The 57169-nt window shown below is 67.5% G+C and carries 53 protein-coding genes (2 of these 53 running past the window's edge); 25 read left to right on the top strand and 28 right to left on the bottom strand.

The annotated features are described in order from the left end of the window. Both OG474_RS42985 and OG474_RS42980 read right to left on the bottom strand, forming a co-directional pair. Positions 1-278, bottom strand: partial view of a response regulator gene (locus OG474_RS42985; RefSeq protein ID WP_405059448.1) — the 5' portion only. 343 nt of this gene lie to the left of the window's left edge; only the first 278 of its 621 coding nucleotides appear in the window; the start codon lies at positions 276-278; its stop codon lies beyond the left edge, outside the window. Then, positions 275-1423, bottom strand: coding sequence for a GAF domain-containing protein (locus tag OG474_RS42980; protein ID WP_405059447.1), 1149 nt, complete (start codon positions 1421-1423; stop codon positions 275-277). The genes OG474_RS42985 and OG474_RS42980 overlap by 4 nt, the downstream gene beginning before the upstream one ends. A gap of 91 nt (positions 1424-1514) precedes the next feature. On the opposite strand from OG474_RS42980, the gene OG474_RS42975 reads away from it, so the two are divergent. Next, the gene (locus tag OG474_RS42975; protein WP_405059446.1) at positions 1515-1709 is read left to right on the top strand and encodes a hypothetical protein; all 195 of its coding nucleotides are present in this window, start codon (positions 1515-1517) and stop codon (positions 1707-1709) included. On the opposite strand, the gene OG474_RS42970 is transcribed toward OG474_RS42975, so the two are convergent. Next, complete coding sequence (locus OG474_RS42970; protein WP_405059445.1) at positions 1699-2283, bottom strand: TetR/AcrR family transcriptional regulator; 585 nt, start codon at positions 2281-2283, stop codon at positions 1699-1701. The genes OG474_RS42975 and OG474_RS42970 overlap by 11 nt on opposite strands. A 41-nt stretch (positions 2284-2324) precedes the next feature. After that, on the bottom strand, positions 2325-4667 hold the full coding sequence (locus OG474_RS42965; protein ID WP_405059444.1) for a hypothetical protein: 2343 nt from the start codon (positions 4665-4667) through the stop codon (positions 2325-2327). 178 nt (positions 4668-4845) lie between these two features. Between OG474_RS42965 and OG474_RS42960 the strand changes: the two genes are divergently transcribed. Genes OG474_RS42960 through OG474_RS42940 form a run of 5 tightly spaced genes read left to right on the top strand, consistent with a single transcriptional unit; the run spans position 4846 to position 10485 of the window. Further along, positions 4846-5892, top strand: coding sequence for a LacI family DNA-binding transcriptional regulator (locus OG474_RS42960; protein WP_405059443.1), 1047 nt, complete (start codon positions 4846-4848; stop codon positions 5890-5892). Further along, complete coding sequence (locus tag OG474_RS42955) at positions 5889-7487, top strand: FAD-dependent oxidoreductase (protein ID WP_405059442.1); 1599 nt, start codon at positions 5889-5891, stop codon at positions 7485-7487. The genes OG474_RS42960 and OG474_RS42955 overlap by 4 nt, the downstream gene beginning before the upstream one ends. Positions 7488-7515: 28 nt before the next feature. Then, positions 7516-8781 carry an ABC transporter substrate-binding protein gene (locus tag OG474_RS42950; RefSeq protein ID WP_405059441.1) on the top strand — a complete coding sequence of 422 codons (1266 nt, stop codon included), beginning with the start codon at positions 7516-7518 and terminating at the stop codon, positions 8779-8781. Next, positions 8781-9671, top strand: a complete 891-nt coding sequence (locus OG474_RS42945) for a carbohydrate ABC transporter permease (protein WP_405059440.1) — start codon at positions 8781-8783, stop codon at positions 9669-9671. Before OG474_RS42950 ends, OG474_RS42945 begins: the two co-directional genes overlap by 1 nt. A 4-nt stretch (positions 9672-9675) precedes the next feature. Continuing rightward, positions 9676-10485 carry a carbohydrate ABC transporter permease gene (locus tag OG474_RS42940; protein ID WP_405059439.1) on the top strand — a complete coding sequence of 270 codons (810 nt, stop codon included), beginning with the start codon at positions 9676-9678 and terminating at the stop codon, positions 10483-10485. Between the two features lie 2 nt (positions 10486-10487). On the opposite strand, the gene OG474_RS42935 is transcribed toward OG474_RS42940, so the two are convergent. The 9 genes from OG474_RS42935 to OG474_RS42895 all read right to left on the bottom strand — a co-directional run bounded on the left by OG474_RS42935 (position 10488) and on the right by OG474_RS42895 (position 21644). Then, positions 10488-11771: a hypothetical protein gene (locus OG474_RS42935; protein WP_405059438.1), complete on the bottom strand. Its 1284-nt coding sequence runs from the start codon at positions 11769-11771 to the stop codon at positions 10488-10490. 1308 nt (positions 11772-13079) lie between these two features. Continuing rightward, the gene (locus tag OG474_RS42930; protein WP_405059437.1) at positions 13080-13955 is read right to left on the bottom strand and encodes an amidohydrolase family protein; all 876 of its coding nucleotides are present in this window, start codon (positions 13953-13955) and stop codon (positions 13080-13082) included. Beyond that, positions 13952-14770, bottom strand: coding sequence for an HpcH/HpaI aldolase/citrate lyase family protein (locus tag OG474_RS42925; protein WP_405059436.1), 819 nt, complete (start codon positions 14768-14770; stop codon positions 13952-13954). The genes OG474_RS42930 and OG474_RS42925 overlap by 4 nt, the downstream gene beginning before the upstream one ends. Further along, a complete protein-coding gene (locus OG474_RS42920) occupies positions 14767-15492 on the bottom strand; it encodes an ABC transporter ATP-binding protein (RefSeq protein WP_405059435.1) in 726 nt (241 codons plus the stop codon). Before OG474_RS42920 ends, OG474_RS42925 begins: the two co-directional genes overlap by 4 nt. Continuing rightward, the gene (locus OG474_RS42915; RefSeq protein WP_405059434.1) at positions 15489-17303 is read right to left on the bottom strand and encodes a branched-chain amino acid ABC transporter ATP-binding protein/permease; all 1815 of its coding nucleotides are present in this window, start codon (positions 17301-17303) and stop codon (positions 15489-15491) included. The genes OG474_RS42920 and OG474_RS42915 overlap by 4 nt, the downstream gene beginning before the upstream one ends. After that, positions 17300-18184, bottom strand: coding sequence for a branched-chain amino acid ABC transporter permease (locus OG474_RS42910; protein WP_405059433.1), 885 nt, complete (start codon positions 18182-18184; stop codon positions 17300-17302). Before OG474_RS42910 ends, OG474_RS42915 begins: the two co-directional genes overlap by 4 nt. Continuing rightward, positions 18181-19419: an amino acid ABC transporter substrate-binding protein gene (locus tag OG474_RS42905; protein ID WP_405059432.1), complete on the bottom strand. Its 1239-nt coding sequence runs from the start codon at positions 19417-19419 to the stop codon at positions 18181-18183. The genes OG474_RS42910 and OG474_RS42905 overlap by 4 nt, the downstream gene beginning before the upstream one ends. Next, a complete protein-coding gene (locus OG474_RS42900) occupies positions 19416-20570 on the bottom strand; it encodes a DUF5624 domain-containing protein (RefSeq protein ID WP_405059431.1) in 1155 nt (384 codons plus the stop codon). The genes OG474_RS42905 and OG474_RS42900 overlap by 4 nt, the downstream gene beginning before the upstream one ends. A 3-nt stretch (positions 20571-20573) precedes the next feature. After that, complete coding sequence (locus tag OG474_RS42895) at positions 20574-21644, bottom strand: hypothetical protein (RefSeq protein ID WP_405059430.1); 1071 nt, start codon at positions 21642-21644, stop codon at positions 20574-20576. Between the two features lie 84 nt (positions 21645-21728). Here OG474_RS42895 and OG474_RS42890 point away from each other — a divergent pair, with 84 nt between their 5' ends. After that, entirely contained in the window at positions 21729-22634 is a 906-nt protein-coding gene (locus tag OG474_RS42890) for a LysR family transcriptional regulator (protein ID WP_405059429.1), read from the top strand. Here the strand turns inward: OG474_RS42890 and OG474_RS42885 are convergent. Genes OG474_RS42885 through OG474_RS42865 form a run of 5 tightly spaced genes read right to left on the bottom strand, consistent with a single transcriptional unit; the run spans position 22624 to position 27359 of the window. Then, on the bottom strand, positions 22624-23454 hold the full coding sequence (locus OG474_RS42885) for a carbohydrate ABC transporter permease (RefSeq protein WP_405059428.1): 831 nt from the start codon (positions 23452-23454) through the stop codon (positions 22624-22626). The genes OG474_RS42890 and OG474_RS42885 overlap by 11 nt on opposite strands. Before the next feature lie 2 nt (positions 23455-23456). Beyond that, positions 23457-24368: a carbohydrate ABC transporter permease gene (locus tag OG474_RS42880; RefSeq protein ID WP_405059427.1), complete on the bottom strand. Its 912-nt coding sequence runs from the start codon at positions 24366-24368 to the stop codon at positions 23457-23459. Beyond that, on the bottom strand, positions 24365-25858 hold the full coding sequence (locus OG474_RS42875; RefSeq protein WP_405059426.1) for an ABC transporter substrate-binding protein: 1494 nt from the start codon (positions 25856-25858) through the stop codon (positions 24365-24367). Before OG474_RS42875 ends, OG474_RS42880 begins: the two co-directional genes overlap by 4 nt. Next, entirely contained in the window at positions 25858-26874 is a 1017-nt protein-coding gene (locus OG474_RS42870) for a Gfo/Idh/MocA family protein (protein WP_405059425.1), read from the bottom strand. The genes OG474_RS42875 and OG474_RS42870 overlap by 1 nt, the downstream gene beginning before the upstream one ends. A gap of 53 nt (positions 26875-26927) precedes the next feature. Further along, positions 26928-27359, bottom strand: coding sequence for an RpiB/LacA/LacB family sugar-phosphate isomerase (locus tag OG474_RS42865; protein ID WP_405059424.1), 432 nt, complete (start codon positions 27357-27359; stop codon positions 26928-26930). 116 nt (positions 27360-27475) lie between these two features. Between OG474_RS42865 and OG474_RS42860 the strand changes: the two genes are divergently transcribed. Next, positions 27476-29701, top strand: a complete 2226-nt coding sequence (locus OG474_RS42860) for an RICIN domain-containing protein (protein ID WP_405059423.1) — start codon at positions 27476-27478, stop codon at positions 29699-29701. Here OG474_RS42860 and OG474_RS42855 read toward each other — a convergent pair. Beyond that, the gene (locus OG474_RS42855) at positions 29698-30501 is read right to left on the bottom strand and encodes a helix-turn-helix domain-containing protein (RefSeq protein ID WP_405059422.1); all 804 of its coding nucleotides are present in this window, start codon (positions 30499-30501) and stop codon (positions 29698-29700) included. The two genes, OG474_RS42860 and OG474_RS42855, sit on opposite strands and share 4 nt — an antisense overlap. A gap of 102 nt (positions 30502-30603) precedes the next feature. Between OG474_RS42855 and OG474_RS42850 the strand changes: the two genes are divergently transcribed. From OG474_RS42850 to OG474_RS42790, 13 genes are all read left to right on the top strand, one after another. Next, the gene (locus OG474_RS42850; RefSeq protein WP_405059421.1) at positions 30604-31578 is read left to right on the top strand and encodes an ABC transporter substrate-binding protein; all 975 of its coding nucleotides are present in this window, start codon (positions 30604-30606) and stop codon (positions 31576-31578) included. After that, the gene (locus tag OG474_RS42845) at positions 31575-32366 is read left to right on the top strand and encodes a siderophore-interacting protein (protein WP_405059420.1); all 792 of its coding nucleotides are present in this window, start codon (positions 31575-31577) and stop codon (positions 32364-32366) included. The genes OG474_RS42850 and OG474_RS42845 overlap by 4 nt, the downstream gene beginning before the upstream one ends. A 112-nt stretch (positions 32367-32478) precedes the next feature. Next, entirely contained in the window at positions 32479-33732 is a 1254-nt protein-coding gene (locus tag OG474_RS42840) for an MSMEG_0569 family flavin-dependent oxidoreductase (RefSeq protein ID WP_405059419.1), read from the top strand. Then, positions 33732-34550: an amidohydrolase family protein gene (locus tag OG474_RS42835; protein WP_405059418.1), complete on the top strand. Its 819-nt coding sequence runs from the start codon at positions 33732-33734 to the stop codon at positions 34548-34550. The genes OG474_RS42840 and OG474_RS42835 overlap by 1 nt, the downstream gene beginning before the upstream one ends. 32 nt (positions 34551-34582) lie before the next feature. Next, a complete protein-coding gene (locus OG474_RS42830; RefSeq protein ID WP_405059417.1) occupies positions 34583-35098 on the top strand; it encodes an MSMEG_0572/Sll0783 family nitrogen starvation response protein in 516 nt (171 codons plus the stop codon). Beyond that, positions 35098-36156 (top strand): MSMEG_0568 family radical SAM protein, encoded by a 1059-nt coding sequence (locus tag OG474_RS42825; protein WP_405059416.1) that lies wholly within the window; start codon positions 35098-35100, stop codon positions 36154-36156. Before OG474_RS42830 ends, OG474_RS42825 begins: the two co-directional genes overlap by 1 nt. Next, positions 36126-37541 (top strand): MSMEG_0567/sll0787 family protein, encoded by a 1416-nt coding sequence (locus OG474_RS42820; RefSeq protein WP_405059415.1) that lies wholly within the window; start codon positions 36126-36128, stop codon positions 37539-37541. The genes OG474_RS42825 and OG474_RS42820 overlap by 31 nt, the downstream gene beginning before the upstream one ends. After that, positions 37541-38362: a carbon-nitrogen hydrolase family protein gene (locus tag OG474_RS42815; RefSeq protein WP_405064672.1), complete on the top strand. Its 822-nt coding sequence runs from the start codon at positions 37541-37543 to the stop codon at positions 38360-38362. The genes OG474_RS42820 and OG474_RS42815 overlap by 1 nt, the downstream gene beginning before the upstream one ends. Positions 38363-38367: 5 nt before the next feature. Then, on the top strand, positions 38368-39180 hold the full coding sequence (locus OG474_RS42810; protein WP_405059414.1) for a carbon-nitrogen hydrolase family protein: 813 nt from the start codon (positions 38368-38370) through the stop codon (positions 39178-39180). Continuing rightward, positions 39180-40268 carry an MSMEG_0565 family glycosyltransferase gene (locus OG474_RS42805; protein WP_405059413.1) on the top strand — a complete coding sequence of 363 codons (1089 nt, stop codon included), beginning with the start codon at positions 39180-39182 and terminating at the stop codon, positions 40266-40268. Before OG474_RS42810 ends, OG474_RS42805 begins: the two co-directional genes overlap by 1 nt. A 124-nt stretch (positions 40269-40392) precedes the next feature. Continuing rightward, entirely contained in the window at positions 40393-41070 is a 678-nt protein-coding gene (locus tag OG474_RS42800) for a HEAT repeat domain-containing protein (RefSeq protein WP_405059412.1), read from the top strand. Further along, a complete protein-coding gene (locus tag OG474_RS42795) occupies positions 41064-42029 on the top strand; it encodes a HEAT repeat domain-containing protein (protein WP_405059411.1) in 966 nt (321 codons plus the stop codon). The genes OG474_RS42800 and OG474_RS42795 overlap by 7 nt, the downstream gene beginning before the upstream one ends. After that, complete coding sequence (locus tag OG474_RS42790; protein ID WP_405059410.1) at positions 42026-42526, top strand: AAA family ATPase; 501 nt, start codon at positions 42026-42028, stop codon at positions 42524-42526. The genes OG474_RS42795 and OG474_RS42790 overlap by 4 nt, the downstream gene beginning before the upstream one ends. Here OG474_RS42790 and OG474_RS42785 read toward each other — a convergent pair. Both OG474_RS42785 and OG474_RS42780 read right to left on the bottom strand, forming a co-directional pair. After that, a complete protein-coding gene (locus OG474_RS42785) occupies positions 42489-43757 on the bottom strand; it encodes a diguanylate cyclase (protein ID WP_405059409.1) in 1269 nt (422 codons plus the stop codon). The two genes, OG474_RS42790 and OG474_RS42785, sit on opposite strands and share 38 nt — an antisense overlap. Before the next feature lie 214 nt (positions 43758-43971). After that, the gene (locus OG474_RS42780; RefSeq protein WP_405059408.1) at positions 43972-45207 is read right to left on the bottom strand and encodes an MFS transporter; all 1236 of its coding nucleotides are present in this window, start codon (positions 45205-45207) and stop codon (positions 43972-43974) included. Positions 45208-45305: 98 nt separating this feature from the next. Here OG474_RS42780 and OG474_RS42775 point away from each other — a divergent pair, with 98 nt between their 5' ends. Continuing rightward, a complete protein-coding gene (locus tag OG474_RS42775) occupies positions 45306-45977 on the top strand; it encodes an alpha/beta fold hydrolase (protein WP_405059407.1) in 672 nt (223 codons plus the stop codon). A 308-nt stretch (positions 45978-46285) separates the two neighbouring features. On the opposite strand, the gene OG474_RS42770 is transcribed toward OG474_RS42775, so the two are convergent. From OG474_RS42770 to OG474_RS42750, 5 genes are read right to left on the bottom strand one after another with little or no spacing between them, the layout of a single operon-like run. Then, positions 46286-47446 (bottom strand): Gfo/Idh/MocA family protein, encoded by a 1161-nt coding sequence (locus OG474_RS42770; protein WP_405059406.1) that lies wholly within the window; start codon positions 47444-47446, stop codon positions 46286-46288. After that, entirely contained in the window at positions 47443-48489 is a 1047-nt protein-coding gene (locus OG474_RS42765; protein WP_405059405.1) for a Gfo/Idh/MocA family protein, read from the bottom strand. Before OG474_RS42765 ends, OG474_RS42770 begins: the two co-directional genes overlap by 4 nt. 29 nt (positions 48490-48518) lie before the next feature. Further along, positions 48519-50126: an extracellular solute-binding protein gene (locus OG474_RS42760; RefSeq protein WP_405059404.1), complete on the bottom strand. Its 1608-nt coding sequence runs from the start codon at positions 50124-50126 to the stop codon at positions 48519-48521. Between the two features lie 2 nt (positions 50127-50128). Next, positions 50129-51031, bottom strand: coding sequence for a carbohydrate ABC transporter permease (locus OG474_RS42755; RefSeq protein WP_405059403.1), 903 nt, complete (start codon positions 51029-51031; stop codon positions 50129-50131). Further along, positions 51028-51936, bottom strand: a complete 909-nt coding sequence (locus tag OG474_RS42750) for an ABC transporter permease (protein WP_405059402.1) — start codon at positions 51934-51936, stop codon at positions 51028-51030. The genes OG474_RS42755 and OG474_RS42750 overlap by 4 nt, the downstream gene beginning before the upstream one ends. A gap of 116 nt (positions 51937-52052) precedes the next feature. Between OG474_RS42750 and OG474_RS42745 the strand changes: the two genes are divergently transcribed. Continuing rightward, positions 52053-53117: a LacI family DNA-binding transcriptional regulator gene (locus OG474_RS42745; protein WP_405059401.1), complete on the top strand. Its 1065-nt coding sequence runs from the start codon at positions 52053-52055 to the stop codon at positions 53115-53117. After that, positions 53114-53731 carry an HAD family hydrolase gene (locus tag OG474_RS42740; RefSeq protein WP_405059400.1) on the top strand — a complete coding sequence of 206 codons (618 nt, stop codon included), beginning with the start codon at positions 53114-53116 and terminating at the stop codon, positions 53729-53731. The genes OG474_RS42745 and OG474_RS42740 overlap by 4 nt, the downstream gene beginning before the upstream one ends. Before the next feature lie 4 nt (positions 53732-53735). Here OG474_RS42740 and OG474_RS42735 read toward each other — a convergent pair whose 3' ends face one another. Then, on the bottom strand, positions 53736-54998 hold the full coding sequence (locus OG474_RS42735; protein WP_405059399.1) for an ABC transporter substrate-binding protein: 1263 nt from the start codon (positions 54996-54998) through the stop codon (positions 53736-53738). A gap of 161 nt (positions 54999-55159) precedes the next feature. On the opposite strand from OG474_RS42735, the gene OG474_RS42730 reads away from it, so the two are divergent. Continuing rightward, positions 55160-56752 (top strand): RICIN domain-containing protein, encoded by a 1593-nt coding sequence (locus tag OG474_RS42730; RefSeq protein ID WP_405059398.1) that lies wholly within the window; start codon positions 55160-55162, stop codon positions 56750-56752. On the opposite strand, the gene OG474_RS42725 is transcribed toward OG474_RS42730, so the two are convergent. After that, positions 56753-57169, bottom strand: the end of a protein-coding gene (locus OG474_RS42725; RefSeq protein ID WP_405059397.1) for an SEC-C metal-binding domain-containing protein. 1515 nt of this gene lie beyond the right edge of the window; 417 of the gene's 1932 nt are visible here — the last part of the coding sequence; the start codon falls outside the window, past its right edge; it ends in the stop codon at positions 56753-56755.

Here is a 57169-nt window from a genome sequence, read left to right as displayed (position 1 = left end):
TCGGTGATGCAGTGGTGGTCCGCGTGGGCGGTGAAGATCGCGATCTTCAGCGTGGGCTGGACCTTGCGGAGCTCGCGGATCACTTCGGGCGCCAGCATGTCGGGCAGCCGCAGATCAAGCAGTACGACGTCGGGCCGCAGCTGGGCGATGCATTCGAGCGCGGCGCGCCCGGACTCGGCCGAGCCGACCACGGTCAGCGCGGGATCCGAGCGCAGCAGCAGGGTGACGCCGTCCCGGACGACGGGGTGGTCGTCGACCACGAAGACGGTGGACGTCATTGGGGGAGCCAGCAGCGCAACGTGGAGCCGCCGTCCTCGTCGCGGATCAGACTGACCTGACCACCCAGCCGGATAGCGCGCTCGGACAACGACTTGACGCCGAGGCCGCTGCTCGGGCTGTCCGGCCCGTCCTCGATGCTGTCGTCGGCGACGACCAGGTGAACCCCGCCGGAGTCGGCGGTGCCCAGACTGACGATCACCGAGTGTGGTTTCGCGTGCTTCTCGATGTTCAGCAGGCCTTCGCGGACCACGGCCACCAGCAGGGCGGTGCGTTCCGCGTCCAGCGCGGCGACCGTGGCCAGCTCGACGAACCGGGCCGGTACGCCGGTTCGCGCTTCGAAGGACCGCGTGTACTCCGCGATCTCGACCGCGAGCGCGCGTTCCGGGGCGGTGTCCGCCATCACCAGCAGGGACTCGCGGAGTGCGGCCGACGCGGCGGAGACATCGGATTCCAGCCGGCGCAACCGATCCACCAGAGGCGGGTTGTCCTGGACGGACTGATGCAGGTCGCGGACCTGGACGCCGATCAGGAAGAGCAGGGCACCGACCGAGTCGTGCAAGGCGCTCTGCACCCGCTGCCGCTCGGCGGCGACCGCGTCGGACTTGGTCGCCTCGACCGCGTCTGCGATCCGGAGCGCGGTCGAGGCCTGGTCGGCGATGTCGAGCATCTTCTCGACGGCGACGTCCCCGAACGACGTGGCCTGCCGCATGGCGGCGTACGCGATCGCGACGGTCCGGCCGTCGCGGCCGATCACCGGTACGGCGACCATGCCGCCGATGCCCTCGTGCCGGACCTGGACGTCGAAGTGGTGGGTGATCGCCGACGAGCTGATGTAGTCGCCCACCCGGACCGCGGACCCGGACGCGAGGACCCGGCCGCCGATGCCCTGTCCGACCGGTACGACGAGGTTCTGCAGCTGGTTGGTCCGGGTGCCCGACATCCACCGGACGACCGCCTGGTCGGGCGCCTCGAGGTCGGCGACGAAGCCGGAGTCGGCGCCGGTCTCGCTGCGGATCATCCGCGCGGTCCCGTGCAGGGCCACGATCCGGTCCATCACCGTCAGCAGCCCGTGGCGCTCGCGCAGCAGTTCGTCGAGGGCAGTGAGCCGCTCGGCGACCTGGTCGGCAGCGCGCTCGGTACTCACCTTGCTGAGGATCGCACGGGGGCTCGGCGGCACGGAATCTCCATCTGGAGAGGATTGTGCGGACAGGGTGGTCTGCCCAAGGTACGTGAAAATGAGTTCAAATTCACTACGGGCAGTGATTCCGTCCGCGGCGAAATCGCTGCTCGGCCTGGTGACCGGGTTGCGGACCGGCGCCAACCTCCGGGAGGCCTTCCCGGCTGGTGTCTGCGACTACAAGCGTCCGGGTCCGGGGGAGCAGCCGGCCGCGGGGACGTGGATCGACTACTCGCGACCGTTCAGTTCGTGATCCCGCCGTACACGAAGCCTGCCAGCGTGCTGACGCTTCCCCGGGCGGTACCGATGGACGGATGGAAGGTGGCGTAGCAGTAGCTCTCCAGGAGGCTCACGACCATCTGGGCCAGCGCGGCCGACTCGGCCACCGGTAGGCCGCGCTCGGTGCGGAGCTCCTTGATGTGGGTGCGCCAGATAGCGACATCTCCGGCGCGGATCTGCCGGTGGACCTCGGCGAACTCGGGGTCCGAGGCCGCCGCGTCGGAGATCGCGATCATCTCGGCGAGATGCTCCCGGTACGAGCGCCAGTACGCCTGCACGTGGTCGCGTACGTGCTGCTCGGTCGTCATCGTGTGCCCGTTGCCGGCGGCATGCGCGACCCGCGCGTGCCGAGCCGCCAGGAAGTCGTCCGCCAGCGCCTTCAGTACCGCGGCCTTGGAAGGGAAGTACCGGTAGATCCCACCGGTCGCCCGCCCCGCCTCCGCGGTGATGTCGGTGATCTTCGTCGCGGCATACCCCTGCCCCGCGAAGACCCGCCGGGCCGCCTCCTTGAACTCCTCGGCGGTCCGGTCCGCTTTCGACGTCCCCACACGGGCCTCCCTATGAAAGTGATGTCACTTTCACCCTAGCCCTAGCAGGTACGAAGTCTGTGCACGCCCTGAAGGGTTTGAGGGGTGAGGCCGTGGTAGATGCGGGGTGCGCCGTCGAGGGTGAGGTTGACCCGGCCGTTGCTGGGGGAGAGGTTCTTGGTTCGCCCGATCGAATCCACCTGCCGTACGGCGCCGGTGGCGGCGACTGTGAGTGCGGTCTTGGTCGGCCAGGGGTCGACCCAGGTCTCGGGCGCGGGGAAGTGCCACTCGGTGCGCTGGCCGACGGTGTTGAGGATGTAGCCGTCGGCGCGGTTCCAGAGGACGGTGACGGGTCCGGTCGGGGTGTCGAACCAGAGGCCGAAGGTCTTCGGGTTGGCGAAGGTGAGGCGGCCGCGGAAGGTGGCCTGGTCGAGAGTCCGGGCGGCGGTAGCGTAGGCCAGCAGTGACGGCTTCGGGCTGAGGTCGCGGTTCAACAGACCGAAGTGGTACTCGGTGTTGAGCGGGTCCGCGAGCTGCGGCATGCCGAAGATGCTGTCGTTGGCCTGGTACCAGCAGACGCACTTGATGCCTTCGGCCTTCGAGATCGCCAGCGTGAGCAGGACGTTCTCGGCGGCGTGCCGGTAGGTGTCGGCCCACCAGCTGTTCGGCCGGGTCGGCGCGTAGGCCTCGGTCAGCCAGATCTCCTTCTGGCCGTGCTGCGCCATCAGGGCCTTGAGCTGCTTCAGGCCACCGGCGAAGTTCCAGTACGTGCCGGTCGCACCCGCGTCCCCGCCGGGCGGCGGTACATAGTCCGGGGTGAAGTTGCCGCGGCCGGGGTGGTAGGCGAAGGCGTCGATCAGGTCCCAGCCGCCACCGGCGATGAAGTTGTCGACCCAGGGTTTGTCCATGCCGGCCAGGCCGTTGTTCATCAGCTTGATGTTCGCGCCGGTCGCGGCCCGCTCGTTGAACACCGGCCGCATGACCTTGGTCAGGTACGCCGCGGCCGCCGTACCCTCGTTGAAGGGCTTGTTCAGCTCGTTGCCGACCTCGAAGTACATGGCGCCCGAGTCGACGGCCAGCTTCAGGTTGTCGGTCGCCCACTTCCCCGAGTTGAAGTTGTCGTCCAGGTACGACGTCGGCTGCAGCTCGATGTTGTGCCGGATGCCGCGCGCGTCGTAGTCCGCCGGCTTCAGCCCCGGACCGCCGTCGTACGCGATCCGCACCAGGCTGACGCCGATGCGCTGCCAGAGATCGAGCACCGCGGTGGCGTTCGGCCGCAACAGCCAGGGGTAGTTGGCCATCCCGAACATGCTGTTCGCGCCGGCTTGATAGTTGTACGGCGGGAGCGTGGCGAGGTTCGTCCGGGCGAACGCCTCGTCGCCGCCGGAGCGGACCACGACCTCGGCCAGCGCGATCCCGGCCGCTGGTGCGGGCACGGTGAAGGTGTGCTGCCAGGTCCCGCCCGCGGTGACATCGCCAGGCACGGTGGACGACGCGAGCTGGACGCCGTCGAAGTCGCGCACCAGTAGCTGGAGCTGGACGGATTTCGCCGCCTTGCCGCCGTTCGCGACGAGCGCGGTGATCTTCATCGGCGCGCCGGGAGCGTCGTACACGTTGAAGGCGGCGTTGGTGGTGAGCTCGAGGCCGAGCTCGTCGCCGTGGCCGATGGTGGCGTTGGGTGATGGCCTGGTCTCGGTGAAGTAGAAGTCGGCTCGGCTGATCCAGCCGCCGGGCTGCGCGACGCCGGGCGCGTGCACCCAGGTCAGGTTCGTCCAGGCTTGCTTCGACCGATCGAGCAGGAAGAAGCCGTGCTTGGTTCCCCAGGTCGAGGTGTGCGCGACGCCGACGGTCGCCTCGTACGGGATACCGCCGCGGGTGTCGCGGACCCACTCGGTGACCGCGATGTAGTCGTCGGGCTCGGTCCCGCCCTGGATCGACCGGCTGAACGAGAAGCCGTCGGGGATCAGGGTGTCCGGTCCGGTGACGTGCCATTCGAGTACGGCGTGGCCGTTGGAGACGCTGAACCAGCCGACGACCGCGGTCGTGCCCGCCGCCGCGGCGAAGGTGTAGGCCATCCGGATCGCCTCTGTACCGTCGGGCCGTCGCTCCAGCGTCGGTGTGCCACCGATGGAGGAGTAGGCGACGCTGGTGTCGTCGACCTTGTTCTTGACCTCGAACTTCGAGCCGATGGATCGGATGGTGCCCTGGCCGTCACGGATCGTGAGCCGGCCGCCCGGGCTGCCGGTCAGCGTGATGCCGCCTTCGATGCCCACGGTGATGTCCGGGCCCGCGGCGAACGCGATGAGCGGGGCCGATTCGGCCGCCAGCACGACTCCGGCCGCGAGGGCCGAACCAAGGAACCGGCGGCGACTGGACCGGTTGAGTCGAGGTTCCGGGGGGATCATCGGCGGCTCCTTGGTTCGGCGGGTGGCCTGCAGACCAACCTGATAATGCGTATCTGCAAGCCATTGCCGAGGACGCTCTCAAGCGGATCACCTGTCTGTCAAGGGGGTGTTGCGCTTTTGCCCGGATCGTCCTAGGGTCTTGGCAATCCACTGAAGATACGCATTATCAGGAGCGTAGATGCCATCGAAGCCTCGCCGGGTGACCCAGCGCGAGATCGCCGAGATCGCGGGCGTCAGCCAGACCACAGTATCGGTGGTGCTGAACGACCGCGACGGGAAGAACGTGCGGATCCCGGCCGAGACCCGGGCGCGGGTGAAGCAGGCCATCGAGGAGCTCACCTATGTCGCCGACCCGGCCGCGCGCCGGCTGGCCGGGCTGGACAACCAGATCATCGGCCTGTTCACCTACGAGCCCGCGCTGTCGCCGGAGAGCATGGACTTCTACGGCCCACTGCTGAACGGCTTGGAGCGCGCCGCTGAGCAGGTCGGCTGGGACCTGCTGTTCTTCACCTCCTCACCGGTGGAGAACGGCGCCCGTAGCCTCTTCCACCGCAAGACCCGCCTCCGGCTCACCGACGGCTGCGTGCTGCTCGGTCAGCAGATGGTCGCCTCCGAGCTCGAGCGACTGGTCGCCGAGCAGTTCCCGTTCGTCGCGATCGGCCGTCGGGACGAGACCGCGGCCGCGGTGCCGTACGTCGCGATCGACTACATCACGCCGGCCAACAAGCTGATGGATCAGGCCGTGGCGCAGGGGCATCAGCAGGCTCTGTATGTCCACCGTGGTACCGATACTCCGACCGCTCGGGACCGTCGGGTCGCGGTCGAGGCTGCCTCCGCGGAGGGGCGGCTGTCCTTCCTGCTGGTCGGCGAGGAGCGCATCCCGGAGCTGCCGCGGTTGGCTCAGGCGACCGGTGCGACCGTGATCCTTGGCGAGGACGCCTTCCTGACCGAGGACGTCGTGCACTCGTTGACGGCGGCGGGCATCGGCGTACCGGACGAGATTTCCGTGGCTGCGCTGGCCGAGGTGCGGGGGCATCGCGTCGAGGGGCGCGCGCTGGCGGGCTTCCATGTGCCGAGGGAACGGCTGGCGGCCGAGGCGCTGGATCTGCTGCAGCTCTTGATCGCGACGGACCCGAATGAGTGGCACACGTTGGAGATCAGGCGGCTTCTGGTGGCGGACGTGCGATCCAGCGAGACGATCGTGCCTCGGCTGGTCCAGTCATGACGAAGCGGATCACCAGCGAGGTCGCGATCATTGGCGGTGGGCTCGGGTCCGTCGCCGCCGCGCTCGCGCTGCTGCAACGCGGTCGGCGTGTGGTGCTGACCGAGGAGTATGCGTGGCTTGGCGGCCAGCTGACCTCGCAGGCGGTGCCGCCCGATGAGCACATCTGGGTCGAGCAGTTCGGTGTCACCGCTCGGTATCGCGCGCTGCGGGAAGACATTCGCATGTACTACCGCGACCACTATCCGCTGTCTGCGTCCGCCCGGGTCGACCGCGAGCTGAATCCGGGTCGCGGCCGGGTCAGCAAGCTCTGCCACGAACCGCGGGTCGCGAACGCCGTGATCACCGCGCAGCTGGCGCCGTACCGGTCGACTGGTCGGCTGACGGTCCTGCAGCCGGTGGTGCCGGTGTCTGCGGAGATGAGCGGTACGACGGTTCGCCTGGTCACGGTCGCCGATCTGCGGACCGGGGCCGAGACGGAGATCGCCGCCGAGTTCTTCCTGGATGGGACCGAGACCGGTGACCTGCTGCCGATGACCGGTACGGCGTTCGTTGTCGGAGCCGAGAGTCGCGCGGAGACCGGTGAGCCGAGTGCCGCCGAGGTCGCCGATCCAGGCAACGTGCAGTCGATCGCCTGGTGTTTCGTCTTCGATCACGTGGCTGGGGATCACACGATCGAGCGGCCGGTGGATTACGACTACTGGCGTTCGTTCGAGCTGCCGTTCTGGGGCGCGCCGATGCTGTCGTTCACCGCACCGAACCCGCGCACCCTGGTGCCGGAGGAGCGGACCATGCACGTCAACCCGGAGCACGATGTGACCGGGGATCCGCGGATCGATCCGGGGGACCGTGATCTGTGGTTGTTCCGCCGGATCGCGGCACGGAACACGTTTGTGGACGGCTTTTACGACAGTGACGTCGTGCTGGCCAACTGGCCGCAGCTCGACTATGTGGGCGGTTCTGTCATCGAGTTCGCCGACCGCGCGGTGCACCAGGCTGCCGCCAAGGCGCAATCGCGCGCCTACGTGTATTGGTTGCAGACCGAGGCGCCGCGTCCGGACGGCGGACGCGGCTGGCCCGGGCTGCGGTTGCGACCGGACATGGTCGGGACGGACGACGGGTTCGCGCAGGCGCCGTACATCCGGGAATCCCGGCGGATCAAGGCGCTCACGACCGTGCGGGAGCAGGACGTCTCGATCAAGGTCCGTGGGTACGACGGGCCGGCCCGGTTCGAAGGGTCGGTCGGGGTGGGCATGTACCGGATCGATCTGCATCCGTCGACCGGCGGGGACAACTACATCGACGTCGACTGTGCACCGTTCGAGATTCCGCTCGGTGCGCTCGTCCCGGTGGCCACGCAGAACCTGTTGCCCACGGCAAAGAACATCGGCACCACGCACATCACCAACGGCGCCTACCGGCTGCACCCGGTCGAGTGGAACGTCGGTGAGTCCACAGGGGAGCTCACCGCGTTCTGCCTCGACCACGGGCTGAGCCCGCAGCAGGTCGCGGCCGACCCGGCGCTCGTCGAGCAGGTCCAGCACCGGCTGCTCGAGGCCGGGGTGGAACTCCACTGGCCCGAGGTCGCCGGCTACTAGCTTTCTTTCCTACCGAAGGACCATTCTCATGACCACAGCACGGAAACTTGTCGGCGCGGTCGCCCTGGTGACGGCCGCCGCCCTGACCGCGTGCGGCGCTCCGGCGACCGAGACGGCGAACAAGGCCGCGGACGCGAAACTGCGGATGACGGTCTGGACCTCGAACGAGGCCCAGCTGAAGCTGCTCAACTCGATCGCCGACGCCTATCAGGCCGACCACCCGAAGGTCGCCTCGATCACCTTCGAGAGTCTGCCGTTCGCCGACTACAACACGACGCTGACCACTCAGATCGCCGGCGGCAACGCGCCGGACCTGGCGTGGATGGGCGACATCTCGCGGGACCTGATCGCCGCCGACGCGCTGGTCGGGCTGACCGACCCGCTGAAGGCGACCGAGGGCTGGAAGTACGACGACCTGGTGGACAGCGCGGCCAAGGAATTCAGCAAGGACGGCACGTTGTACGCGTACCCGTTCTCCAACTCGCCGTTCGCCCTGTATGTGAACACCGACCTGCTGGCGAAGGCCGGGCAGAAGGTCGACCCGACCAAGCTGACCTGGGAGCAGGTCGCCGCCGCGGGCGCCGCCGTACAGGCGAAGACCGGGAAGGCCGGGTTCGTCGTCCGGGACTTCGACTACAAGTCGTGGAACAACCTGGCGACTGTCTGGACCGGTTGGGGTGCTTCGGCCTGGAGTGCCGACGGGAAGACCTGCACGTTCAACAGCCCGGAGATGCAGCAGGCGTTCACGTTCCTGCACGATGCCGCTTTCAAGACCAAAGCGATGCCTGGTCCTGGGGTGACGGCTGACTTCTTCGCTGGGGACGCGGCGTTCACCGTTGCGCAGGTGTCGCGCGCCTCATTGCTGACCGGGTCGTTCAAGTTCGGCCTGTATCCGTTGCCGACCGGGCCGAAGGGTAAGTACGCCGTGATCGGGCAGGCGGGAGTGGGCGTGCTTGCCTCAAGCAAGCAGCGTGACCAGGCCGTCGACTTCCTGACCTATCTGTCGAACCCGGAGAACGCCGCGAAGCTGGCCCAGTACTTCCCGCCGCCCCGCAAGTCGCTGCTGACCGGCGAGAAGCTTGCCGCGAACAACAAGGTGCTCAATGCCGCCCAACTGCAGGCTGCGGTCGTCGACCAACTGCCGAACGCCGTCACGCTGCCGAACCACACCAGCCCGGCCGAGATCGCCCAGAAGGGCAAGACCGCGCTGGACGCGCTGTGGACGCCGAACGCCGACATCCCCGCCGTCCTGAACTCGGTCTGTACGGCGATCCAACCCATCCTGGCCAAGTAATGTCGTCGTACTGGACCATTCGGCGGCGGGATGTGCTGACCGGCTACGTGTTCATCCTGCCTCAACTTGCCGGGGTCGCGCTGTTCGTGCTGCTGCCGGTCGGGATGGCGATCTGGTACAGCCTCAACGACTGGAACGTGTTCACCGGTAAGCAGACGTTCGTGGGGGCGGAGAACTACGCGGCGCTGGCCGACGATCCGCAGCTGCCGAAGGTGCTGGGGGCAACCGCCTTGTTCTCCGGTGGAGTCGTCGTACTGAACATCGCGCTCGGCCTGTTGCTCGCTGTGCTGCTGAACCGGAAGTTTCGTGGGGTGACGTTCTTCCGGACGCTGTTCTTTTCACCGGTTGTGGTGTCGGTCGTGGCGTGGACGTTGGTCTGGGGTTTCCTGCTCCAGGACAACGGCGGGATCAACGGTCTCCTCGGAGGGATGGGGATCGATGGTCCGAACTGGTTGCAGCACGGCGACACCGCGATGATCTCGGTGGTGTTCACCCAGGTGGTGCGCAGTGTCGGGGTGAACATGGTGCTGTTCCTGGCCGCGCTGCAAGGGGTGCCGGGGGAGTTGTACGAGGCGGCGCGGATCGACGGCGCGAGCAGCCGGTCCGTGTTCGGCCGGATCACGTTGCCGTTGATCTCGCCGACGATCCTGCTCACGGTGATCGTGACGGTGGTCGGGGCGTTGCAGTCGTTCGCGCAGATCGCCGTACTGACCGCGGGCGGGCCGGAGCTGTCGACGACGGTGCTCGTGTACTACGTGTTCCAGCAGGCCTTCAAGTTCAACGACATCGGGTACGGGTCGACGCTGGCGCTGATGCTGTTGAGCTTCGTGATGGTGCTGACCTTGCTGCAGTGGCAGCTGCGCCGGAAATGGGTGTTCTATGAGGAGTAGACGAGTGCTACTCGTGCTGGCACTGGCTGTGCTGGCGATCCCGTTCGTGGTGCCGACGGTGTGGATGGTCGCCGCATCGGTGAAGCCGTTGCCGGAGATCTTCGCCTCACCGCCGACGTTGTGGACCAAGCATCCGACGCTGGCGGCGTACAGCGAGGCTTTCAGCTTCCAGCCGTTTGCCCGCCAGTATCTGAACAGCGTCTACATCGCTGTGCTGGTCACCTTGATCACGCTGGTCGTTTCGGCACTGGGCGGCTATGCGTTCGCGCGGATCCGGTTTCCCGGGGCGAATGCGTTGTTCCTCGTCGTACTGACCGGGCTGTTGGTGCCGAGTGAGGTGACGATCGTGCCGTTGTTCCAGCTGTTCAAACGGGCCGGGATGATCAACACGCACTGGCCACTGATCCTGGTCACGGCGTTGGCGGCGCCATGCGTGCTCGCGACGTTCATCATGCGGCAGTTCTTCATCGCGCTCCCGGTCGAGCTTGAGGAGGCGGCTCGGCTGGACGGGCTCGGCCGGCCGGGGATCTGGTTCCGGATCTGTCTGCCGCTGGCCAAGCCGGCGCTGTCCGCGGTCGCGATCCTGACCTTCCTCGCCTCCTGGAACCTGTACCTGGAGCCGACCGTGTACATCACCTCACCGGAGCTGTTCACGTTGCCACAGGCACTGACCCGATTCACGGACGCGTACGGTGGCCAGATGTGGAACACCCAGCTCGCCGCCGCGACGATGACCGTCCTGCCGATGCTGGTCGTCTTCGTACTCGCCCAGCGTCAGTTCGTGGAGGGGCTCGCGCACTCCGGCCTCAAGTGAGGTCACGAGTCCCAGATCGGGCCCAGGGCAGGGATCCCGAGCCGCTCCATCCCGTGCACGACCGACCAGGTCACCTTCCGGTTCGACACGCAGATCACGGCCTCGGCGTTCGAGGATTCGTACGCCGAGTAGGCCAGCTTCACCATGTCGGGTTTGCCGTTCGCATCCGTGTCCCAGATGATCGCGTCCGGCTGAGCGGCCAGGATTTCGTCGACGAGCGCCTGTCCGTAGGTCTTCACCGGGTTGCGCGTCACCCACACCAGCTGCATGGGGACGCGGTTGGCCAGGATGTGCGCCAGGACCGGTCCGATCCCGCTGCCGGTCACGACGTACACGACGCGGTTGAAGACGCTGCCGTAGTTCGCCATGCCGGCGGTCGAGATTCCTCGCACCCACAGGTGTGACGGCGGGTTGTCGATGAAGTCGCTGGTCCAGTCACCGGCGCGCGAGATCGCCATCCGGAACCCCGGCACACCCGGCGTCGGGATCACGGCGAAGCTGTGCCACTGCTGCAACGGGTGCCGTGCGACCGACCGCGTCGAACCCGCCATCGGTCGGAACCGGTTGCTGCTCACGAGCGCGACATGCGACGACGGCCGGATCACGTCGACCGGAATCCGCCGCAACATTGTCCACGGCAACAATGAGCTGATCGTGGTGATGGTCAGCACGATGATCGTCGACGGGCTGCCGAGCTGGATCGCGCTGATCCAGAACAACGCCGACAACGTCCAGCCGCCGAACCGGTGCATGCGCTCGAACAGATCGTGATACGCGGTCCGGAACTTCGGCCGCGAAGTCATGACGATCCCGAACAGAAGCAGCGATTGCAGGCAGTACGTCACCTGCAGACCGGCGTCGACCTGGCCGATCGCGATCACGGTCAACGCCCAGAACCACAGCGTCCCGCAGATCGCACCCCCGACGTGCAACCCGCCCAGGTGGTAGCCCTTGGCAAGCGTCCAGCGCAGCTTGAGCGGCCACGACTTCGGCACCCGCATCACCAGCCTGCACAAGGCATTCACGAAGAACTGCTGGCGAATCAGAATCCCCAGCGCGAAATTCACCTGCGCGATCAGTGCCACATTGACGACCGATCCCCACCAATGATTCCCCAGTCCCCAGCCGAACAGCACCAGGTTGGTCGCCACGACGAACAGCACCAACCGGTTGCTCTGCATCAACCGCGGATGCTTCAGAACCCTTCGCCCCAACGGAAGTGGAGCAGGCAACACCACGTCAGCCAGCTGCGGATCTGCCCGGACATGCGTCAGTACAGCACTCATTGAAAATTCCCCCAGAATTTCCACGAACCCCGAATTCGCCGTGCGTCATCGCATTCCCACCCGATGACCCCCGGCGCCGGGCCCTCAAAACCCGGTAACGCACGCTAAGACGCGGCCCCACCCCTAGAGGTTCGCCCCCAACCTCCCCCCGCAACAGAACCGACACATTCCCCGCCCCCGCCGCCCCGTCCAGTCGCTAACGTCCGAAGGACCCGCAGGCTCCGTCTCCGGATCTTCGGACGTTAGGTGGTCTGGCGGTGGCTGAGGGCCTTGGCTAGCCAGAAACTCCTCCTTCCCGAATGTGCTCGTCCCATCCGGCCGCTCGGATCCGGCCGACGGCGTACCCGGTGGCTGGTCGCCGCTGCGGCCGGTTTGACTGAAGCGGTGTGGCTGGGGTGGTCAGTGTCTGGGCGGGATGGTGCGGTTGGTGACCAAGGTTCCCGTTGCCTGTGGCTGACGGGCTGCGGCTGAGCCCGCTGCTCACGAGGCCTGTTCGCCGACCCGCCGCGGTGGCTGAGCACTTTGCTTGGGGCGATCGTGCGGAGGCTTGCTGGCTGACTCGCGGCGCTGGTTCCTGCCGGCAAACCAGTTGCCGAGGTGATGCCGTCGGCAAGTGAATCCCCTGTGCTGCCCGCGACCGAAGCCACCGTGCTGCCCGCGAGTGAAGCCATCGTGCGAGTGTGAGGAGAATGTCGCCGGAAATCGAAATCCGGCGGCACGGTCCTCACACTCGGGTGCTGATTGCACGGTGGCGCCACTCGCAGGGGCGGTGATGGTCGGACTGGGGAGCCTGACCTGCCGAATCGGCCGGTAGAACTCCCCAGACCCCGTTGGCCCGCTGGATCCGCGCCGCCACTGGCGGCCGGAGACACCGAGCGGGGGCCGGAGACACTAGGCGGGGGCCGGAGACACCAAGCGGGGGCCGGAGGCCTGTGGCAACAGGTCTCCAGCTGTCACAAGGTGTCTCACGCCAGCAGTGGTGGCGCGGGACCGGCCGCCTGCCCGGTTCGCTGGTCGGTGCTTTTGTGGGGATGGCGACCGGAAGTTGCCGACTGCCGTCACCCGCCGACCTCAGCTGTAGCCCGGAAGCTCAGGCAACGGGAACCTCGGTCGCCGACCGAACCATCCCCCTCAGCCGTAGACCTGCTCAGCCACCCGCCTCAGTAATACCGACCGCAGCGGCGACCAACCACCGCGCACCTCGCCGGCCGAATCCGAGCGGTCGGATGGGACGAGCACCTTCGGGAAGACGGGGTTCCTGGCCAGCCAGAGACCCCAGCCACCGCAACCGATCAGCCACCAGGCCGGCTAGTGGGCGAAGAAGAGGTGGGAGGCGGAGTCGACCAGGATCTGGTGGCGGGTTTCGGGGGTGGGGGCCCAGGTGGGGAGGAGGTTGAGGAGTTCGCCGGTGTCTCGTTGGCCGTTGGGGAGGTGGGGCCAGTCGGAGCCCCAGAGGAGGCGGTCGGGGCGGGTGGTGACGAGGGCGGTGCCTAGTTCCTGGAGGGCGCTGAGGGGTTTGTCCTTGGCGATGCGGTAGGGGCCGGAGAGTTTGATCCAGCAGTTGCCGTTGTCGCGGAGGACCGTCAGCAGGCGGTCGGCGTCGGCTGGGGTGAGGCCGTCCTCTTCCTTCATGTAGCCCATGTGGTCGATGACGTACGGCTGGTCGAAGTCGGCGAGGAACGGGAGCAGGTCGCGAACCACCCAGCCCGGTGTGTAGAACTGCAGGTGCCAGCCGCGCGCCGCGGTTCGCAGTGCCATCCGGCGGATGTACGCGATGAGCTCGTCGGTCGGTTGCTCGGCGCGGGCGAACAGGTCGAGCCGGATTGCCCGTACGCCGAGGGCGTCGTACCGATCGAGTTCGGTGTCGCTGATGTCCTCCTCGACCCGGACGACGCCGCGGCACCGGGATCCGGCGCGGCGGAGGACTTCGAGGGCGAGGCTGTTGTCGGTGGCGTAGAAGGTGGGCTGGACGATCACCATCCGGGAGATCCCGAGGAACTCGGTCATCTCCAGGTATTGGTCCAAGGTGGCGTCCGGGAAGGTGTAGAGCGGGTTCGAGACGTGGGGATAGCCGGGTTCGAAGACGTGGAAGTGTGCGTCGCAGCTTCCGGCCGGGACCTCGAAGGTCGGCGCGGTGTTGGACGACGCGGAACGCATCGGCAGGGTCTGGAGGGGAGTCGTCACGCGGGCACCTCGGTGAGCGATCGAAGGACGGATTCGGCGCGGGTCTGCACGGCTGAGAAGAGGAGGTCGGTGTCCATCCCCGTCACGACGAGCGGGCAGACACCGAGCTGAGCGAGCGACGCGTACTGGACCGGGTCCGCGACTCCGCCGAGCATGAAGAGCTTCCCGTGGTTGGCGCAGGCCTTGGCGACCGTGTCGACCGCCTCCCGCACCAGCGGATGGTCGTACTGCCCGGCGATCCCGAGCTCGGCCGTCAGATCGTTGGCGCCGAGCGACAGCATGTCGACGCCGTCGATGGCTGCGATCGCGTCCGCATTGCTGATCCCCAGTGGTGTCTCGATCAGGATCTGTACGACGGTTGCCGCATCCAGGGTGGGATTGAGTACACCGGCCGGCGTCGGACGCATTCCGAGCGCTGGCACGCTTGCGAGCTGGGAACGCTGTCCACGTGGGGGAAAGCGGCACGCCCGGACGACGGTCGACGCCTCCTCGACAGTCTCGATCCGGGGAGCCACCACACCCAGGGCACCGCCGTCGAGCAGGCGGCCGATGTCGCCGTACGAGCGTTCCGGGGTCCGGACCAGCGGCATCACGCCGAGGTCGGCCGCGAGGGCGCAGATCGCGGCCGCGGTGTCGAGCGGCATGGTCGAGTGCTCCAGATCGACCAGGATCGCGTGGTGCCCGGTGGCGTGCGCGACCCGGGCGATATCGGTACTGCGCGAGCCGCGGATCCCGAGCATGAGTGTCGGTCGGCCGTCGCGGAGCCGGCCGAGGAAGTCGTTGCCGGCACTGGTCTGCTGCACGAATCTGTTCATCGAGCCTCTTCCGGAGCCGCACCGAAGAACAGTGCGGCCATGTCGGGGCGGGCGAGGAGTTCGGCGGCCGGTTCGGCGAGCAGGACCTGGCCGCGTTCCATCACCACGCCGTGGTGGGCAAGCTTGAGCCCGAAGCGCACGTTCTGCTCGACCATCAGCACCGTGACGCCGAGGTCGTTCATGGTTCGGGTGCTGTCGAAGACCATCTCGCAGGTCTTCGGGTCGAGGCCGAGCGTGGGCTCGTCCAGCAGCACCACCGAAGGGTTGGTGACCAGCGCTCGGGCGAACTCGACGATCCGGCGCTGACCACCGGACAGGTCGGCGGCCTTGTCGTGAGCGCGCGCTGTGATCACCGGGAACGCCTCCGCCAGCTCCTCGAGCCGCTTCTTCAGCCGGCCGCGTTGGCCGCGGATCAGGTAGCCGCCGAGCAGCATGTTGTCGCGAACGGTCAGATGCCCGAACAGCCCGCCTTGTTGCGGAACCTGAGCGACTCCGGCGGCCAGCACCTCGGCCGGCGTGAGCGTGTGCACGGGTTTGCCGTCCACCAGGATGGTCCCGGCGCTCGGTGGCAGCAGTCCACTGAGGACCCGCAGCAGCGTTGACTTGCCGGCGCCGTTCGGACCGACGACACACGTGATCGCGCCTCGCTCGACCGTCAGCGTCACCCCCTGCAGGACGTCGCCGCCGCCGTACCCGGCCCGGACGTTCTCGAACTCGATCATGGTCGCGGTCCCGTCGTCGGTTCGAGGACGAAGTCGTCGCCCAGATAGGCCTCCAGTACGGCGGGATCGGTGCTGACCGCGGCCGGGTCTCCGGTGGCGATCACCTTGCCGTGGGCAAGCACCGTGGTCCGGTCCGCGAGTGCGAGGACGAACTGCATGTCGTGCTCGACGATCACGAACGTCCGGCCGCTCGCGTTGAGCGCGCGGATCAGGTCGGCGAGCCGCTGCAGCAGCGTCGGGTTGATGCCGGCCGCCGGCTCGTCGAGCAGGATGACGGCGGGGTCCAGCATCAGCAGTTGCGCGAGCTCGACCAGTTTGCGTTGGCCGTAGGAGAGGTCGGTGGCAGCCGCGTCGACGTACTCGCCGAGTCCGACGAACTCGAGCAGCTCGGTCGCCCGAGCCGCCTCGGCACCTGAGACGGCCGAGTGCACGAGCCGCCGCGGGTCGAAGCAGTCATTGACCGCGGCAACGTTCTCCAGCACCGTGAGACTTTCGAAGAGACGCGGCAGCTGGTACGTGCGTCCGATTCCGGCGAAGGCGCGGCCGGTCCGGTCGAGCTTCGCCAAAGACTTGCCGTTCAGTACGACGTCGCCCGCGGCAGGTTCGTAGGTGCCGTCGATGACGTTGAACAGGGTGGTCTTTCCCGAACCGTTCGGCCCGATCAGCGCGGTGATCGACCCGGCCGGTACCACGAGCGAGGCCTCGTCGAGTGCCTTCACGCCACCGAACTGGACGGTGACGCCCTCGATCCGCAACAGGTCAGTGCCGACGGCAACCGAGCGGGCGCTGGCCGGTGCCACGGGCAACGCCGTACTGGCGAGCCGGGCACCTGTTCGGCTGCTGGAACGTCGTTCAAGGTAGCGGCCGACCGACGGGATGATGCCACGCGGCAGCGCCAGCGTGACGATCAGCAGCAGCCCGCCGAACATGATCAGGCGGAACGCGCCGGCGTCCACGCCACCGATAGAGGTGTTCGTCACCTCGGCCAGCGGCACGATGATGAACGCGCCGAGCACCGGGCCCCAGACGGTCGCGCGACCGCCGAGCAGCACGGCGAGCACCACCTGGAGACTCAGCACGATGTCGAACATTGTGCTGACGGTCAGAAAGCTGACGTAGTAGCCGTAGATCGCGCCGGCCACCCCGACCAGGACGGCCGAGGCCATGAAGGCGAGGCTCTTGTAGATCGGTGTCGGTACGCCGATCCCGGCCGCCTTGTCCTCGTCGTCGCGGATCGCGACCAGGCCCAGCCCGAACTTGGAACGCCGGATCGCGCTCGTCATCGCCACGCTGAGCACCAGGAGCGCGAGCAGCGAGTAGTAGAACGGCCAGTTGTGGAACCGCACATCCCAGTCAGGCAACGGCATCAGGAGCCCCTGGCTGCCGCCGGTCAGCGACGACCAGTTCCGGACGATCAGCCCGAGCAGTTCGAGCATCGCGTACGAGACGATGACGAACGCGACACCCCTCGTACGGCGGGTGACCCAGCTGAGCGCCAAGGCGACGAGGGCGGCGGCTAGTCCGCCGAGTGGTGCGACCAGGAACGGTGAGACCTCCCACTGGCCGGCGAGGATGCCGGCCGTGTAAGCACCGACGCCGATGAATGCGCTGTGGCCCAGACTCACATAGCCGGTCAGGCCGGACATCACGTTCCAGCCGGAGCCGAGGACGCCGAGCAGGAAGGTCAGGATCAGCACGTTGTGGATGTAGGAGCTCGGCGTCAGGAACGGAACCGCCACGGCCGCCAGCACCCCCAAGGCGATGAGCCACCGCCTGGGAATCCGCCGGGCAACCTCAACAGCCGTGCTCATGCCCGAGCTCCGTCCGCGCGGAGCTTTCCACCGAGGAGCCCTTGGGGGCGGACCAGCAGGATCACGATGATCAGGACGTACGGGACAGCGGTCGCCCACCGCGTGTCGACGTACGAGGAGGTGAGGGCCTCACCCAGGCCGAGGATCGAGGCCCCGAGGGCGGCACCGACCAGGCTGCCCAGGCCGCCGAGGATGACGACGCAGAGGATGCGGCCGATCCAGACGTAGTGGGAGTCGGGCACGAACTGGTAGATGACGGAGAGGGCGGCACCGCCGAAGCCGGTGGTGGCGGCGCCGATCGCGAACATCTGCGCCATCGTCCGCTCCACCTCGATCCCGACCAGGGCGGCGCTGTCGCGGTTCTCGGCGCAGGCGCGGATGGCGCGGCCGAGGAAGGTGCCGCGGAGCAGCGCGTACAGCGCGCCGAGGATGGCGAGCGCTCCGATGAAGGCGTAGAGCTGGGCTCGGGGAATAACGACCGAGCCGAGCTGGATCGACGTGTTGAAGTAGGAGGGCGTCGCGGAGCGGACCTCGGTGCCCCAGATCAGCGACATCACGCCGCCGGCGACGATGGCGACGCCGAATGACGCCACCATCGCGAGCTCGTGGTCGATCCGGTGTACCCGGGCGATCACCAAGCGGTAGAGGACCCGGCCGACGACGTACATGACCGGGGTGATGACGACGCCGACCAGTAGCGGGTCGAGTCCGGTGCGGTCCCACACCCACCAGGAGAGGAAGGCCGCCAATACGATCATCGCGCCGTGCGCGAGGTTGATGATCCGCATCACGCCGAAGACCAGGCTGAAGCCGGACGACATCAACGCGTAGACCCCGCCGACCAGGAGGCCGAGTACGACGGTCTGGAGGAGAAGGGTCATGAGCCGCTCCAGCCCGGTTTGACGAACAGCACGTCGGCCGAGGTGGCGGCCGACTTCGGGCTGACGATCTGCAGCTTGCCGCTCTGGAACTGGCCGAGCAGCATGTCACCCTGCGGCCGTCCGGTGGCGTCCCAGTTCAGCGGGCCGACGACCGTGTCGACGGTGTTCTTGTGCAGCCAGTCCGCGATCGCGGTCTGGTCCAGCTTGCCGACCGCTTTCACAGCTGTGGCAAGGACCTGGCCGGCGGTGTACGAGTTGGCCGCGTCCTCACTCGGCGCCGCCTTGAACTGTTTCGTGTATCCGGACACGAACCCGGCGTTGGACGGGTACTTCGCCTCCGGGCTCCACGCCAGGTAGGTGAAGATCCCCTCGGTGCTGCTCGCGCCGATGGACTTCGCGAACGCCGGATCGGTCGGGGTGTTCAGTTGGTAGAACTGCTTGGGGGAGAAGCTGACCTTCTGGAACGAGCGGATCAGCGAGATCCCGTCACCGGCGATCGAGCCGTTGATCACCAGGTCCGGTTTCGCCTGCTTGATCGCGTTCGCGATCGTGTCGAAGTTCGACGTGTCCGGCGCGTAGGTCTTGTTGTAGACGGTCTTCACGCCGAGTGCGCCGAGCCGCTCCCCGAAGAGCTTCGCGGCCTGGGTGGTGTTCGGGTCGTCGAGCTGGACCAGGGCCAGCGTCTTCGGACGCTGATCGGCCGGCAGCCCGGCGATCAGGTCGACGAACCGGTCGGGCAGCTTCTGGGTGGTGGCCGGCTGCGCGAAGAAGAGGTACTTGAAGTCGCGGGCGAAGATCTCGTCCGCACCGCCAGAGGGCTGAACGTAGACGTACTTGTAGCGCTCGGCCACCGGAGCGACGGCGATGTTCAGGTCGGAGGAGAACGTGCCCAGGAGCAGGTCGACCTTGTCCTGGGCGATCAGCCGGGTGTAGTCGGAGATGGCGGTCTGCTGGTCGAAGCTGTCGTCCAGCACCTTGAGCTCGACCTTGCGACCGAGCAGGCCGCCCTGGGCGTTCAGTTCGTCGACCCAGTACTGGTAGCCCTCCATCCCGGGCTTGGCACGGTCGGCGACCGGGCCGCTGAGCGGCAGCGACATGCCGATCACGATCGGTTCGGTGCTGGCCGACGCCTGGTCGGCGGGCTTCTCGGCGGACAGGCCGCAGGCGGTGGTGGTCAGGGCGAGCAGCGCGACGAGTGCGCTGCCGGTGCGTAGGCGTGCGGCTGGACGTCTCATGATGCCTCTCCTTGGACAATGCACAGGGGGTACGGTTCGTCGTCCAGGCCCGGGACGAGCAGCTGGGCAGGGTTGTTGCCGTTGTCAACGAGTTGCCGGGCGGCGAAGTCGGTGACCGCGCCGGACAGCAGCTGCCGTGGATCCTCGAGGACGAGCCGCAGCCGCGAGGTGAGAGCGAACCAGTCGGCCGGGCCGTCGATGGCCGGTAGTTCGGAGCCGGAGCGGGCCGGTTCGAAGCGGGGGTAGCCGGTGAACATCTGCTCGCCGAGTTCGCAGGTTGCCCGGACCCCCGACCACAGCCGCCGGTACTCAGGTTCGAGGGCGGAGACCGCGTCGAGATTACTGCCGTCGTACGTCGGGAACACCGGAGCGTGTGGAGCGATCAGCAGGTTCGCGTCGGGCAACCGGCCCCGGGATGCGGCGCCGATGACTCCGGCCACGCTGTTGCTGTCTCTCGTCACACCGGCGGTCGGCCGGCCCTGGCGACCGGCGATGATCACCATGGTCTCTTCCCACGGCAGGCCGAGGCCGTCGAACCACGTGATTAGCCGGTGCCCGAGGTCCATGCCGAACAGATAGAACGTGGCGACCATGATCCGGTTGAGCGGGACGGGCAGTTCGGCCGATGGGCCCTCGAGCGCATCGCGGCGTACCGTCTCGGCTGTTAGGTACGACGGATCCGCCAGCGACTGTTCGAGGTACTGCTCGGTGACGGCGCAGGCGTAGTCGACCATCGCGGCGATGGCCGGCTCGCGTCCGGAGAAGCTCTTGATCCGGACCAGGTCACGCCACAGCTCGGGCGAGTTCGCAGCTCGGGTCTCCCTGGTCGCGGCCAGCAGCTCTTCGGCCGCCGCCGGCCAGGGGCCGTGCGGATCGAGCTCCTTGACCTGGGCGAGTGAGGCGAGCGCGGGTCCGAGGTGGGAGACGGCCGTGAGTTCCTTGAAGCCGCGGGTGGAGAGGCGAAAGCCCTCGATCGTTGGTGATTCGCCGTTGCCTGGGTAGAGCGCGAGGTCGCCGTGGGTGGCGACGATCAGCGGAGCGGTGGCGTAGCGGCGTTCGGAGGCGAGGGTGAGCTGGCCGCCGATGCTGCTCGGCGAGCCGGTGTAGGCGAAGAAGAGCCGCGCGAAGGCTGGAGACTCGTAGCGGTCCATCGGTCAGTCCACCAGCCGGTAGATGACTGTTTCATTGGCGAATCTGATCTCGGGGGTGAGCGAGTTCGAGACCGCGAACTCGATTCCGTCGTCGAGGCTGAGTACTTCGGCATCGGTGCCGCCACAGGTCGGAAACTCGTTCACGAGCTGGAAGGCGTCCTGCCACTCGTACAGCTGCGAGGTCAGCGACGGTTGCGGGTCGGCCGGCGTACCGAGGATGAAGTTGACCCGGATCAGGTAGACGTGACCGTTCTGCTCGACGATGCGGAGCTCGCGGGCGCCGAGTCCGTCCAGCGTGCTGTGGGCAGCGAAACGGTCGCCGTTCCAGCGCAGTACCGACGGTGGTTCGCTCAAGCCTGCGGCGATCAGGTACGTCGAGAAGGTGGCGAAGGCGCGGCCGGTTCGTTCGAGCAGGGGCTGGTGCGGCACATACTGCGAACCGGACCAGCGATATAGAATGCTTTCACTGACGTGGTCGGCGTGCGCGACGAAGTGTTGGCCATCGAGCTCGAACGGATGCCAGTTGTACGCCCACTGGGACGGGATGCCCTGGAACTCACCGAACTTCGAGCCGTCCCATTCGAAGATGACCGAGTCCCGGTTACGGCCCTCGAAGTGCGGGAGCGCGAGCCCCTGGGCCAGGCCGAGGAAGTGCCGGTCGCCGATCGTCCAGTGCTTCCACTGCTTGGCCGCGAAGGTCGGGATCGTCTGGAACAACTCGAACCCGTCGCCGTTCCACTCGTAGACGAACGAGTCGGTGAAGTACTCGTACGGGCCGGAACCGGTGCGGATACAGGCGACGGCGAGGAAGGACCGGTCGTCGATGGTGAAGAACTCCGCGTCCTCACCACCGGGCGCGGGCAGCGTGGCGAAGGGCTCGTAGCCACCGGCGGTTCGTTCGAGCAGGAGCAGGTCGGTGTTGCTGTCACCGGCGTTCATCCCGGCCGGTGTCCCGGGCACGTCGTACGCGAGTTGGGGGATGGCGAGCAGCTGCCGGCCATCGATCGCGAAGGCTTCGACGGCGCGAGCGCCCGAGGTCGGGATGCGCTGCTTTTCGCTCAATGTCCGGGCCATGCTTAAGAGAACTCGCTCTATCCCCGGCGCAGCAAGGGGCGTAGGTTGACGCTTGAGGTCATGGAGCGTTAACAGAGGTGACGCATGCTCGATACATCGAAACTGCTCGTGCTGCGAGCCGTGGCCGAACACGGCTCGATCGCCAGTGCCGCCCGCGAGCTCGGCTACACCCGCTCGGCGGTGTCGCAGCAGATGTCCGCGCTGGAGCGATCGGCCGGTGTCTCACTGCTGATCCGGGGTGGCAAGACCGTCACCCTGACGCCGCTCGGACGGCGGCTGATCGAGCACACCGAGCGGATCCTGGTCGAGCTCCGCGCGGCCGAGTCGGCGCTGCGGCAGCCGGGTGGGGTGGCCGGCCGGCTGAAGATCGGCATCCCGTTTCGCGAAGGACCGCCGATCATGAGTACGGCGCTCACCAAGGTCCGGCAGCGGTATCCGCGGCTGGAGGTGTCGCTGGTGGCGATCACCGACCAGCAGGGTGCCGACGAGGTGAAACGCGGCCGGCTGGACGTGGTCATCCTCTCGACCTTCGGTGCGGGCCCGCCGCTGCCGGAGGCAGGTCTGCGGCAATGGATCCTCGGGTGCGATCGCCTGAGTCTCTGTGTACCGGCGAAGCATGAGCTCGCCGACTTGGAGAGTTGCCGGATCGAACAGCTCCGCGACGAACAATGGATCGTCTACCAGCATCACCCGCTGAGCACGGTGCTGCTGGGGTTGTGTTCCGGATCGGGCTACCGGCCGCGAGTGGCAGCCACTGTTGGCGATGCGGCGACGGCGTTGGGCCTGGCCGGGGTCGGCTGGGGCGTGACGATCGCGCCGGACCTGACGCCCGGTGCGCCGGAGAGTTCGATCCGGCGGGTTCCGCTCGACGGCGTGGAGGCGAAGCGCTACAGCGTGCTGGTCTGCCGCGACGGCGAACAGGAGATCCCGGAGATCGACGCGGTGGTGACCGCCGTCCACACGGTCACCGCCCGCACGTTCAGTCCTTGACGGCTCCGGCGAGGCCCTCGATGAAGTAGCGCTGGAAGAAGAGGAAGACGGCAACGATCGGCACCATCGACAAGGTGACGGCGGCGGCGAAGCCGGACAGGTCGACGCTGTACTGCTGGGTGAACGCGCGCAACCCGACCGAGACGGTTCGCAGCTCGGGGTTGCCGAGGGTGAAGATCAGTGGGACGAAATACTCCTGCCAGCTGGACGTGAAGCCGAGGATGGCGGTGGTCGCGATGATCGGCTTGGCCAGTGGGAAGATCAGCCGGAAGGTGCGGAAGAAGCCGGCGCCGTCGATCGCGGCGGCGTCGAACAGTTCTTGCGGGATCGCGCCGAAATAGCCGCGGAACAGCAGCGTGCTGAATCCGACGCCGCCGGTGAGGGCGAGCAGCACTCCCCAGACGGTGTTCAGCAGGCCGATCGTCTGGATCAGCTCGAAGACCGGCAGCACACTGGTTGCCGTCGGCATGAAAAGGAACGCGAGGATCAGTACGCCGATGATCCGGCTGCCCGGGAACTTGTAGCGGGCCAGCGTGTACCCCGCGAGCGCTGACGCGATCACGGTGATGGCGGTGCTCGCCGTGCTGTAGAGGACCGAGTTGAACAGGTAGCGGCTGAAGTTCGCGGTGGTCCAGGCGCGGCCGTAGTTCTCGCCGGTCCAGTGCTCGGGCCAGAGTTTGAAGCCGGCGGTGTACATCTCGTTCGAGGACTTGAACGACGAGAAGACCGGCCACAGGAACGGGTAGAGATAGATGAAGGAGACGGCCAGCAGTACGACGACCAGCAGGACCGAGCGTGGAGTCCATCGTTGGGTGCGCATGGCTAGACCCCGTATTCCTTCCGTTTGAGCTGGGCGCGGCCGACCATCTTGCCGACCAGCGCGTACACGATCAGCACGGTGATCCCGAAGACGAACGCCGCGGCACTCGACGTACCGAACTGTGGCCGTGCCTGGGCGAAAGCCAGCTCGTAGACGTAGTAGTTGATGACGTAGGTGTCGGTGCCCGGGCCGCCCGAGGTGAGGATCTGGATCCAGTCGAAGATGCCGAGCGACCAGATCAGGCCGAGGGAGGCGATGATGACGCCCATCGGGCGGACCAGCGGCAGGATGATGTGCCACAACCGCTGCAGCGCACCCGCGCCGTCGACCTCGGCGGCCTCCAGGAGGTTCTGCGGGACCAGTTGGAGAGCTGCCATCCAGAAGATCACGTACTGGCCCATGATCTGCCAGGTCGAGATGACCGCGATCGTGGCGAACGCGATCGGTCCGGAGCGGAGGAAGTCCACCGGCTGGTCGACCAGATGCAGGGCAGTGAGCAACTGGTTGATCGCGCCGTCCGAGGGACTGAGCAGGTAGTAGAAGACCATCGCGACGATGGACGCGGGCATCAACCAGGGCAGGAAGAACACCGTGCGGAAGAACGCCGGCCAGCGGAGCCACGGGCGGGTGAGGAGCAACGCGATCAGGAACGACAGCGGTAGCTTGATCAGCGTCTGCCCGATCGTGAACGCCCACGTGTTGGCGTAGGCCTTGCCGAACAGGGGATCGGTGAGCACGGCCTGGTAGTTGTCGAGACCGACGGTCGGTGAGTCGCCGAGGGCCCCGATCCCGTCGAAGTCGTGCAGGCTGAACTGGACGGTCCGCACCAGCGGCCAGACCGTGAAGGCCAGGAACAGCAACAGGAACGGGACCAGCACCAGGTAGATCTTGCCGAGATCTGTACGGCGATTCATCGCGTGAACTTGAACGGGGTGAGGCCGTCCCACCCGGGCTCGGCGTAGCAGTCCGTCGAAACCTTGAGACCGGACGCGGCCTCTTGGCCGAGCTGGGCCTCGAACACCTTGTTCTGCTTGTCTTCGATGCCTCTGGCCAGGGCCGGCCAGTCACCGCCGCTCTGCAGGTACTTGTTCACCGTGCTGTAGACGAGGTTCTCCTGGATCTGGTCCACCTTGCTCATCGCCTCGGACTTGGCGAGGTCCGGGCACTTGAGCGCCGGGACCGGAGCGAGGATGTGCACCTTCGGATCCAGCGGCAGCAGTTCGCGGGCCAGGTTCTCCTTAGGTAGCCACTTCGCGGCGTCGGCCGGGTCGATCCAGGGGAGCAGGTCGAAGCCCTTGGCGGTGAAGTGTTCCGAGAACCAGCCCTTGGGTCGCGTCATCCATTCCAGGAACTGGGTCGCTTCCTTCGGGTGCTTGCTCTGCGAGCTGATGAACAGTTCCGGCAACGGCGGTCCCTGGGCGATCCGGCCGGCGTACCCGCCTGGTGCGGCGGTGGTCTTGGCCGGTGGCAGGGCGACGCCGAAGTTCTTGAACTTGAACGTCTGCGGGAACACGGACGACATCCAGCCGCCGTCGAAGTAGAACGCGGCCTTGCCTCCGGCAACGGCTTGGCGGGCGGCGATCTTGTCGTACTGGCCGGGGAAGACGTACTGCTGCTCGTACAGCGACCGGAGATACCGCAGGGCCTCGACGAACTGCGGGTCGGAGGTCTCGGTGAACTTGCCGGTCTGCAGGGAGACCTTGCTCGGCGTGTAGCCCTTCTTGTTCACCCCGACGAACGTCGTGAGGAGCCGCTCGATCTCGTCCGGACCCTGCGTCGACTGGGCGAGACAGCTCGCAGCGGCCTTGTCCTTGATCGCCTGGCACGCGGCGGTGAACTCGGTCCACGTCGTCGGGAGCTTGCCGGTCAGACCGGCCTTGGCGATCACGTCCTTGTTGAAGTACATGTAGCCGAATCCGATGGTTCCGGTCCCGGGCGGGCGCGGCGTCGTGTAGATCTTGCCGCCCTGGCTGTAGATCGGTTCCATCAGGTTCGAGGTGTCGCGGAACCGGGACCGGAAGTCGGCCGGCAGCACCGAGTCGTCCAGCGGCACGGCCCACTTGTTGTTGATGACGTCGGACAGCTCGAAGTACTCACCCGCGGCCGGCCAGGTGTAGGTGTAGATGTCGGGGGAGTTCTTGCTGCGGAAGCTCAGCGGCAGCGCCTGCTTGTAGTCCGCCTCGGCGAGCTCCTCCGGGACGACGTTGATGTTCGGGAACTCCTTGCGGAACTCGGCCGCTGCCTCTTTGTAGAACTCGAGCCGTTCCTGGCTGTAGCCCTGCCACTTGATGGTCACGACACCGTTCGGGTCCTCGGATTTCGCGCCGTTGCTGTTGCAGGCCGCGAGGGTGGCCAGGGCGAGCCCGGCCGCCAAGGCCGCCCGCGTGATCCGGTTGAGGTTCATCAGTACTCCGTTCGCTGCAGGGTTCGATCGGCGGCTGAGTCATAGGTCGCCTGGACAGCGGCTACGACCGAGAGGCCGTAGTCGCCGGAGACACTCGGGGGAGCGGACCCGGTGAAATCAAGGAGCTGGTCGCGGAAGGCGGTGACGATGTCGTCGTGCCCGGTCTGATGCTTGAGCTGGACGGCTTCGCCGGGGCGGAACATCCATAGACCCTCGGTGTGGGACAAGCGCAAGGCACCGTTCTCGCAGATGACTTCGGTCTCGTCCTGGGGAGGCAGACCGGTGCTGGTGATCGAGAACGTCAGCTGAATGCCGCCGGACAGTTCCATCACGCCGGAGGCTTCGGTCTCGACGGCGAGCCCTGGCCGACGCCAGGTCCGGGCGTTGACCGAGACGACCTGCTCACCGGTCAGCACCTGCGCCTTGTCGATGCTGTGGCCGCCGATGTTCATCATGATTCCGCCGCCGGCCAGTTCGGGATCGAAGAACCAGGCCGGGCGGGACTCCGGGTCGTAGCGGACGGCGCGCCGTTCGGTGATCAGCAATGGGCGGCCGAGCTGGTCGGAGCGCAGGATTTCGGCCGCCTGCCGGACCGCGGGAACAAATCGCTGGAGATTACCGATTGCCAGCCGCACACCGGCGTCCGCGCAGACTTTGATCATTTTCCGGCAGTCGGCCACAGTGGTGGCCATCGGCTTTTCCATCAACACGTGCAGGCCTGCGATGGCCGCGTCTTCGGCCATCGGGGTGTGCAGTGAGTGCGGGGACGTGATGACGACCACGTCCAGGTTGCCGGCGGCAAACATGTCCCGGTGATCGGCGTACACACTGGCGTTCAGCGGCTCAGCGAGCGCTTGTGCGGCATCCCGCCGTACGTCGCAGATCGCCGTGATCGCGAGGTTCGGGAGGCTCGCCGCGGCCTCGACGTACACCGCGGCGACGCTCCCGGCACCGACCAGGCCGATGCGAATGTCATTCCTCTCAAGGAACGAATTCAGTCCATTCTCTGCCGTCATGCCTGGGAGTTTGCGGACGGCGAAGAGAATGAGTCAAGGGGATGATTCCGGTATTAATTGCTGACGCGCCCGATATTTCCCTGGTCGGTCTCGTCGGTGCTGGCGGCGGTCGCGAACCAGGCGTCGAGGATCTCCTCGAGCAGCGGCTCGGAGATCAGCCGGAGACTGAGCGCGAGCACGTTGGCATCGTTCCACCGGCGGGCGCCCTCGGCCGTGTAGGCGTCGGTGCAGAGCGCGGCCCGAATGCCGGGGACCTTGTTCGCGGCGATCGCCGCGCCGGTCCCCGTCCAGCAGCAGACCACGGCCTGCTCCGCGTTGCCGTCGGCAACATCTCGCGCCGCCGCGTCCGAGCAGACCGCCCATTGTGGGTCGCTGCCAGGAGTGAGCGCGCCGTACGCCGTCACTTCGTGCCCGCGCTTGCCCAGTTCGGCCACCAGTGCGCGGGCGACGGGCTGATCCATGTCCGACGAAACCGAGATTCGCATGGTCCCGAGCCTAGGGCGTGCTCCAGTAGTTGCGGAACTTCGGTCAGGTCTTGAATTAAGTGTGGGAATCCGCTTTCCTGAGCGAACCTCCACCGCCCCGACCTGAGGAGTGCCCCATGTCCGGAGTCGCCCAACTCCGTCCGCCGCCGCGTGCCCGGCGCCGGCGATATGCCGTGATCGCGACGGCGCTGGCCGGTGTTGTCGCCGCCGGTCTGACCGTCGTCGACCCGCCGTCCGCGACTGCCGCGATCTCGCCGACCGGCTGGAACACCGTGGCCGCCAAGCACAGTGGCAAGTGTCTCGACACGCGTTCGGCCGGTACGGCGAACGGCACGGTCGTCCAGCAGTACGCGTGCAATGCCAGCACAGCCCAGCAGTGGCAGTTCCAGCCGACCAGCGGCGGGTATGTGCGCGTGAACGTGCGCACCAGCCCCGCTCAGGTGGTCGACGTCTCCAACGTTTCGACGGCGGACAACGCCCTCGTGCACCTGTGGGCGTACGGCGGCGGGAACAACCAGCAGTGGCTGCCGGTCGAGGAGGCGGATGGCGCCTACCACCTGGTGAACCGGAACAGCGGCAAGTGTCTCGACGTACCATCGGCCTCCACCGCGGACAGCGTCCAGCTGGTGCAGTTCACCTGCAACGGAAGCGCCGCCCAAGCCTTCAGGATCACCTCAGTGGACGCTCCGCCGAACCCGCCCGGTACGCCGGACCTCGGTCCGAACGTGTCCGTGTTCGACCCGTCGATGCCGGCCAGCCAGATCCAGTCCCGGCTCGACCAGGTCTTCAACCAGCAGGTGGACAACCAGTACGGCGAGCAGCGGTACGCGATGCTGTTCAAGCCGGGCACGTACAACGTCAGCGCGAACGTCGGCTTCTTCACCCAGGTCGTCGGTCTCGGCCTCACACCCGACAGCGTGAACATCAACGGTTCGGTGCATGTCGAGGCCGACTGGTTCCCGCCGCAGAACGCGACGCAGAACTTCTGGCGCGGCGCCGAGGGTCTCACGGTCACTCCGCCGGGCGGGCTGGACCGCTGGGCGGTCAGCCAGGCATCGGCGTACCGGCGGATGCACCTGAAGGGCAACCTCGCGCTGGACGACGGCGGCTGGTCGAGCGGCGGATTCATGGCAGACACGGTCGTCGACGGTCAGGTGCGGTCGGGTAGCCAGCAGCAGTGGCTGTCGCGGAACACCCGGTGGAGCAGCTGGACCGGGCAGAACTGGAACATGGTGTTCGTCGGTGCGGAGAACGCTCCGGCCGGCAGCTTCCCGGACCCGCCGTACACGAAGGTCGCGCAGACCCCGGTCGTGCGTGAGAAGCCGTACCTCTACATCGACGCGGCCGGCGCCTACAAGGTGTTCGTCCCGGCGCTGAAGACCAACTCGAGCGGTCCCGGCTGGACGAACGGCAACCCGGCGGGCGCCTCGCTGCCGATCGAGCAGTTCTACATCGCCAAGCCCGGTGTCAGCGCGGCGACGATCAACTCGGAGCTGGCGGCGGGTAAGGACCTGCTGTTCACGCCGGGCGTCTACAAGCTGAGCGACTCGATCCGGGTCACCCGCGCGAACACCGTGGTGCTCGGTCTCGGGCTCGCGACCATCATGCCGACCAACGGTACGACGGCCATGTCGGTCGCCGATGTGGACGGCGTCAAGATCGCCGGTCTGCTGATCGACGCGGCCCCGACCAACTCTCCGCTGCTGATGGAGATCGGCGCGACGAACTCGTCGGCCGACCACAGCGCCAACCCGACGTCCATCCACGACGTCTACTTCCGCATCGGTGGTGCCGCGGTCGGCAAGGCCACAGAGACGTTGCGGGTGAACAGCGACGACGTGATCCTCGATCACACCTGGCTGTGGCGCGGTGACCACTCGATCGGTGTCGGGTGGGGGACCAACACCGCCGACACCGGACTCGTCGTGAACGGTGACGACGTGACGGCGTACGGGCTGTTCGTCGAGCACTACCAGAAGTACCAGACGATCTGGAACGGCAACGGCGGGCGGACGTACTTCTACCAGAACGAGATGCCGTACGACCCGCCGAACCAATCCGCCTGGATGAACGGCTCCACCCGCGGGTATGCGGCGTACAAGGTCGCGGACTCCGTCACCACACATGAAGCGTGGGGGCTGGGGAGTTACTGCGTCTTCAACTCCGATCCGTCGATCGTGGCCGAACGCGCCTTCGAGGTACCGAACAAGGCCGGCGTGAAGTTCCACAACATGGTCACGATCTCGCTCGGCGGCAAGGGCACGATCGCGCACGTGATCAACAACAGCGGCGGCCCGTCCAACACAGCCAACAACAAGGCCCAGTGGGTGAACTACCCCTAGGCGGTACGGCGGCCTGGTGTCCGGCCGTGGGTGCGGCGGAAGGCTGCGATGAATGCGGACGAGCTGGAATAGCCGACGAGGTGGGCGACTTCGGAGACCGGGTGCGTGTCGAGCAGAACCTGCGCGGCGCGCAGCCGGAGGTCGGTTCGCCAGGCGGTGAAAGAGGTGCCGAATTCGCGGATGAAGTCGCGCTGCAGGGTTTTGCTGCTGACGTGAACCTGGGCGGCCCAGGCGGAGAGATCCGTCGGGTCGCCCGGGTCTTGTGCGAGCCGACGGGCGACCTGGAGGGCGGGACCGCGGCCGGTCGAGGCGCGGGCCGGTTCGCCGGGCTGGTTCGAGTCCAGCGCGTCGAAGAGGTTCGCCCTGATGGACAGAGCCTCGGTCTCAGCCAGCCCGGGGGCGGTCAGCGCGAGGATCGCGGTGGCGGCCTCGGACGGTACGGCGATGGTGCCGATGCGCAGGCCGAAGAGCGCCGGCGGGATCTCGCGCAGGCAGATGCGGTAGACCGTCTGGCGGCCGAACTCGGAGGAGGAGGTCGCGCTGACGGTGTGGCCGACGGCTCGACGTACCCAGACGGCCTGGCCGGTGCCGACGAACCCGGTCTGGTTGCCGTGGGTGGCGGTGAGCAGGCCGTCGGGGGACCAGTAGACCTGGTGCAGGAAGTCCTGCCGGCTGCGGCCGAACTCCAGCCGGCGGCCGGCGGCGTACCGGAAGATCATGATGCCGCCGAGGGTGCCGATGCCGTAGCCGAACTCCTCGCAGTTCTCCGGGTCGTCGCCGTGGGGGCTGACGAGACTCATGCTGTCCTCCTCGCGACATCGATCGACCGCTACGCGCTACGAGCGGGCGGTCGGTAAGGCTAGCCTAACTTTCGTTCTGTCCGCTCGGACGAAGGGTCCGGAATGTCCGCCACACACCGCCTCGGTGCACTCCTGCTCGCCACCTGCCTGCTGGCCGGGTGCAGCACGACCGAAGGCACTCCGGCCGCCGCGGAGACCAGGGTGTTCGCCGCCGACAACGGCAACATCACGATCCCGGTGAAGCCCCAGCGGGTGGTCGCCACCGGGTACGCCGTTCCCGCGCTGCTCGAGGCGGATGCGCCGCTGGTGGGCATCTCGGCCTGGTCGCGTGGGCTGCTGATGATGACCGCCGAGGACAAGGCGACGTACGAGCGGCTGACGAAGATCGCCGGTGAGACCGCGGCCGAGACCGACTACGAGAAGATCGCGCTGGCCAAGCCGGACCTGATCGTGATCGGGGTCCCGGCGCCGGTGCTCGGCGACATCGACGTGAAGCGGCTGGAGGCGATCGCGCCGGTGGTGGCGATCGGGCCGACCATCCCGGACGCCTGGCGTGAGCTGTCCCGCCGGCAGGCCGACGCGGCCGGCCGGATGGAGACGTTCGACCAGGCCCGGACGGCGTACGAGAAGCAGGCGGCGGAGGTGAAGGCGAAGTACGCGCCGAAGCTGAGCGGGCGGAGGTTCGGGCATCTCGGCGGCTACGGTCAGGTTGCCAAGGGCAACTTCATGCGCGAGTTCAACGGGTCGTTCGGGACCAACATCGCGCAAGACGTCGGGATCTCGTACTACGGCCAGGTGACGAAGCCCGGTCCGGGATCGCTGGCGGTCTCCGAGAACGTGTCGATCGAGCTGCTGCCGGAAAGCCTGCGCGACTCGGACGTCATCACCTACACGCTGGAGCCGGACGGCAGTGTCGGGCCGGCGGTGAAGTACGTCCTCGACTCACCGCTGTGGAAGTCCCTGCCCGCGGTGCGGGCGGGCCGGGCGATCGGCGTCCGGTACACCCAGGCGGCGACGTACGGCGAGGCGATGCTGACGCTCAAGGCGCTCGACAGCGAGTTGGCGGGACTCAAGTGAATCGGGAGAAGCCGCGCGAGCGGGTCGAGGAACATCATCTGAGCGGTACAGGCATCTCGCGGATCGGCTACCCGATCGGCATCCGGCAGACGACGGTCGCGTCGACGCGCTATCTCACGCCGCAGATGCTGCGGGTGACTCTCGAGGGGCCTGAGCTGGTCGACTTCCACTCGTATCACTTCGAGGACCACATCAAGGTCCTCTTCCCCGACGAGGACGGCACCCTGCGACTGCCGGTGCCGAACGATCGACAGATGCTCGACTGGCCGCGACCGAGCCCGCCGACCCGCAGCTACACGGTCCGCCGGTACGACGGCGCCACGCTCGACCTGGACTTCGTCGTACACGCTGGTGGCCTGGCAGCGCCCTGGGCTGAACGCTTGCAGGTCGGTGACGAGGTGTGGATTGCCGGACCGCCTGGCGCGAAGGCGTTTCCTTTCACATATGTGCACTACATTTTCGCGGTTGACCCGACCGGGCTGCCGGCGGCGGCCCGCTGGCTGGAGGAGTCGCCGATCGAGGTCTCCGCCGACCTGGTGATCGAGTTCGATCACCCCGCCGAGACTGCGTATCCGCTCGCCCACCGACCCGCCGTCGACGTGCAGTGGGTGCCGAGGTGGGAACTGGCCGACCGGGTGCAGAAGCTCGACGTACCGGATGGCACGTTCCTCTTCGCAGCCGGCGAGGCTGACAGCATCCGTCCGCTCCGCGCCTGGGTGAAGGGCCGGATGGACGCCGTCATCACCGGCTACTGGAAACAGGGCCAGGAAGACGTCGAAGAGGACTAGGCCACGTCACTGGTTCGCGGTTACCCACGCGAAACGTACGGCGGTGGTTTGGAAACGCGAGTTTGTTCCGGCGGCAACGGTGGGGCAATCGGGCGGTCCTTCACTGGATGACATGCAGATCAGGGACGGAAGGCACTTTTCCGTCGCGGTGGTCGGTGGTGGTCAGGCCGGTCTCGCGACGAGCTGGCACCTGGTGCGGGCCGGGGTGGACCATGTGGTGCTGGAGGCCGACCGGGTCGGTAGCGAGTGGCGGAACCGGCGCTGGGACTCGTTCTGCCTGGTCACGCCGAACTGGCAATGCAACCTGCCGGGCTTCCCGTACGACGGACCTGATCCGGACGGCTTCATGGTCCGCGACGACATCGTCGGCTATCTGAACGACTACGCCCACTCGTACGACGTTCCACTGGCTGAAGGCGTTCGGGTGACGCGGCTGGATGCGGGGTTCCGGCTGACCACGAGCGCCGGCACGATCACCGCGGATCAGATCGTGGTGGCGACCGGTCCGTACCAGCAACCGCGGATCCCCGCGCTGGCCGAGCGGCTCCCTGTCCACCAGCTGCACTCATCCGCATACAGGAATGCCGATCAGCTCCCGGAAGGCTCGGTCGTCGTGGTCGGGACCGGACAGTCCGGCTGCCAGATCGCGGAAGACCTGCATCTGGCCGGTCGCCAGGTCCACCTCGTGACCGGTACGGCGCCGCGGGTGGCGCGGGTCTATCGCGGGCTGGATGTGGTCGCGTGGCTGGACCGGATGGGCTACTACCGGCGCGGGATCGACGAATTCGACGACGTTGAGGCGGTCCGGTTCCGGGTGAACCACTACGTGACCGGGCGCGACGGTGGACGCGATATCGATCTGCGGAAGTTCGCGCTGGAAGGGATGCGGCTGTACGGGCGGCTCCTCGACGCGGATCCGGCGACCCTGCGGTTCGCCGGTGATCTGCGCGCGAACCTGGACCACGCGGACGCGGTGTCGGAGGGGATCAAGGACTCGATCGACGCCTTCATTCTTGCCCAGGGCATCGATGCTCCGATCGAACCGCGGTACCAGCCGGTGTGGGAGCCGAGTGAGGTGCCGGAATCCCTAGACCTGCAAGGGATCGGGGCGATCGTCTGGAGCACCGGATTCCGGCGTGACGACAGCTGGATCCGGCTCCCGGTCTTCGACGGCCGCGGGTACCCGACCCATCACCGAGGCGTGACGAGCGTGCCCGGTCTCTATTTCATCGGGCTGCCGTGGCAGCACACCTGGGGCTCGGGCCGGTTCGGCGGGGTCGCGGATGACGCGCGGTATCTTGTGGAGCGGATCATGGCGATGCAGTTCCATTGGCTCGCCGGTCAGCCGCGCCGGACGGTGGCCTGATGATCGTCGCGGACGCGCACCGGCACCTCGGGGTGCTGCCTGCCTATCCCTTCTACGGCGGACCGCCGGTGAACCCGGATCTGACCGCCCGCGCGACGGTCGACGAGCTGCTCGCCGACCTCGATGCCGAGGGCACCGAAATGGCGCTGGTGATCCCGAACTACGGCGTACCGGATGCTGCGGTCTCCTTCGGATTCAACGAGCTGGTGGTCGAGGCCGCGGCCCGGGACGAACGGATCCGCGCCGGACTCTGGGTCTCGCCACGACCGCAGGACGCCGAGCTGACGGCCAAGGCGCTCACGCTCGCCACCGAGCCCGGTGTCCGGGCGCTGAAGCTGAGCTTCCTGCTCGGCGGGCACCCGACCGGCGACGACGTCCGCCCGGCGCTGGACGAGATCTTCGCCGTTGCCAAGGACAACGACCTGGTCGTGCATGTGCACACCTCGCCGGGAGCGGCCTCCGACATCGACCACGTCGGCCACCTGGTCGACACCTATGCGGACGACGTCCGCCTGCATCTCGTCCATTTCGGTGGCGGGATGAGCGGGCACATCAAGCTGATCGGATCCCGGTTCTTCGACTGGATCGCGGACGGCAAACAGCTCTACACCGATCTGTCCTGGGCGATCGGCTTCGCCCCGGGCTGGCTGGCCGCGGAGATCGAGCGGCGCGGGATCGGCCACGACCGCGTGCTGTTCGCGAGCGACCAGCCCTGGGGCGACCACGCCGGCGAACTGGCCCGGATGCGCGCCGCGATGGGGGACGGGGAGCTCGGCGAACTGGTCTTCCACCGCACTTTCGAACACCTCTACCACTGACAATCGCGCCACTGAGAACCAAGGAGAATGCCATGACCGCCGAACTGACCGACCTCGAGACCAAGAGCCTCGGCGAGATCCCGCACCCGGCGCTGCCACAGGGCTCCAGCATCTACGGCGGCACCAAGGTCTTCCCGGACTACCAGGCCGAGGACGGCGAAACGTACTTCACCCTCGTGCACGGCATCGCCCACGAGTCGTCGGTGAGCTTCGTGGCGATCCTGCAGGCGACCCGCGCCCAGCGGAAGGGATTCGAGTCCGCGATCTACTTCTACGGACCCGGATCGCTGAACTGCCTGGCCACCCGCGGCTTCCCGACCACCGGCAACTCCGCGTTCCCCGGCGAGCACAACATCAACGACTCGCTGAAGACGTTCATCGCCGAGGGCGGCAAGGTCTACTGCTGCCGGTTCGGGCTGTCGCTGCACGGCGCGCGCGAGGAGGACCTGATCGAGGGCGTCATCCCGACGCACCCGCTGGACGTCCAGGACGCGCTGATCCACTACGCCCGCAAGGGCGCCATCATCAACTCGACGTACATGTTCTGATGGACACGGCGTTGGAGGCCCGGGCCGAGATGGCGGTGCTGGGCGTTCAGGTGGACGCCCCGGTCCGCCGGAGCAAAGGCGCCGGCCCGAGCGACGACGGGCACCTGGTCGTCGACGGCGCCAACGCCACCCTGCCGATAGTTGCTGACAGCCCCTATCAGGTCCGGGACGGTGCGGTCTTCCGCAACGGGCTGAACCTGGGGCTGTCGGTCGAACCGGTCCGCCGGCCGCGGTTCTACGACCTGACCACGGCCGACGGCGTCCCGTACCAGCAGATCGCCTTGCTGCACGGCAAGGACGTGCTCGCGACCACCGTCGTACAGACGTGCATCCGGTACGACGAGGAGACGCGCTGCCGGTTCTGTTCGATCGAGGAGTCGTTGCGGGCCGGGGCGACGATCGCCGCCAAGACGCCCGCCCAGCTGGCCGAGGTGGCCGAGGCCGCGGTCCGTCTCGACGGCGTCACTCAGATGGTGATGACGACCGGTACGACGACCGGCCCGGATCGCGGCGCGCGGAACCTCGTGCGGTGCGTCCGGGCGGTCCTCGCCGCGGTCCCGGGACTGCCGATCCAGGTCCAGATCGAGCCGCCGGGCGACCTCTCGGTGCTCACGGACCTCAAAACGGCCGGAGCGACATCCATCGGAATCCATGTCGAGTCCCTGGACGACGGCGTACGACGCAAATGGATGCCGGGGAAGTCGTCCGTGTCCATGGCTGAGTACGAGTCCGCCTGGGACGAGGCTGTTCGCGTCTTCGGACGGAACCGCGTATCGACCTACCTGCTGATCGGTCTGGGTGAGGACCCGGACGAGCTGGTGGCCGGGGCGGCGCGGCTGATCGAGCGTGGCGTCTACCCCTTCGTGGTACCCCTCCGGCCGATGCTGGGCACCTTGGCCCGAGCCGACGGGGTCCTGCCGCCGTCCGCAGCTGTGGTTCGGGACGTGACGGCGAAAGTTGCCGACCTGTTGGCGGCCGCCCAGATGCGTGGCGCGGATCAAGGGGCGGGATGTGCGGCTTGTGGCGCATGCAGCTTGTTATCGGCGGCGGGCGCATGATCGCGCCGCTGGTGCAGACCAGCGGGGTTCGGCGTGCTGCCGATGTCTCCGCGCTACTGGGCGAACCGCCGCCGGCGTTCTTGATCTCGGTCGCAGAGGCGGCCGAGCGCCGTACCTATCGGCAACTGCGGCATGAGGCGTTCGTGGTCCAGCAAGGGTTGTTCGAGCGCACCGACCTGGACGAACGCGATGAGGATCCGCGGACTGTTGTCCTGGTCGCTCGGACCGCGGCCGGTGAGGTGATCGGTGGCGTTCGGCTGGGACCGGCGTCGGACGGCCCGGACCTCGGGTGGTGGCAGGGCGGGCGGCTGGTCACGGCAGGTCGGCGCAACGGTGTGGGTGCGGCGCTGGTGCGGGCAGCTTGTGCGTACGCCGAGAGCGCCGGGGCGCTGCGATTCGAGGCGACGGTGCAGACGTCGACGTACCGGTTCTTCCAGCGGCTCGGCTGGGACACGGTCAGGCCGAGCGTCGTCGCGGGCGAGCCGCATGTGCTGATGCGCTGGCCGATCTCGCGGATCGCCCAATTGGTTGCCGCGAGCAAGAGTCCGCTGGGATCGCTGGTGGCCGGGGTCGGGCCGGCCGGGTTTGTCGGTGACGACGGGGCACCAGTTCCGGACAGCGATCTGGTGGCGGCGTGTGACGCGATCCTGCCGGCGATGGTGGAGCGGGATCCGGAATGGGCCGGCTGGTGCTCGGTGCTGGTGAACGTCAACGACCTGGCCGCGATGGGCGCCGTACCGGTGGGGTTGCTGGATGCCCTCGGGGCTCTGGACGCGGCGTTCGCGGCGCGGGTGCTCAGCGGGTTGCGGCGTGCTGCTGAGGCCTATGGGGTGCCGTTGCTGGGCGGGCACACGCAGCTCGGGGTGCCGGCCGCGTTGAGTGTGACGGCGCTCGGGCGGACGGCGACGCCCGTGCCGGGTGGTGGTGGTCGGCCCGGGCAGGCCGTGCGGCTGACCGCGGATCTGGGCGGGTCGTGGCGAGCTGGGTACGCCGGTCGGCAGTGGGACTCGACCAGTCACCGTCGGCCGGATGAGCTGCGGGCGATGATCGGCGCGGTCGGGAAGGCGCAGCCAGCGGCGGCGAAGGACGTGTCGATGGCCGGAGTCGTCGGCACGCTGGGCATGCTGGCGGAGGCCAGTGGATGTGCGGCGGTGCTCGACGTTGCCGCCGTACCGAAGCCGGCCGACGCGTCGATGGGGGACTGGCTGACGTGCTTCCCGGGATTTGCGATGGTGACGACCGGGCCGGCTGAGCTCGCGGCGGGTCCTGCGGTGAGTCGGGTGTGTGGCGAGCTGAGCAGCGGTCAAGGCGTCGTACTGCGTTGGCCGGACGGTGAGGTCACCTCCGCCGTGAGCGCCGGGGTGACCGGAATGGGGGCGGCGTGATGCTGCGGATGGCGGCCGTGGCCGCGAACTTCGACCGCGATCTCGAGGCGGACTTCGCCCGGGTCGCCGCGTTGATCGCCGAGGCCCGGCAGGCCGGCGTACAACTGCTGGCCCTGCCGGAAGGTGCGCTCGGCGGTTACCTGCTCAGTCTCGACGGTACGGCGGAGCCGCCGCCGGCGTTCGATGTCGACGGGCCGGAGATCCAGCGGCTGGCCGGGTTGGCAGGTGACCTGGTGGTCGTCGCCGGGTACGCCGAGGCGGTCGGCGGGCTGATCTACAACAGCGCGGTGTGCGTGACCGGAGACGGCGTACTGGGGCGTCACCGGAAGGTGCATCAGCCGTTGCGGGAGGACGAGCACTATGCGGCCGGGGACCGGTTCGAGGCCTTCGACACACCGGTCGGGCGGCTGGGTCTGATGATTTGCTACGACAAGGCGTTTCCGGAGGCGGCGCGGGCGCTGGCACTCGACGGTGCCGAGATCATCGTGTGCGTCTCGGCCTGGCCGGGAGCGCGGACGAACCCGGATCCGGACCTGTCCAAGGACCGCTGGAAGCGGCGATTCGATCTGTTCGATAGAGCGCGCGCGTTGGAGAACCAGGTGGTGTGGCTGTCAGCCAACCAGTCGGGGACCTTCGGCTCGCTGCGGTTCGTGGCCAGTGCGAAGGTGGTGGATCCGGGTGGTGAAGTGCTCGCCGATACCGGTGTCGCCGCGGGGATGGCGATCGCGGAGCTGGACGTTGCCGACGCACTGCGACTCGCGCGGCGATCGATGGGGCACCTGCGGGACCGGCGGCCGGAGACCTACGGCGTGGTGGTCTGAAGCCCGTGAAGGTCGGAGCGGTGGCGGCTGGTTTCACCCGGGACCTTGAGTTCGACCTGTCCCGGGTGGAGGCACTGATCCGGCACGGCCGGCGCGAGTCGGTCGAGCTGCTGGTGCTGCCCGACGCGGCGCTCGGCGGGTACCTGGCCGATCTGAGCAACCCGGCGCTCGACGACCTGCCGCCGGCACTGTCGCTGGACGATCCGCTGATCGCGAAGGTGATCGCGATGGCGGGGGAGATGGTGGTCTGCTTCGGGTTCTGCGAGGCGGACGGCGGGCTGCGGTACAACACTGCGCTCTGCGTGACGGGCGACGGCGTACTGGGGAAGCATCGCAAGGTGCATCAGCCGCCGGGGGAGCGGTCGATCTATGCGGCGGGCTCTTCGTTCGAGGCCTTCGATACGCCGGTGGGGCGGTTGGGGATGATGATCGACTACGACAAGACGTTCCCGGAGGCGGCCCGGACGCTCGCGGTCGACGGTGCCGAGGTGGTCGCGTGCCTGTGCGCGTGGCCGACGAGCATCACGAACCGGGCACCCCGGATGAACGAGGACCGGCAGTCGCGGCTGTTCGACCTGTACGACCGGTCGCGGGCGGCCGAGAACCAGGTCGTGCTGGTCTCGTCGAACCTGACCGGATCGATCGGCGGGATGCGGTTCCTCGGGCAGTCGAAGATCGTCGGTCCGGGCGGGGACATCGTCGCGCGGACCTGGTCGAAGGCGGGGATCGCGATCGCGGAGGTCGACGTACGGGCGGAGATCGAGACGGCGCGGCGGGTCCTGCACCATCTGGACGAGCGGCGGCCGGAGGTCTACTGATGCGGATCGCGTTGCTCAGCTACTCGACGAAGCCGCGGGGCGGGGTCGTCCACACGTTGGCGCTGGCGGAGGCGCTGGCCGCGCTCGGGCAGGACGTGACGGTGTGGTCGCTCGGGCGAGGCGGCGACACCACGTTCTTCCGGCGGGTGGACCCTCGGGTGCGACCGGCCGTCGTACCGTTTCCCGACGTACCGGGGGAGTCGGTGGGGGCGCGCATTCTGCGGTCGATCGCCGTACTGCGGGAGGCGTTCGACGGGACTGCTTACGACATCGTGCATGCACAGGATTGCATCAGTGCGAATGCGGCCGGGCGATGCGTGCGGACGGTTCACCACCTCGACAACTTCACCACACCCGAGCTCGCCCGCTGCCACGAGCGCGCTCTCGTCGAGCCATACGCGCACGTGTGTGTCTCGGCCGCCGTCGCGACCGAGCTGGCCGACGGCTGGGGGCTGAAGGCGACCGTCATCCCGAACGGCGTGGATTCTGCCCGCTTCGCCGTCGCGGCCTCCGCAGCGCCGGCGGCGGTGGAACGCCGTACAGCTTGGCGCTCGCAGCTCGGGCGGTATGTTCTCGCGGTTGGTGGGATCGAGCCCCGTAAAGGTTCCCTCGACTTGCTGCACGCCTTCGCCCTGCTGGCGGACCCCGACCTGCGGCTCGTCATCGCCGGCGGGGAAACCCTCTTCGACTACCGTCCCTACCGCGCTGCCTGGGATACCGCGGCTCGTTCCCTGGGCGTCGAGCCCGTCGTCCTCGGACCGGTCGACGATGAGCTGCTCCCCGCGCTGGTCGCGGCGGCTGACGTCTTCGCCTTCCCCTCCGTCAAGGAAGGCTTCGGCCTCGCCCCGCTGGAGGCCCTCGCCGCCGGAGTGCCCTTGGTCGTCTCTGACCTTCCCGTCTTCCGCGAGATCTTCGCCGGCACCGCCACCTACGCCACCGATCCACCAGCCCTGGCCCAAGCCCTCCGAGCAGCCCTGACCCAGTCGGCCCCCGACCGCCGTACCGCCGGCCACGCCCTAGCCGCCTCCTACACCTGGCCCGCCGCCGCCCAGGCCCACCTCGCCCTCTACAACTCCCTGACCCCTTGAGCACGGATCAGTCATCCGAACGCCCGCCAAACGGTTGATGGAGACTCAAAGCGGCCTCAAGTGGGGCACTCGCTTGACGTTGACACTGTGACAAGGTCTTCACTGGGTGCAGGAGGTGATCACCGTGAGTGCGGTGGAGACGTTGGTGGCGCGATTGGGTGCTGGGGACTCGTCGGCGCGGCTGCGGTCGGCGATGACGGTGGGGGACCAGCCTGGGCTGGTGGAGGCGTTGCTGGAGCGGTGCGCGGTCGAGCCGGACTTCTTCGTACGCGACATGCTGACTTGGGCGTTGATCCAGCAGCCGGCCGAGGTGACGGTACCGAAGGTGTTGGCGGAGCTGCAGTCGGACCGGGTGCAGGCGCGCAGTCAGGCGCTGCACACGCTGTCCAAGATCGGCTCTCCGGCGACCTGGAGTGCGATCACGCCGGAACTGCTGCGCGACCCGGACGACGAGGTGGCACGGACCGCGTGGCGGGCGGCCGCCGTACTGGCTCCTCAGGACAAGCGGGAGTGGTTGGCGGGCGAGCTGGTGACGCAGTTCGGGCGTGGTGACCGGATGGTGCAGCTGAGCCTCAGCCGGGCGCTCGTCGCCCTCGGTGAGCTCATCGGACCGGTCCTGGAGCCGGCGCTGGCCAGCAAGGACGCCGGTGTGCGGGCGCACGCCCGGGCGACCGACCTGCTGCTGCGCGATCCGGACGCCGCTTTTGCGGCCGACGTCGACGCGGCGAGGCGGATCGACAACCTGGGCCCGGAGAAGTTGGCCGCAGCCGAGGCCCACAAGGAGGCGCAAGCCGCGTGCTGATCGGTGAGGTGGCGCGCCGCTCGGGGGTGAGTAGCCGGATGCTCCGGCACTACGACTCCCTCGGGCTGGTGCGCCCCACCGGGCGGACGGTCGGGAATTATCGTGAGTACTCCGCCGATGACATCCGGCGGATCTTTCACGTTGAGAGCCTGCGTTCGCTCGGCCTGTCCCTGCGCGAGATCGGTCGTGCGCTGGAGGACCCGGCGTTCGCCCCGGCCGCGCTCGTCAGCGACCTGATCCAGCGCACCGAGGACCGGCTGCACCGCGAACAGGAGCTCCTCGAACGCCTCCGCACAGTCGACGCCTCGGCCCCGACCGGCTGGGAAGAGGTCCTGCGCATCATTGAACTCCTGCACAGCCTCGACTCCGCCAGCCCCGCCCGCCGCCAGCAAGCGATCCTCACCCCTGACGCAGTCCCCACCGACGTCCTCGCCAAGGCGATCCTGAGCGAGTCCGACCCGAACGTCGCCGGCGCCCTCCGCTGGGCCCTGGCCCGCGCGGACGACGGGGTGGCGAGTATCGCGCCCGGTCTGCAGTCGAAGGACGTCACCGTACGGCGGCGCGCGGTGCAGGCGATCGTCGAACTCCCCGGGGCCGACGCGACCGCCGTACTTTCGCGAGCTCTTGGCGACGACGATCCGACGGTGCGCAAACACGTAGCCCTTGCCCTCGGCAACCGTGGTGTCGCGGCGGCGATCCCGGCATTGGTGAGCATGATCGTCCAAGGCATCAACGACGTGGAGTCCGCCGAGATCCTCGGCACTCTCGCCGCGGACCCGACCGTCATCGACTCGCTGACCGCGGCGCTGGCGGATCCCGCGGCGGACTCGGCTGCGCGAATCCGTCTCACCCAGGCGCTCGCCGAGCTGCCGCCGGCGGTGGCTCAGGACGCTCTGCGCGGGCTGACCCAGGACTCTGACAAGGTAGTCGCCATGCTCGCCAAGGCTCTGCTGAAATGACGCCCAGGCTCGTGCTCCTCTGCGGTACGTCGTTCTCCGGCAAAAGCACGGTCGCTCAGACGCTGGCTCCACGGCTCGCCGCCACGATCGTCAGCCTCGACGAGATCAACGCCCGCCGCGGACTGTGGGGCGGCGACGGCATCCCCGCCAAGGAATGGATCCGCACGCACGCGGAAGCCACCACCGAAACCCGAGCGCTCCTGACCGCCGGCACATCGGTGATAGTCGACGACACCAGCTCCCCACGCTTCCTCCGCGACGCCTGGCGCGCCCTGGCCGCCGACGCCGACGCCGACGCCCAGTTCACCCTGCTCTACCTGGACATCGACCACGCCGAGATCCACGCCCGCCGAGCTGCCAACCAAACCACCGGCGGGCGCCAGGACCTCACTGACGAGGTCCTCACCCAGCACCTCGCCGACTTCGACCCACCCCACCCAGACGAGAACCCCGTCTACCTCAGCTCAGTTGACCTGGCGTCCGGCTGGGCGCCGTAACCACCCGATTCCGCCCAGACTCCTTAGCCGCATAGGTAGCGGTATCAGCCGCCATCAGAAGCACGTCAAGACTCTGCCCCGAGACGGGGAACGTCGCCGCTCCGATCGAACAGGTGATCCCGTCGACCTCCATCTTCCCGTTCGGCGCTGTGACGGTGATGACGAGGTTCGCGATTCGGTGCCGGATCCGTTCGGCCGTATGGAGCGTGTCGTCAACATCGGTGTTGGGCAGGAGGATCGCGAACTCCTCCCCACCGAGCCGTCCCACCAGGTCGTCTGTCCGCACCTCGTGCTTCAGTTCGGCTGCGATCGCCTTCAGTACCTGGTCGCCCGCCAGGTGGCCGTGGGTGTCATTGACGGACTTGAAGTGATCGAGGTCCAGGTACAGGATGCCGAGCGGGGTGTTGTTGTTCTGCGCGCCCTCGAGCGTCTTGGCGGCGATCTCGTGCCAGAACATCGTGTTTGCCAGCCCGGTGTTCGGGTCGGTGCGTGCTGCGAACTGAAACTGTCCCACCAGTAGCGCTCGGTGGAGACCGAGGACTGTGATCAGCAACGCGACGGTCAGCCAGGGCTGGTAGAGCAGCAGGGCGGCTGTGCTGGTGCCCAGTCCGAGAGCACCGGCCACGATGAACTGGTCCGACAGCTGTCCGAGCGCCTTCCGGGCGTTGGCCTCCGGATTCGACAGCAGCACCGCACCGACGACAAGGGCGAAGTTGATCAACCAATAGGCCAGCGCGGCCGCGGTCACCGCAAGTAGGCCGACGAGTCCGCCGGTGAAGCCTGGCTGGTGATCAGGATTGATCGTCCGCAGGCACATCACGGCGAGGGCGGAACCAAGAATGACGGTCGAGGCCGAGAAGAATCCGCGGTACGGCGGATTGCGTCGCATCCGGGCCCACGAATGGACATAGCTGGCGGCGATCACGGCGAGTGCCAGCGGCGGCGGCAGGATCAGAATGGCCGCGAACATCCACATCGACTTCAGGTTCACGTAGGTGGTGCCTTCGGAGACGACCGCACGGAGTCGCTCGATCTCCCGGCCCGCCTCGACATGCAGCGCCGATCCGATCACGAGGGCGCCGAACCGGACCCAGTCGTCCGAGCGGATGTCCAGCCCGACGAACGAGGCGCCCACCACGGCGAGCGCCAGCACGTCGACGGCCACCACGTAGCCCAGGACGACCCTTGGCGCCGACCAGAGGGCCCAGTGCGTAGGTAACCACTTGGACACGGGCACGTCAGTGTCACGACGGTGCCTGCGCCTCAGCCTCCAATGGCGGATACTCAGCATTAACGTTTCCCCCAGCCCCACTTGTCCTCATTGTCAGAGTAAACGCGGTATCACCGAAAGTCACTGCGTTGTCAGGTAATGGCGGAGCCGGTTCCTGAGGAGGTGCGTCGCGATGCGCAGCAACGACTGGCAGTAAACCGATTCAGTGTCGTGTTCACGCGTCGATACCTTCCGCCTTGCAGGCACGCCGGTACCCCCGGGCGGCACCGGCTGCGTAGACGACGCCGAGCACACCCGCACCGGCCACGACCATGGCCGGCTTCCAATGATCCGCCGCCACCCCGGCGACGAGGATCCCCATCCCCTGAGAAACCACCAGCGCAGTGCGGGCCAGGCCGATCACCTGACCCCGCTGCGCATCAGGAATCTCCTGCACGAATGTCGCCTGTGCCAAGGGCATGAACGATGCACACATTCCTGACAGACCCCACAATCCCACCGTGACCCACAGCCCCGGCTCGAACACACAGGCGATCAGCACCGCGCAGGTGCCGATTGCGAGCGTTCCCATCATGCTCATACGTTTGGCCGGGGCGATTCGGGATGTCAGCAAGATGCCAACAACCTGTCCGGCGGGGTTCGCCGCGAACAGGATGCCTGCGGCGATCGCCCCGCCGCCGATCGAGGCGGCGTACGGCGTCGCGAGGCCCTCGACGGTGATGTAGAAGCCCGGCACGCAGCACAAGGCGAGCAGGTAGCGCAGTTTGCGGTTGTTCCAGACCAGGCGCGCACCGGCGACCAGTGAGCCCCACCAGCTCGGCCGGGCGGCCGGATCTTCGCCCAGCGCGATCGGTCGTTCCCGCAGGCCGAGGCGCAGCAATACGGCCGAGGCCGCAAAAGAGAGCGCGTTGAGCGCCAGTGCCTGGCTCGGGCCGAGTGTTGCCACGATCGTGCCGCCGAGCACGAAGCCCGCGAGCTGGGCGGATTGTGCGGTGACCGAGGACAGGCCGACGGCCGCGCGGTAGATGTCGCCCGTCAGCATCGTTGCCAGGAAAGCCGATCGGGCCGACTGAAAAGGTCCAGCAAACATTTGAACCGCGACGAGCAACACGCACAGGATCCACAGCGGGATGCCCGGGATCGCCATACAGGCGACCAGTACGGCGCGGGCAGCGTCGCAGCTGACCATGAGCTGCCGGCGTGGAAGCCGATCGGCGAGCCCGCCGAGGAGGGGTCCACTGATGACGTCGGGCAACAATGTCAGTGCATAGGTCAACGCGGACAGGCCTGCTGAGCCGGTGCGGTCGAAGACCAGGACTGCTAGTGCGACCCGTGCCAGTTGGTCGCCGACTACTGAGCCGACCAGGGCGACCCACGACCACCGGAATTCGGCGACGGCGAAAACCTCTGCGTAGGTGGCAGAGCGTTCGGGCTGACCGGGGCGGGACATGATTCACAACGTACTGACTGGCACCAGTGGACTGCTCGTCGTACCGGTGAGCCGTTATAGCTTCGAAGCCGAGCTCACAGGTAGGTAGCGTCAAGCGTATGACTGACGTGATTCTGCTGCATGGGTCCTGGCATCAGCCGGCGCATTTCGACGAATTGGCGGGGTTGCTGCGCTCACGCGCGCTCAGCGTGGAGGTTCCGGACCTCTACGAGCTGACTTTGGACGAGAGCACCGCGCTGGTCGAGAAGATCATCACCGCCTCGGCGCGCCCGCCGTTGGTTGTCGGTCACTCGTTCGGCGGGGTAGTTGCGGGCACCGTCCGGGGTGCACGCGGGCAGATTTTTCTCGCTGGTTGGCTGCTCGATGTGGGCGAGACACCCGCTCAACTGCTGGCCGCTCTCGCCGAGGAGACCGGCACCCCACCCGAGGGCCTCGCCATGGCTCCTGACGCCAATGGCCGCCTGGCCCTGGATCCGGCCGACGCCCGCCTCAAGCTGTACGGCGATGTCGACGACGCCAAGGCCGCCGAAGCCATCGCCCTGCTTCGCCCCGAACCACCAGCGATCTTCGGAACCACCCCAACCCGGGTGACCTGGCACACCACCCCCACGACCTACGTCGTCGGCAGCGAAGACCGGGCCACCCCCGCCCAGCTGATCCAGCGCTTCGCCGCCCGCTGCGCCACTGTCGAAACCTGGCCCACCAGCCACACGCCCTACCTGAGCCGCCCCACCGAGGTCGCCGACCTGATTCAGCGGCACCTGTCCTAGGTCGGTACGGCGCTGGCGCGGATGAGGGGCCTCCGCTGGGCACGGTCGCGGGTGCTGGGGAGCAAAACCGCCCGATTCAGGGGGCCAGGACTACCCGAACCGGTTTAGGGACAGCCGGCCCGGACGCTCCCTAAACCGCTTTGGGGAGCACAACCAACCGATTCCGGTTCACTACCTTCCCCAAACCGGACACGCGCGCCGAAGGCAGGTGGTTCCCACGAGGACATGCACACTCATACGTTCAGGACGAGATACTGACTACGGAGTCCGCAAGCACTGACAGCGAGTTGCAGCGTGACTGCAAAGAGTCAGGGCAGGTTCATGGTCCGATCGATGTCAGCCTGTGGTACGTCGCCGTGCAGCGCTCGGTAGAACGGGTGGCCGGGAGTCAGTTCGGCGCGCTGCACCGCCGTACCGGTGAGGGAGGAGGCGTAGAGCGCGGTCACGAACTCCATCGTCGGCCGCGTGCTGGCCAGCGTGGTCTCGTGGGTCCGCCCGGCCAGCAGGTCGTCGACCAGCCGCCCGAGCTGCGCCTCGTGATTGCTCGGTACGTCGTCGCCCGCCGACCCCGCCCACGGATCGGTGTCCGCGGCAACGACCTCCGCGGAGCCGGTACGCCGGACGCCGGGATCGAGCCCGTTCGTCGCGGCGCGGGCCGCGTCGGGCGCCGGAGTGAAGGTCCAGTCCGTGTCGGAGTAGCCGTACAGGTGGTTGACCTCGAGCGAACCGCCAGTCGTGTCGATCCGGATCCGGCTGAGCTCCCGCGGTGACAGCAGACTGTTGATCACCGTCGCGACCGCACCGCTCTCGAAGATCACCGAGGCCATCGACACGTCCTCGAACTCCACCGGCCGGTCCAGCCGAACGGCAGTCGCCGTCAAAGACTTCCACGGCCCCAAAAGATGCAGCAGCAGGTCGATCTGGTGGATCCCGTGCCCGAGCGTCGGTCCGCCGCCCTCGCCGACCCAGGTCCCGCGCCACTCCGGATCGAAGTAGCTGACCGGCCGGAACCACAGCGTCTCGCAGACGGCGACCTGCGGCTTGCCCAGCGCACCATCGGCGAGCAACGACGCTGCCCGCAGACCGCCCGAGCCGTGCCGATGCTGGAAGACGACGTACACCGAACCCGCACTGGCCTGCTCGGCCGCTGCCACCGCATCCAGCTCGGCCAGGCTCAGCACCGGCGGCTTCTCGAGCAGCACAGACTTGCCGGCGGCAAGGATCTCGATGGCGATCTCCGCATGACTGCCCGGGGGAGTAGTGACCGAGACGAGGTCAGGTGAGGTTGCCGTCAGCAACTCGGTGACGCTGCCGAACGGCCGACCGCCAAACTTGGCGGCGAGCTTGTCAGCCTTGGACGGCACGATGTCGGCCACCCCGACCAGCTCGGTCGGCGCAGCGGCGTACGACTCGGCATGGCGGCGGCTGATGTTGCCGCAGCCAACGATCGCGACCTTGAGGACCGTCACTGCGCGGCCCCGCGGACGACTGCCTGCTGCTGCGCGGTCAACGCCAGCCGCATGGTCTCGAACGTGTGCTCCTGCGGCGCCGCCGTCGTGGTCCGATCCCGTACGTCGTTCAGCAGGTCGGCGTAGTAGGTCAGCTGCACATCCGAGCAGTCGATGTACTCCATGCCCTCGTGATTGACCAGGAACACGTGATCGCCACCCGGCCGACCGGCGATGTCGACGTACTTGCGCAGCTCGATGTAGCCCTCGGTGCCGAGGATCATCAGCCGCCCGTCACCCCAGGTCGGCAGCCCGTCCGGCGTGTACCAGTCGACGCGGATGTAGCCCTGCGCGGTGTCGCTGCGGATCAGCAGATCACCGAAGTCCTGCAGGCCGGGCTTGTCCGGGTTGGCGAAGTTGCCGACCGAGCTCGCCACGACCTCCGCGGTCCGGGCACCCGTGTACCAGAGGAACTGGTCGATCTGGTGCGACGCGATGTCGACCAGGATCCCGCCGTACCGGTTCTTGTCGTAGAACCAGGCCGGCCGGCCGGCACCACCACCGAGGTGACCGCGGTCGCCGATCCGGTGCGGCCCGAGGCCGATCGTCTGGACGACGGTGCCGATCCGGCCGTCGCGGACGAGCTCGCCGGCCTTGATCGCCGAGCGCACCTCGAACCGCTCCGAGAACGTCACCGACCAGAACCGCCCGCTCTCGGCGACCGCCTTCTCGATCTCCTCGAGCTGACTGAAGCTGACACACCCGGGCTTGTCGGTGACGACGTCCTTCCCGGCCCGCAGCGCCGCGACGGCGATCGGCCCCCGCCGGTCCGGTACGGCGGCGGTCACGATCAGGTCGATCCCGTCCCGCCCGAGCAGCTCGGCCGGGTCGTCGACGACCGGCACGTCGGGATACCGCTCCCGGACCTGTACGGCGATCGCCGCCGCCGGATCGTCCGTCGCCATCGCGACGAACTCGGCGCCGGCCGCGAGCAGACCCGCGATCTGACCGTGAATATGGGCGTGATCAAGACCGACGGCCGCGAACCTGACGGTGTTGGACACAGTGGATCCCTTCAAGGTGATTGATTCGGTTACCGTGATTGATGGAGGGCCTGCGCGAACTCTTCGGCGATCTTGTCACCGCCGCCGCTCTTCCACTTCTTGACCGCAGCGGCCCAGGCGGAGACCGGCTTACGCCCCTGAATGATGTCGTTGGTGATCTGGGTCATGTCGGCGGTCAGCTGTGGGCCCTTACGGACGTTCGTCTCGGAGTACATGCCGGCCACCGGGTCGACGAACGCGGTCGGGCAGGTCTGCTTCATCGCCGTGAACTCGGTCTCGGCGTTCCCCGGCTTCTCCGGCAGGAAGATTGTCCAGGGCCCGTCGGCGGTGTACATCAGCCCGAGCTGGATCTCGCTGAAACCCTTCTCGGTCAGTACCGGGTTGCCGTCGACAACCTTGTGGTGCTGCCCCGGCAGGCCGTACTTGCGGAACAGGTACTCCTCGGTCCCGAACGGCGCCGCGAGGAAGTTCAGGTAGGCCAGCATGGTCTCCACCCGGCCGGCGGCCTTCTTGTTGATCGCGGCGAACCCGATCGCGGGTGAACCGAGCCAGAGCCGGCCCGGTCCCGAACCGTCGTACTTCGGCGGTGGGATGATCGCGATCCGCGCGTTCGGGTCGACCGCGGTCTGCAGGTAACTCGGCCAGCCGCTGTAGGTGTCCTGAACCAGCGGGCTCGACCCGTTGCCGAACCGCACCTTCAGGTCCTGGTTCTGCCCGGAGAACGCATCCGGGTGGATGTACCCGGAGCTCCACAGCTTCCGCAGGACTTCGAAGACGTCTTCCTGCGCCTCGTGTTCGAGGTTGCTGACGAGCGTGTTGCCGTTCTCGCTCCAGTTGTTCGGTACGCCGTACATGTTCCGGATCCACTGGGTGGGAGCGGTCGCCAGTGCGAACCGGTTCTGCCGCTTGTCGGTGACCGCCTTGCACAGCTCGACGAACTCGTCGAGGCTCTTGACGTTGCCGTCGACGCCTTGTTTCTCCAGGATGTCGGCCCGGCTGTACATCGTCTGTGAACTGATCGCACCGCGCGGAATCGGTACGCCGAAGATCCGGCCACCGAAGATGCACGGGTTCCATGCGGTCTCGGGCAGGTTGGCGAGGTAGGGATACTTCTTGACGTTGTCGCCGGACAGGTGCGGGGTCAGGTCGACGGCCTTCGCCTCGAGCAACTGGGGCACTTGCGGAACGGTGCCGACCAGGAAAATATCGCTCAGCCGGTCGCCCGCCACCACGGTCGCGAACTTCTGGTTGTAGTCGACCGACGGCGTCAGGTTCACCGTGACCGGCGATCCGACCCGCTGGTTGAACTGCTGCCAGAAGCTGTTCTGCTCGACCTTCGGTGGGATCGGCGTGTTCGTGTAGGTGAGGACGTCGATCGGCTTGCCGTCGCCCGGCGGTTTCCGGATCGCCTGCACCGGATTGGCGGGATAGCGGATGAACGCGTTCGGGATGTTGTACTCGTCGCCCGGCAGGTCGGGTTTCACTCCCGTGTAGCGCATGTACGCCGGCCGCGCGCCGCCGCCGGCTCCGCCTCCGGGGAGGCCGCCGCGGCCTTCGTTGGAGCAGGCGACCAGGCCGAGGGCGGCCGCGCCGCCGAGGAGGGCGCGGCGGGACAGTCGTGCATCGTCGAGACTCATCGTCAGCCCTTCACCGCTCCGGTCAGCACACCCTTGGCGAAGTGCCGCTGGATGAACGGATACACACACAGGATCGGGACGATCGAGATCATCAGGATCGCCATCTGGATGGAGGTCTGCGGCGGCAGCGCCTCACCGGCCGCGCCGAGGTCCTGGGCGCCGATCTCGACGCCGTTGACCACGTAGGTCCGCAGTACGAGCTGCAGCGGCCATTTGCTGCTGTCGTTCAGGTAGAGCAGGGCGCCGAAGAAGCTGTTCCAGTAGCCGACGCCGTAGAACAGTCCGACCACCGCCACGACCGCCTTGGACAGCGGCAGGCCGATGTACCAGAAGAGTTTCCACTCCGAGGCGCCGTCGATCCGGGCCGAGTCGAGCACCTCGGCCGGCAGACCGACGAAGTACGCGCGGACGACGATCACGTTGAACGCGCTCACCGACACCGGCAGGATGACCGCCCACAGACTGTCCAGCAGCCCGAACTGCTGAACCACCAGGTAGCTCGGGATCAGTCCGGGGTTGAACAGCAGGCTGATCAGCACAAGCAGCAGCAGCGGCTTGTTGCCGACACTCCCGCGCCGGCTCAGCGCCCAGCCGAGAGTGCAGGTCAGGAACAGGGCGATCGCCGTACCGATGACGGTGATGAAGCCGCTCACCAGGAGGGACTGCGTCACCGTCCCGCCGGACAGGATCGATCGGTACGCCGACCAGTCGATCCCGTGCGTGGGAAACAGCACGAACCCGCCGGACTTGATGACCTGCTCGGGGGAGGCGAGGCTGGTGGAGACGACCCCGATGAACGGCACGACCACCACCAGGCAGATCGCGGTCAGGAAGATCGCCTTCACGATGCTCTCGAGCCGGCTCGGCGGTGGCATCCCGCCGACCAGCACCTGCTGTCGCGTCATCCGCGGTACACCCCTTCCTCGCCGAGGCGATGAGCCAGTTTGTTGGCGCCGAGCACCAGGATCAGCGCGACCACGCTCTTCACCAGGCCGACCGCGGCCGAAGTTCCCCAGTCACCGCCGAGGATGCCGTTGTTGAAGACGTAGGTGTCGAGCACTTCGCTCGCATCAGCCCCGACCGCGGGTTGCTGGAGGATGATCTGCTCGAAGCCGACCGTCAGCGAGTCGCCGAGCTTGAGGATCAGCAGCAGGATGATGATCGGCTTCAGGCCGGGCAGTGTCACGTGCCAGGTCTGCTTCCAGCGGCCGGCGCCGTCGACCGCGGACGCCTCGTAGAGGGCGCGGTCGATCTGGGACAGCACGGCGAGGAACAGGATCGTCGCCCAGCCGGTGTCCTTCCACATCACCTGCGAGGTCAGCAGCGCCCGGAACGCGTCGGCGTTCCCGATCACGTGGATCGGGTCGTACCCGTGCGAGCGCAGCCAGTTGTTGATCATCCCGGTCCCGCCCAGCATCTGCTGGAAGACCGCGACCACGATCACCCAGGACATGAAGTGCGGCAGGTAGATGACGGTCTGGACGAACTGGCGGATCCGGTTCGACAGCAGGCTGTGCAGGGTCAGCGCCACCACGATCGGCGCCGGGAACACGATGACGGTCTGGATCGCGGTCAGCACCAGCGTGTTCTTGACCGCGTTCAGGAACTCCGGGTCGCCGTCGACGATCGTCGAGAAATTGCCGAGGTAGGTCCAGAGACTCTTGCCGACCCCGAGATAGGGCTGGTAATCCTGGAAGGCGATGACATTGCCCCAGAGCGGAAAATAATGGAAAGCGAAGATGATCAGGAGACCGGGGATCGCCAACAGGAGGACTGGATAGTCGCGGCGTAAGCGCGTGAGCAGAGACACTTTCCTCCTTTACAGGGGAGGCGCAATAAAAAGTGATCGATCCACTTCTGAGCCGGTAGCTAACCGCAGCCCGTGGAGGGTGTCAAGAGTTCGCCGGATCGGCTAACCTGCTGCCCGTGAGCGAACCGGGGGAGAAGCGGCCGTCGACGATCCACGAGGTGGCACGGCTGGCCGGTGTCTCGCACACCACCGTCTCGCGGTACCTGCAGGACAAGGACAGCCTGAAGCCGCAGACCAGGGTCAAGGTCGAATTCGCCGTGAAGACGCTCGACTATCGGCCCAATCTGGTCGCCCGATCGATGCGGACCCGCCGGACGAACCGGCTCGCGATCGTTCTCGCGACCGGTCCGCATTTCCCCGGCCGGCAGCTCGCGGCGGCGTCCGAGACTGCCCATCAGGCCGGCTACCAGATCGAAATCGTCAGTGTCGAGGGCGGCCCGAAGGCGCGTGCGGCGCGCATTGAGGATTTGGCGCGATCCGGCCAGGTCGACGGAATTCTTGCGCTGTCTTCAATTGATATAGGAGCGGCTTCGATCGATCTCAAGACGAAATCGCTGGGAATTCCGATTGTCCGGAGCGAGAGCTACGACGAGCGGCTGCACGTGCTGGGCGAGCTCGCCGGGGCGGCCGAGATCGGGGAGATCATCGAGCACCTGAGCTCGCTCGGCCACCGCCGGTTCCTGCACGTGGCGGGTGACCAGAGCTTCGCCTCGGGGCGTAACCGCAAGCGCGTCTACCTGGAGACGATCGAGCGCCTCGGCCTGGAGTCGGTCGGCGTGTACGACGGTGACTGGACCGGGCAGTCAGGGGTGGACGCGATCGCGAGTCTGCCGGACGGCTGTGGAGTGACGGCGGTGGTCGCCGCCTGTGACCTCGCCGCGGTCGGGGTGATCCGCGGCGCGCGGGCACGCGGCTGGAGCGTGCCCGGCGACCTTAGTGTGTTCGGATGGGACGACGACGAGTACGGCAGATACGCGCTCCCGTCGTTGTCGACGGTGGCCGTCGATCGCGAGTCGCAGGGTCGCGACGGGATCCATCGCCTGCTCGCCGAGATCCTCGGCAAACCCGCCCCTGAGCCGTCTGTCCGGAGCGTCAACCGGCTCATCCACCGAGAATCGACCGCGCCACCGCCCCTCTCAGCAGATTCCACGGGGGCGGACGGGCGCTCGGAGGTCCAGTGAAGTACATCGCCCGACTGGTCGCGGCAGGCGCCGCGGCCAGTCTTCTGTTCGCCCTGCCCACCACGGCAACGGCAGCACCCGCCGCGCTGTACCCCTCGGCGACGGCACCGACGGCGCAACGACCCGCACAACACCCCGCGCGCTGCTCGGCCGTCTGGTTCGACCTGGGCAACACGCTCGTCGACACCTCGGTCGCCGGCAAGATGACCTGGATGCCGGGAGCGCTCCGGCATCTCCGGCAGTTGCGCAGCGTCGGCGTACCGATCGGTCTGATCACCAACGTGCCGCCGGAGTGGGGCGCCACCGATGCCGAGCGCGCGGCGGCGACCAAGGCGTACGTCGACGGTCAGTGGGCCGAGGCGGACCCGTTCCCCTGGACGCTGTTCGGCGACCGGATCCTGACCCCGCGGACCAAGGCCGAGTCGAAGCCGGCGTTGGCCCTGTTCGAGCGCGGGAAGGCGAACGCGTCCCCGTGCCGGTCGTTCTACGAAGGTGAGACCCCGGCCGAGATCACCGCGGCCGAGCAGGCCGGGCTGACCGGCTACCTCACCGGCCAGCCCGATCAGCCCGCGTTCATCCCGCTGTGGCGGGTGCTCTGCCCGATAAAGGTCTGAGCCTCTAGCCGAACAGCCGCGACAGTTCGGTGGTCACCGTCTTCTCGGCCTTGGTGATCTCGGCCGCCGGGTCCGCGCCCTTGCGGATCACGTTGGTGGTGAGGTCGTTGAAGGCGGTGATCATCTTCGGGGTCCAGGCCGGCAGGTCGACGATGCCGTGGTCCTGGTTGAGCTTGACCACCTCGGCGGCGACACCGCTCTGCAGCTTGGTCGCCTTCGCGGCCAGCGACTTGCGCGGCGGGATGTGGAAGCCGTAGTTGAGGTTCCAGTCCTCCTGGAACTCCAGGTTGTCCACCCACAGCCACTTCACGAACGCCTTGGCCGCCTCGACGTTCGGGCTCTTCGCCGACACGAACTGCGTCCAGCCGCCGGACGGCAGCGAGGGCCGGCCCTGGGCGTCTAACTTCGGATACGCGAAGACCCCGAAGTCGTCACCAAGCGACTTCTGGATCGTCGGCATCGCCCACAGGCCACACCACTGGATCGCGGTCAGGCCCTGCACGAACGCACTCGGGTCGGACCAGTCGGCCGGAGCGCCCAGCAGCAGCGACTTGCTCTCGTAGAGCTCGTGCAGCTTCGAGAAGGCCTGGGCCGCCCGCTCGCCGGTGAACCCGGGCTTGTTGTCCTCGGTCAGGTAGGCGCCGCCGGACGACCAGAGCGCCGGTCCGCCGACGATCACGCCGCCGTCGTTCCCGACGAAGATGCCCTTGATCTTGTCGGTGGTGAGCGCCTTGGCCGCCGCGATCAGGTCGTCGACCGTCTCCGGCGGCTTGATCCCGGCCTTGTCGAACAGGCTCTTGCGGTAGTAGAAGATCTGCGGGTCGTCGATCATCTTGATGCCGTAGACCTTGCCGTCGATCGAGTTCGTCTTCAGGTCGTTCGGGTTGAAGTCGTCCTTGGCGTCGCCGAGGATGTCGTCCAGCGGCACGACCTGGTTGCTCTTCACCATGCCGACGTTCAGCTGGCTCTCGAAGATGTCCGGTCCGCCGTTCGACAGCAGCCCGGAGGCGAGCTTGCTCGCGTAGTCGCCGGGCGTCCACTCCACGGCCACGTTCGCGCCGGTGTAGCCCTTCGCGTACTTGAGCGCCGCCTCCTTGGTGCCGGCCTCGCCGTACTGGTGGTACCACTGCGACAGATTCACTCCCGCGCCGCCGCCACCTCCGGTCGACGGCCGTCCGGTATTGCCTCCGCAGGCGGCGGTGAGCGCCGCGAGCGCGGCCAGGCCGCCCGTTCGTTTCAGTAGATCCCGCCGGGACAGGGGAGCCATCCAGCACCTCCGAGAGAGTCGCGTCAGTTAATTCACGCAGTTAAGCATGTGTTCCGGCCCACGTCACTGCTTGCCGTTGTGCGTTTGACAGATCGGTGACAGGGTTCTTGATACATCGTTGTAACCGAAGTCCGTCTCCGCCCCGACGCATTGGAGCTTCGATGAAACGTCTCTTGCTGTTGCTGGTCACCGGCGTGCTCCTGATGGCTGGGCTGGTTCCAGTGGCCCAGGCCGCTGTTCCGGCTGCGAGCGGCACGCTGCTGCAGCCTGGTGGAGCGAGTCTGTATCCGCGCGCGATCCGCCTGCAGAACAGCGGCGCCGCGAACGGCCGGATCCTGGCGAGCGTCGTCTCGTTCCGTGGCGCGGCGAGCGGGGTCGGCGTGATCCACGAGAGCACGAACGACGGCGTGAGCTTCGCTGAGGTCGGTGCGGCCGGCGACCCGGAGGCGGCCAACAACCAGGGCTTGTGCTGCGCGACCCTGTTCGAGCTGCCGCGTCAGGTCGGGTCGATGCCGGCCGGCACCTTGCTGTGGGCGGGCTCGGTCGGGTCGAACGATCGTCCGATGGCGATCCGGATCTGGAAGAGCAACGACATCGGCCGGACCTGGAGCTACCTGTCGAACTGCGCGGTCGCGCCGAACGACCGCGGCCTGTGGGAGCCGGAGTTCTCGGTGGCGTCGGACGGCCGCCTGGTCTGTCACTACGCGGACGAGACGGACGGCGTGCACAGCCAGAAGCTGATGGAGGTCCGCAGCAGCGACGGCGTCAACTGGACCGACCGGGTGCCGACAGTGCAGAGCACGAACGGCGGTCAGCGTCCCGGGATGCCGGTGGTGCGGCAGGTCAACCCCGGCTTCTACATCATGGTTTACGAGATCTGCGGCATCAGCGGCCAGTACAACTGCGTGGTCCACAAGCGCACCTCGAGTGACGGCTGGAACTGGGGTTCGCCGAGCGACCTCGGCAGCAGGCCGCAGACCGTGGATGGCAAGTACTTCGCGCATGCACCGACCATCGCGGTGGCCGGCGGCAAGCTGTTGCTGATCGGCCAGATCCTGCTGAACGGCAACGGTTCGGTTGCCGCGGACAACGGCCGGACGATTCTGGCCAGCACCGAGGGTGGCAACGGTTTCTGGTACGAACTCGAGTCGCCGGTGAAGGTCCCGAACCCATACGACAACTACTGCCCGAACTACAGTTCGCCGCTGGTCGGTTCGGCCGACGGCAACCACGTTCTGCAGCTGGCGAGCGACTTCAGCAACGGCGACTGCGAGACCTTCTTCGCGACCGGTTCCACGAACGGCACGCAGACGGACACCGACGTGATCGGCGGCGCGACGTACCGGCTGATCAGTGCGCAGAGCACCTACTGCATGGACGTCGCCGCGGACTCTCGTGAGTACGGCGGCCGCATCCAGCAGTGGTACTGCAACGGCCTCGGCCCGCAGAACTTCCAGTTCACTGCCGAGGGCAACGGCTTCTACCGGATGAAGGGCGTGAACAGCCAGCTCTGCGTCGAGGTCACGAAGAACTCGTTCGAGCCCGGCGCGAAGATCCAGCAGTTCGCCTGCCAGGACGGCGGCTGGCAGCGCTGGAAGTTCGTTAACGTCGGCCGCAACTACTACAAGATCGTCGGCCAGAACTCCGGCCACTGCCTCGACGTCGCCGGCGGCTCCACCGCGCCCGGCGCCGACCTCCAGATCTGGTACTGCAACGACCACCAGCCCCAGATCTGGAAGCTCGAACGCCGCTGACTAAGCCTCCGGTACGGCGTGCGCGGGGCGCCGGGTGCTGAACTCGATCAGCTCGTCCGGGGTCGGCCCGGAATCGAGCAAGGCGATGAGCTCGTCGCGCTGGTCCAGCGCGACGAGCTCGACGCCGCCGAAGACCGCCGGACCGTCACCCGACTCGGCGATCCGGACCAGGACCAGATCGCCGGTCGTCAGTTCGGGGCTGGCGGCGCGTTCGCGAGCCTGCTCCAGCTCACCGCTCCGCAGGTCGCGCAGAGTCAGCTGCGCACCGGGGATCACCTTGGTGACCTCGTACACCGAGCGGGACGTCTGAACCCATTGCTGCGCGAGCAGTTGCTCGTCGTCCGGCAGCAGGACACCGCGGGTGCTCAGGAACTCCGCGAAGATGCCACCTTCGAACAGCAGCGCGTCCATGACGAG

The sequence above is a fragment of the Kribbella sp. NBC_01505 genome, assembly GCF_045040285.1.
Classification (GTDB): domain Bacteria; phylum Actinomycetota; class Actinomycetes; order Propionibacteriales; family Kribbellaceae; genus Kribbella.
This window is presented reverse-complemented; position numbering and strand designations above follow the sequence as displayed.

Coding starts and splice junctions, on each gene's coding strand:
- OG474_RS42820 (WP_405059415.1), top strand. CDS start 36,126: ATGCAGCTTGTTATCGGCGGCGGGCGCATGATCGCGCCGCTGGTGCAG.
- OG474_RS42920 (WP_405059435.1), bottom strand. CDS start 15,492: ATGATCGAGTTCGAGAACGTCCGGGCCGGGTACGGCGGCGGCGACGTC.
- OG474_RS42825 (WP_405059416.1), top strand. CDS start 35,098: ATGGACACGGCGTTGGAGGCCCGGGCCGAGATGGCGGTGCTGGGCGTT.
- OG474_RS42850 (WP_405059421.1), top strand. CDS start 30,604: ATGTCCGCCACACACCGCCTCGGTGCACTCCTGCTCGCCACCTGCCTG.
- OG474_RS42950 (WP_405059441.1), top strand. CDS start 7,516: ATGACCACAGCACGGAAACTTGTCGGCGCGGTCGCCCTGGTGACGGCC.
- OG474_RS42895 (WP_405059430.1), bottom strand. CDS start 21,644: ATGGCCCGGACATTGAGCGAAAAGCAGCGCATCCCGACCTCGGGCGCT.
- OG474_RS42815 (WP_405064672.1), top strand. CDS start 37,541: ATGCTGCGGATGGCGGCCGTGGCCGCGAACTTCGACCGCGATCTCGAG.
- OG474_RS42840 (WP_405059419.1), top strand. CDS start 32,479: ATGCAGATCAGGGACGGAAGGCACTTTTCCGTCGCGGTGGTCGGTGGT.
- OG474_RS42760 (WP_405059404.1), bottom strand. CDS start 50,126: ATGAGTCTCGACGATGCACGACTGTCCCGCCGCGCCCTCCTCGGCGGC.
- OG474_RS42805 (WP_405059413.1), top strand. CDS start 39,180: ATGCGGATCGCGTTGCTCAGCTACTCGACGAAGCCGCGGGGCGGGGTC.
- OG474_RS42790 (WP_405059410.1), top strand. CDS start 42,026: ATGACGCCCAGGCTCGTGCTCCTCTGCGGTACGTCGTTCTCCGGCAAA.
- OG474_RS42935 (WP_405059438.1), bottom strand. CDS start 11,771: ATGAGTGCTGTACTGACGCATGTCCGGGCAGATCCGCAGCTGGCTGAC.
- OG474_RS42890 (WP_405059429.1), top strand. CDS start 21,729: ATGCTCGATACATCGAAACTGCTCGTGCTGCGAGCCGTGGCCGAACAC.
- OG474_RS42955 (WP_405059442.1), top strand. CDS start 5,889: ATGACGAAGCGGATCACCAGCGAGGTCGCGATCATTGGCGGTGGGCTC.
- OG474_RS42855 (WP_405059422.1), bottom strand. CDS start 30,501: ATGAGTCTCGTCAGCCCCCACGGCGACGACCCGGAGAACTGCGAGGAG.
- OG474_RS42945 (WP_405059440.1), top strand. CDS start 8,781: ATGTCGTCGTACTGGACCATTCGGCGGCGGGATGTGCTGACCGGCTAC.
- OG474_RS42780 (WP_405059408.1), bottom strand. CDS start 45,207: ATGTCCCGCCCCGGTCAGCCCGAACGCTCTGCCACCTACGCAGAGGTT.
- OG474_RS42755 (WP_405059403.1), bottom strand. CDS start 51,031: ATGACGCGACAGCAGGTGCTGGTCGGCGGGATGCCACCGCCGAGCCGG.
- OG474_RS42735 (WP_405059399.1), bottom strand. CDS start 54,998: ATGGCTCCCCTGTCCCGGCGGGATCTACTGAAACGAACGGGCGGCCTG.
- OG474_RS42860 (WP_405059423.1), top strand. CDS start 27,476: ATGTCCGGAGTCGCCCAACTCCGTCCGCCGCCGCGTGCCCGGCGCCGG.
- OG474_RS42885 (WP_405059428.1), bottom strand. CDS start 23,454: ATGCGCACCCAACGATGGACTCCACGCTCGGTCCTGCTGGTCGTCGTA.
- OG474_RS42900 (WP_405059431.1), bottom strand. CDS start 20,570: ATGGACCGCTACGAGTCTCCAGCCTTCGCGCGGCTCTTCTTCGCCTAC.
- OG474_RS42965 (WP_405059444.1), bottom strand. CDS start 4,667: ATGATCCCCCCGGAACCTCGACTCAACCGGTCCAGTCGCCGCCGGTTC.
- OG474_RS42925 (WP_405059436.1), bottom strand. CDS start 14,770: ATGAACAGATTCGTGCAGCAGACCAGTGCCGGCAACGACTTCCTCGGC.
- OG474_RS42830 (WP_405059417.1), top strand. CDS start 34,583: ATGACCGCCGAACTGACCGACCTCGAGACCAAGAGCCTCGGCGAGATC.
- OG474_RS42975 (WP_405059446.1), top strand. CDS start 1,515: ATGAGTTCAAATTCACTACGGGCAGTGATTCCGTCCGCGGCGAAATCG.
- OG474_RS42875 (WP_405059426.1), bottom strand. CDS start 25,858: ATGAACCTCAACCGGATCACGCGGGCGGCCTTGGCGGCCGGGCTCGCC.
- OG474_RS42915 (WP_405059434.1), bottom strand. CDS start 17,303: ATGAGCACGGCTGTTGAGGTTGCCCGGCGGATTCCCAGGCGGTGGCTC.
- OG474_RS42870 (WP_405059425.1), bottom strand. CDS start 26,874: ATGACGGCAGAGAATGGACTGAATTCGTTCCTTGAGAGGAATGACATT.
- OG474_RS42905 (WP_405059432.1), bottom strand. CDS start 19,419: ATGAGACGTCCAGCCGCACGCCTACGCACCGGCAGCGCACTCGTCGCG.
- OG474_RS42865 (WP_405059424.1), bottom strand. CDS start 27,359: ATGCGAATCTCGGTTTCGTCGGACATGGATCAGCCCGTCGCCCGCGCA.
- OG474_RS42835 (WP_405059418.1), top strand. CDS start 33,732: ATGATCGTCGCGGACGCGCACCGGCACCTCGGGGTGCTGCCTGCCTAT.
- OG474_RS42960 (WP_405059443.1), top strand. CDS start 4,846: ATGCCATCGAAGCCTCGCCGGGTGACCCAGCGCGAGATCGCCGAGATC.
- OG474_RS42910 (WP_405059433.1), bottom strand. CDS start 18,184: ATGACCCTTCTCCTCCAGACCGTCGTACTCGGCCTCCTGGTCGGCGGG.
- OG474_RS42880 (WP_405059427.1), bottom strand. CDS start 24,368: ATGAATCGCCGTACAGATCTCGGCAAGATCTACCTGGTGCTGGTCCCG.
- OG474_RS42730 (WP_405059398.1), top strand. CDS start 55,160: ATGAAACGTCTCTTGCTGTTGCTGGTCACCGGCGTGCTCCTGATGGCT.
- OG474_RS42775 (WP_405059407.1), top strand. CDS start 45,306: ATGACTGACGTGATTCTGCTGCATGGGTCCTGGCATCAGCCGGCGCAT.